The sequence below is a fragment of the Avibacterium paragallinarum genome, from assembly GCF_900450705.1.
GTDB lineage: Bacteria > Pseudomonadota > Gammaproteobacteria > Enterobacterales > Pasteurellaceae > Avibacterium > Avibacterium paragallinarum.
On sequence record NZ_UGHK01000001.1, the window covers coordinates 624,732 to 682,402 of the forward strand.

At 41.4% G+C, this 57,671-nt stretch carries 47 protein-coding genes and 4 pseudogenes (2 of these 51 cut by a window edge); 21 read left to right on the forward strand and 30 right to left on the reverse strand.

The window, feature by feature from the left end; all coding sequences use genetic code 11:
• The 5 genes and pseudogenes from DXZ23_RS03365 to DXZ23_RS03385 form a co-directional block, all read right to left on the reverse strand.
• A pseudogene (locus tag DXZ23_RS03365) lies at window positions 1-335 on the reverse strand (MFS transporter) (its annotated part extends 322 nt beyond the left edge of the window); the annotation flags it as partial.
• Between the two features lie 23 nt (window positions 336-358).
• A protein-coding gene (locus DXZ23_RS03370) for an IS3 family transposase (RefSeq protein ID WP_114995397.1) occupies window positions 359-1,698 on the reverse strand; the annotation gives its coding sequence in 2 pieces (ribosomal slippage) (window positions 359-1,248 and window positions 1,248-1,698; 1,341 coding nt in all).
• A gap of 54 nt (window positions 1,699-1,752) precedes the next feature.
• Window positions 1,753-2,505 carry a GIY-YIG nuclease family protein gene (locus DXZ23_RS03375; RefSeq protein ID WP_017805489.1) on the reverse strand — a complete coding sequence of 251 codons (753 nt, stop codon included), beginning with the start codon at window positions 2,503-2,505 and terminating at the stop codon, window positions 1,753-1,755.
• Window positions 2,495-4,006, reverse strand: coding sequence for an Eco57I restriction-modification methylase domain-containing protein (locus DXZ23_RS03380; protein WP_021723577.1), 1,512 nt, complete (start codon window positions 4,004-4,006; stop codon window positions 2,495-2,497). The genes DXZ23_RS03375 and DXZ23_RS03380 overlap by 11 nt, the downstream gene beginning before the upstream one ends.
• Window positions 4,007-4,771: a DNA methyltransferase family protein gene (locus tag DXZ23_RS03385; protein ID WP_017805487.1), complete on the reverse strand. Its 765-nt coding sequence runs from the start codon at window positions 4,769-4,771 to the stop codon at window positions 4,007-4,009.
• Window positions 4,772-4,893: 122 nt separating this feature from the next.
• Here DXZ23_RS03385 and DXZ23_RS03390 point away from each other — a divergent pair, with 122 nt between their 5' ends.
• Complete coding sequence (locus DXZ23_RS03390; RefSeq protein ID WP_021723576.1) at window positions 4,894-5,151, forward strand: hypothetical protein; 258 nt, start codon at window positions 4,894-4,896, stop codon at window positions 5,149-5,151.
• 7 nt (window positions 5,152-5,158) lie between these two features.
• Window positions 5,159-5,353, forward strand: coding sequence for a hypothetical protein (locus tag DXZ23_RS03395; protein WP_017805485.1), 195 nt, complete (start codon window positions 5,159-5,161; stop codon window positions 5,351-5,353).
• Between the two features lie 197 nt (window positions 5,354-5,550).
• On the opposite strand, the gene DXZ23_RS03400 is transcribed toward DXZ23_RS03395, so the two are convergent.
• Window positions 5,551-6,306, reverse strand: coding sequence for a class I SAM-dependent methyltransferase (locus DXZ23_RS03400; RefSeq protein ID WP_017805484.1), 756 nt, complete (start codon window positions 6,304-6,306; stop codon window positions 5,551-5,553).
• 325 nt (window positions 6,307-6,631) lie between these two features.
• Between DXZ23_RS03400 and DXZ23_RS03405 the strand changes: the two genes are divergently transcribed.
• The 12 genes and pseudogenes from DXZ23_RS03405 to DXZ23_RS03460 all read left to right on the forward strand — a co-directional run bounded on the left by DXZ23_RS03405 (window position 6,632) and on the right by DXZ23_RS03460 (window position 16,876).
• Window positions 6,632-7,156, forward strand: a complete 525-nt coding sequence (locus DXZ23_RS03405) for an HI_0449 family lipoprotein (RefSeq protein ID WP_026138463.1) — start codon at window positions 6,632-6,634, stop codon at window positions 7,154-7,156.
• A gap of 83 nt (window positions 7,157-7,239) precedes the next feature.
• Window positions 7,240-7,488, forward strand: coding sequence for an FAD assembly factor SdhE (locus tag DXZ23_RS03410; RefSeq protein ID WP_017805482.1), 249 nt, complete (start codon window positions 7,240-7,242; stop codon window positions 7,486-7,488).
• A 101-nt stretch (window positions 7,489-7,589) separates the two neighbouring features.
• Entirely contained in the window at window positions 7,590-8,165 is a 576-nt protein-coding gene (gene rpoE / locus DXZ23_RS03415; protein WP_017805481.1) for an RNA polymerase sigma factor RpoE, read from the forward strand.
• Window positions 8,166-8,204: 39 nt separating this feature from the next.
• Window positions 8,205-8,780, forward strand: a complete 576-nt coding sequence (locus tag DXZ23_RS03420; RefSeq protein WP_035695554.1) for a sigma-E factor negative regulatory protein — start codon at window positions 8,205-8,207, stop codon at window positions 8,778-8,780.
• A 75-nt stretch (window positions 8,781-8,855) separates the two neighbouring features.
• Entirely contained in the window at window positions 8,856-9,815 is a 960-nt protein-coding gene (rseB, locus tag DXZ23_RS03425) for a sigma-E factor regulatory protein RseB (protein WP_017805479.1), read from the forward strand.
• A complete protein-coding gene (locus tag DXZ23_RS03430) occupies window positions 9,816-10,253 on the forward strand; it encodes a SoxR reducing system RseC family protein (protein ID WP_017805478.1) in 438 nt (145 codons plus the stop codon).
• An 84-nt stretch (window positions 10,254-10,337) separates the two neighbouring features.
• Window positions 10,338-10,859, forward strand: a complete 522-nt coding sequence (gene mobB / locus DXZ23_RS03435; protein WP_017805477.1) for a molybdopterin-guanine dinucleotide biosynthesis protein MobB — start codon at window positions 10,338-10,340, stop codon at window positions 10,857-10,859.
• 9 nt (window positions 10,860-10,868) lie between these two features.
• Window positions 10,869-11,606, forward strand: a pseudogene (locus tag DXZ23_RS03440) (MFS transporter); the annotation flags it as partial.
• A 60-nt stretch (window positions 11,607-11,666) separates the two neighbouring features.
• Window positions 11,667-13,006 (forward strand): IS3 family transposase gene (locus DXZ23_RS03445; RefSeq protein ID WP_114995397.1). Its coding sequence is split into 2 segments (ribosomal slippage): window positions 11,667-12,117 and window positions 12,117-13,006, totalling 1,341 coding nucleotides; the frame shifts between segments, so codons are not numbered across the junction.
• Window positions 12,990-14,762, forward strand: coding sequence for a DEAD/DEAH box helicase (locus DXZ23_RS03450; RefSeq protein ID WP_017805473.1), 1,773 nt, complete (start codon window positions 12,990-12,992; stop codon window positions 14,760-14,762). The genes DXZ23_RS03445 and DXZ23_RS03450 overlap by 17 nt, the downstream gene beginning before the upstream one ends.
• Window positions 14,763-15,074: 312 nt before the next feature.
• The gene (gene rimO / locus DXZ23_RS03455; protein ID WP_017805471.1) at window positions 15,075-16,406 is read left to right on the forward strand and encodes a 30S ribosomal protein S12 methylthiotransferase RimO; all 1,332 of its coding nucleotides are present in this window, start codon (window positions 15,075-15,077) and stop codon (window positions 16,404-16,406) included.
• On the forward strand, window positions 16,406-16,876 hold the full coding sequence (locus DXZ23_RS03460) for a low molecular weight protein-tyrosine-phosphatase (protein WP_017805470.1): 471 nt from the start codon (window positions 16,406-16,408) through the stop codon (window positions 16,874-16,876). The genes rimO and DXZ23_RS03460 overlap by 1 nt, the downstream gene beginning before the upstream one ends.
• Before the next feature lie 82 nt (window positions 16,877-16,958).
• Here DXZ23_RS03460 and DXZ23_RS03465 read toward each other — a convergent pair whose 3' ends face one another.
• The 3 genes from DXZ23_RS03465 to DXZ23_RS03475 form a co-directional block, all read right to left on the reverse strand.
• Window positions 16,959-18,386 (reverse strand): FAD-dependent oxidoreductase, encoded by a 1,428-nt coding sequence (locus DXZ23_RS03465; RefSeq protein ID WP_021723568.1) that lies wholly within the window; start codon window positions 18,384-18,386, stop codon window positions 16,959-16,961.
• A 78-nt stretch (window positions 18,387-18,464) separates the two neighbouring features.
• Entirely contained in the window at window positions 18,465-22,931 is a 4,467-nt protein-coding gene (gltB, locus tag DXZ23_RS03470) for a glutamate synthase large subunit (protein ID WP_035695550.1), read from the reverse strand.
• 315 nt (window positions 22,932-23,246) lie between these two features.
• A complete protein-coding gene (locus DXZ23_RS03475; RefSeq protein ID WP_017805467.1) occupies window positions 23,247-23,981 on the reverse strand; it encodes a 3-deoxy-D-manno-octulosonic acid kinase in 735 nt (244 codons plus the stop codon).
• A gap of 94 nt (window positions 23,982-24,075) precedes the next feature.
• Between DXZ23_RS03475 and DXZ23_RS03480 the strand changes: the two genes are divergently transcribed.
• Together DXZ23_RS03480 and DXZ23_RS03485 are read left to right on the forward strand one after the other, a co-directional pair.
• Window positions 24,076-25,122, forward strand: coding sequence for a glycosyltransferase family 9 protein (locus tag DXZ23_RS03480; RefSeq protein WP_017805466.1), 1,047 nt, complete (start codon window positions 24,076-24,078; stop codon window positions 25,120-25,122).
• A 154-nt stretch (window positions 25,123-25,276) separates the two neighbouring features.
• Window positions 25,277-27,118 (forward strand): ABC transporter ATP-binding protein, encoded by a 1,842-nt coding sequence (locus DXZ23_RS03485; protein WP_017805465.1) that lies wholly within the window; start codon window positions 25,277-25,279, stop codon window positions 27,116-27,118.
• Window positions 27,119-27,195: 77 nt separating this feature from the next.
• On the opposite strand, the gene mutS is transcribed toward DXZ23_RS03485, so the two are convergent.
• Both mutS and DXZ23_RS03495 read right to left on the reverse strand, forming a co-directional pair.
• The gene (gene mutS, locus DXZ23_RS03490) at window positions 27,196-29,778 is read right to left on the reverse strand and encodes a DNA mismatch repair protein MutS (RefSeq protein WP_017805464.1); all 2,583 of its coding nucleotides are present in this window, start codon (window positions 29,776-29,778) and stop codon (window positions 27,196-27,198) included.
• 131 nt (window positions 29,779-29,909) lie between these two features.
• Window positions 29,910-30,818, reverse strand: a complete 909-nt coding sequence (locus DXZ23_RS03495) for a carbamate kinase (protein WP_017805463.1) — start codon at window positions 30,816-30,818, stop codon at window positions 29,910-29,912.
• A 96-nt stretch (window positions 30,819-30,914) separates the two neighbouring features.
• Here DXZ23_RS03495 and DXZ23_RS03500 point away from each other — a divergent pair, with 96 nt between their 5' ends.
• Entirely contained in the window at window positions 30,915-31,604 is a 690-nt protein-coding gene (locus DXZ23_RS03500; protein WP_017805462.1) for an oxamate carbamoyltransferase subunit AllH family protein, read from the forward strand.
• 25 nt (window positions 31,605-31,629) lie between these two features.
• Here DXZ23_RS03500 and DXZ23_RS03505 read toward each other — a convergent pair whose 3' ends face one another.
• The 11 genes and pseudogenes from DXZ23_RS03505 to DXZ23_RS03555 all read right to left on the reverse strand — a co-directional run bounded on the left by DXZ23_RS03505 (window position 31,630) and on the right by DXZ23_RS03555 (window position 44,142).
• Window positions 31,630-32,862: a cytosine permease gene (locus tag DXZ23_RS03505; protein WP_017805461.1), complete on the reverse strand. Its 1,233-nt coding sequence runs from the start codon at window positions 32,860-32,862 to the stop codon at window positions 31,630-31,632.
• A complete protein-coding gene (locus DXZ23_RS03510; protein ID WP_017805460.1) occupies window positions 32,855-33,256 on the reverse strand; it encodes an allophanate hydrolase-related protein in 402 nt (133 codons plus the stop codon). The genes DXZ23_RS03505 and DXZ23_RS03510 overlap by 8 nt, the downstream gene beginning before the upstream one ends.
• Before the next feature lie 10 nt (window positions 33,257-33,266).
• Complete coding sequence (locus DXZ23_RS03515) at window positions 33,267-34,688, reverse strand: YlbE family protein (protein WP_017805459.1); 1,422 nt, start codon at window positions 34,686-34,688, stop codon at window positions 33,267-33,269.
• Entirely contained in the window at window positions 34,681-36,201 is a 1,521-nt protein-coding gene (fdrA, locus tag DXZ23_RS03520) for an acyl-CoA synthetase FdrA (RefSeq protein ID WP_017805458.1), read from the reverse strand. Before fdrA (DXZ23_RS03520) ends, DXZ23_RS03515 begins: the two co-directional genes overlap by 8 nt.
• A gap of 8 nt (window positions 36,202-36,209) precedes the next feature.
• A complete protein-coding gene (locus tag DXZ23_RS03525; protein WP_017805457.1) occupies window positions 36,210-36,875 on the reverse strand; it encodes a cysteine hydrolase family protein in 666 nt (221 codons plus the stop codon).
• Between the two features lie 222 nt (window positions 36,876-37,097).
• Window positions 37,098-38,000: pseudogene (locus tag DXZ23_RS03530) on the reverse strand (LysR substrate-binding domain-containing protein).
• A 146-nt stretch (window positions 38,001-38,146) separates the two neighbouring features.
• Window positions 38,147-39,628, reverse strand: a complete 1,482-nt coding sequence (locus DXZ23_RS03535; RefSeq protein ID WP_017805454.1) for a hypothetical protein — start codon at window positions 39,626-39,628, stop codon at window positions 38,147-38,149.
• A gap of 12 nt (window positions 39,629-39,640) precedes the next feature.
• Window positions 39,641-41,059: a YlbE family protein gene (locus DXZ23_RS03540; protein WP_017805453.1), complete on the reverse strand. Its 1,419-nt coding sequence runs from the start codon at window positions 41,057-41,059 to the stop codon at window positions 39,641-39,643.
• Between the two features lie 95 nt (window positions 41,060-41,154).
• Complete coding sequence (gene fdrA, locus DXZ23_RS03545) at window positions 41,155-42,609, reverse strand: acyl-CoA synthetase FdrA (protein ID WP_017805452.1); 1,455 nt, start codon at window positions 42,607-42,609, stop codon at window positions 41,155-41,157.
• A gap of 14 nt (window positions 42,610-42,623) precedes the next feature.
• Window positions 42,624-43,211, reverse strand: a complete 588-nt coding sequence (locus DXZ23_RS03550) for an ankyrin repeat domain-containing protein (RefSeq protein WP_017805451.1) — start codon at window positions 43,209-43,211, stop codon at window positions 42,624-42,626.
• Between the two features lie 19 nt (window positions 43,212-43,230).
• Window positions 43,231-44,142: a LysR substrate-binding domain-containing protein gene (locus DXZ23_RS03555; protein WP_017805450.1), complete on the reverse strand. Its 912-nt coding sequence runs from the start codon at window positions 44,140-44,142 to the stop codon at window positions 43,231-43,233.
• Between the two features lie 357 nt (window positions 44,143-44,499).
• On the opposite strand from DXZ23_RS03555, the gene recA reads away from it, so the two are divergent.
• The 4 genes and pseudogenes from recA (at window position 44,500) to DXZ23_RS03575 (ending at window position 49,178) form a co-directional block, all read left to right on the forward strand.
• On the forward strand, window positions 44,500-45,579 hold the full coding sequence (gene recA / locus DXZ23_RS03560; RefSeq protein ID WP_026138459.1) for a recombinase RecA: 1,080 nt from the start codon (window positions 44,500-44,502) through the stop codon (window positions 45,577-45,579).
• Between the two features lie 84 nt (window positions 45,580-45,663).
• On the forward strand, window positions 45,664-46,119 hold the full coding sequence (gene recX / locus DXZ23_RS03565; protein ID WP_021723563.1) for a recombination regulator RecX: 456 nt from the start codon (window positions 45,664-45,666) through the stop codon (window positions 46,117-46,119).
• A 240-nt stretch (window positions 46,120-46,359) separates the two neighbouring features.
• Window positions 46,360-48,075: a proline--tRNA ligase gene (gene proS / locus DXZ23_RS03570; protein WP_035695548.1), complete on the forward strand. Its 1,716-nt coding sequence runs from the start codon at window positions 46,360-46,362 to the stop codon at window positions 48,073-48,075.
• Window positions 48,076-48,527: 452 nt separating this feature from the next.
• Window positions 48,528-49,178, forward strand: a pseudogene (locus DXZ23_RS03575) (IS1595-like element ISHpa1 family transposase).
• Window positions 49,179-49,199: 21 nt separating this feature from the next.
• Here DXZ23_RS03575 and DXZ23_RS03580 read toward each other — a convergent pair.
• The 8 genes from DXZ23_RS03580 to rapA all read right to left on the reverse strand — a co-directional run.
• Window positions 49,200-49,952, reverse strand: a complete 753-nt coding sequence (locus DXZ23_RS03580; RefSeq protein WP_017805447.1) for an amino acid ABC transporter ATP-binding protein — start codon at window positions 49,950-49,952, stop codon at window positions 49,200-49,202.
• Between the two features lie 10 nt (window positions 49,953-49,962).
• Window positions 49,963-50,646, reverse strand: a complete 684-nt coding sequence (locus DXZ23_RS03585) for an amino acid ABC transporter permease (RefSeq protein WP_370444988.1) — start codon at window positions 50,644-50,646, stop codon at window positions 49,963-49,965.
• Between the two features lie 22 nt (window positions 50,647-50,668).
• Window positions 50,669-51,451 carry an amino acid ABC transporter substrate-binding protein gene (locus DXZ23_RS03590; RefSeq protein WP_017805445.1) on the reverse strand — a complete coding sequence of 261 codons (783 nt, stop codon included), beginning with the start codon at window positions 51,449-51,451 and terminating at the stop codon, window positions 50,669-50,671.
• A 221-nt stretch (window positions 51,452-51,672) separates the two neighbouring features.
• The gene (gene hemN / locus DXZ23_RS03595; protein WP_017805444.1) at window positions 51,673-53,040 is read right to left on the reverse strand and encodes an oxygen-independent coproporphyrinogen III oxidase; all 1,368 of its coding nucleotides are present in this window, start codon (window positions 53,038-53,040) and stop codon (window positions 51,673-51,675) included.
• Between the two features lie 10 nt (window positions 53,041-53,050).
• Window positions 53,051-53,485 (reverse strand): DUF2489 domain-containing protein, encoded by a 435-nt coding sequence (locus DXZ23_RS03600; protein ID WP_017805443.1) that lies wholly within the window; start codon window positions 53,483-53,485, stop codon window positions 53,051-53,053.
• A gap of 3 nt (window positions 53,486-53,488) precedes the next feature.
• Window positions 53,489-54,055, reverse strand: a complete 567-nt coding sequence (gene yihI / locus DXZ23_RS03605) for a Der GTPase-activating protein YihI (RefSeq protein WP_017805442.1) — start codon at window positions 54,053-54,055, stop codon at window positions 53,489-53,491.
• A gap of 93 nt (window positions 54,056-54,148) precedes the next feature.
• Entirely contained in the window at window positions 54,149-54,808 is a 660-nt protein-coding gene (rluA, locus tag DXZ23_RS03610) for a bifunctional tRNA pseudouridine(32) synthase/23S rRNA pseudouridine(746) synthase RluA (protein ID WP_017805441.1), read from the reverse strand.
• Window positions 54,808-57,671, reverse strand: partial view of an RNA polymerase-associated protein RapA gene (rapA, locus tag DXZ23_RS03615; RefSeq protein ID WP_017805440.1) — the 3' portion only. 31 nt of this gene lie beyond the right edge of the window; the window shows 2,864 of its 2,895 coding nt (coding positions 32-2,895); its start codon lies beyond the right edge, outside the window; the stop codon is at window positions 54,808-54,810. Before rapA ends, rluA begins: the two co-directional genes overlap by 1 nt.

Here is a 57,671-nt window from a genome sequence, read left to right on the forward strand (position 1 = left end):
TACACTAATAAGATCAGTACCATTTGCCAAACAGGTGTTTGCTGTTGTAATAGGCTCATTGTGGCGATAGTCAAAGTCATTAAAACGCCTGTTCCAATTAATGTCTTTTTATAACTAAACCGAAATAAAATAGGTTTAATAAGGGGCTTAAACGCCATTGAACTTACGGCGATGGGTACCATCAGCCAGCCTGCCATTTCGGGGCTATAATGGAAAACCACTTGTAACATTAGAGGCAATAAAAATGGTACGCCAGAGCCACATAATCGAATAAATAAATTGGCGATAAACCCTAGACGAAAGGTTCTAATTTGAAAAAGCGAAAGGGGAAGTAATGATCTGCCCCCAAAAAGTTAGACTATATTCTAATTTCATTCAAGGACTGAGTTCTGTATTCCACAGGGCTTAGTCCTTTGAGCTTCACTTGAATACGCTCATTGTTGTAGTAATGAATGTACTCGTGAATCACTTTTTCAAGCTGTTCAAAGGTTTCAAACCGCTTGCCAAAGTAACATTCCGTCTTCAATCGCCCGAAAAAGCTTTCCATCGCACCATTATCAAGGCAATTGCCTTTTCTCGACATACTTTGCGTAATACCGTGTTTTTTCAATATCTCCCGATAACCCATCATTTGATACTGCCACCCTTGGTCGGAATGCAGTATCGGTTTTTCCCCCGCTAATCGGTTCACCGCCTGGGTCAGCATTCTGGTTATCTGCTCAAAACTCGGACTTCTCGCCACATCATAAGCAATAATTTCGTTATTAAACAAGTCTTTAATCGGCGATAAATACACTTTGCCTTCCGCACATTTGAACTCGGTGATATCCGTTACCCACTTCTCATTCGGCATCGTTGCCGTAAAATCCCGTTGCAACAGATTATCGGCAATGTGTCCCACTTTGCCTTGGTAAGAACGATATTTTTTCTGCTTACTTTTTCCTTTTAACCCCAAACGTTGCATTATCGCTTGCCCCCTTTTGTGGTTGATAATCAAGTATTTCCTTAATTCCAAGGTAATTCGACGATAACCATAATTTTCGTCATTTTTGCGATAAATTTCCTCTATTTTCTGTGAAATCGCTACATTTTTATCCGACTTTGGCTTGAGATGATAAAAGAACGAACTGCGTGCCAATCCGATTAGCCTGAGTAACAATTCCAACGGGAAACGCGAGCGTAAGGCATTTACGATGACGGCTTTTTCTGCATTTTTTGTTGGTTGAGTTCCTGCAACTTTTTTAGCATTGCATTCTCCGCTTCTAATTCCAAAATTCGGTAACGCAAGCGTTCTTCTTCTGTTTTGGGCGTTGGTGGCATTTTAGGTGAGTTGAGTTTCATACTTGGACGACCTTTAGGTTTGAGTAATAACCCATCTATACCTTGTTTTTCAAAGCGTTGCAACCATTGACTAATTATCCCTGAACTGGGGATATCAAAGCGAAAGCAGGCGGCTTCAGCGGAGCACTGGCCTTTTTTGATAGCTTGAATAACCTTTAATTTAAACTCAACAGAATAACATCGTTTTTTACCTAACACAGCTAATCCATTGATTCCATTATGATTAAATTTCGCAATCCAACGTGCTAACGTGCTTTGGGGAAGCTGAAAATACTGGCGAGTAAGCGAACGGTTTTTTCCATTTTGATGATAAAAGTCGAGCACTTGTTGTTTGAAACGTTGAGTATATTTAGTCATAAAAAATCTGCACCTTAATCAGTTGGTTATTTAGTCCAACTTTTGGGGTGCAGATCAGTTACGGGCTTTCACTTTGCCTTTGGCAGTGCGTCCGTGCAGATCTTGCAAGGAAAGAAAACAAATCAACGGCTTGTGCAAGGCTTCGCTTTGTTGTTTCACCGCTTCCCACTCGTCCATATTTTCTTTGGCTAAAAATTGCCATTCGGTGAAATCCGTATGCCGTTGTAAATCCTCTTGCCACGCGGTTTTTACCGCAGGTTTAAAGGTGAGGATCAACACCCGCCGCCACGCCATTTGTTTCACCAGTTGATAAGTGGCGAAAGTTTTACCAAAACGCATTTTGGCGTTCCATAAAAATTTCGGCTCTTTGTTGGCATTTCTTGGGTCGGCGGCGAAAGCGGTGAAATATGCCATTGTGCGTTGCACCGCTTCTTGCTGTTCGGGACGCATTTTGAAATCTAAAGTGCGGTGTTTTTTGGGCGGTTTTCTGTTGCGAACTGCCACAATGGCGGCTTGAACCTGTTTTACATCACAATGAAACCATTCGCCCTCCGCCCGTTGCACGCCTAGTTTGGCTAACGCCTGATGCACATCGTGATCGGTAAAATAAGAGCCGTCATCACGCAATGCCAATTCCTCAAGCTCAAGCTGATAGCTTTGATTAGGCGTTTTAACGGGGTATTGCTCGGCAATGCGATCGGCGACTTTGCGGGTGGTGTAACCCACTTTAAGCATTTGAGGGAAACGCACATCGCTGTAAGCGTAAATTTTCGGTTGTTGTAACGGTAATAACAAATCATTCGACATCGTTTCTCTCCATTGGGCGAACCATTGCTTCGATAAAAGCGATTTCTTCGGCGTTTAAGCCATATTTGGCATAGAGTTTTTCATCGTTCCAAGATTGGGTGAAGTCTTGCATTGGGATAAATTCGTAAACTTTTTTGGTCGCATCTTGCGTATTCTTTTTTAAAGTCAGCATAAAATGAAAGAATTTGGTTTGAATGTAAGAAATGACATTTTTTGCCGTTTGCTCATCATTGAACGGTCCAAAAACGAGATAGGTTTCTGAGCAACAGGAATTTGGCTCGTCTAAAATGGGTTTGACTAAATCTTCTCGGCTATCCCCTGAGCCAATGGCTTTCGGCACAAATAATTTGTAACGATCGATCCAATCCTTATTATTTTTCACCTCACCGCGGCTCACATAATTTATCGCTTTATTGGCATAATATTTCACCTGATTATCTTTGGTTTTGGCATAGCCTTTAAACTTGGTATCAAAGCCAAAAGGCTTACGCGAACTCACCCATTGGCTAAAGCTCGGCTCAGCCAAGGCTTTCACTTTATGATAAATCGCAACAGCCTCATTACTTCGGATAAAAATATCCATATTTTCTTCTTGTAAATAACGGCGAGTTTGTGAAATAACATTATTGCTTTCATAAGTGAAAATTTCCGCCTCCCCCATTGAGCCTTTTTGCCAAAGGAAATAGCATACACCGCCTTTAATTTCCACGCCCGTAAAGCAATCTTGCGAATTGGGGAAATCGTGCAACTGGCGAATTTGTTGGTCTTGCAACATTGCGGAGCGAAATTCATCAAGCCCTTTGCCGCCCGCATACCAACGAGCGGGGATAATCATCACTAAATATTCAGGTTGTAAGGCTTTGGCTTGCTCAACAAATTTTTGATAAATGGGTCTGGCACTGGCTTGCGCGCCGCCATCGCTGAGCTGATAAGGCAGGTTGCCGATAATTACGTCAAATTTCATATGTTTATACTGTTCAAAAAAGGGGCTGTAAGAATGGATAAAATGGTAGGCGTGGGTTTCAAGTTGATCACCACGATCAAAAACTTCTTGGCTTGCACCACATTCGGTGCAACGCCCGTTTTCCCATTGGTGGGCTAAAGTGCGGTAGAAAATATTGCCGTTTTCGTCATCAAAGGCGGTGCAGACAGAATATTGACCGTTCGCTTCACGGCTACAATACAGGCTGCGGCGGCTTAGTTGAGTGGTGAGGGTGGTAATGCCGATGCCGAATAATTGCTGGGTGAAAATGTGGTTTAACCGTGTCTGCAAATCGGGGAAGTGGCTTTCCAAGCCTTTAATCAGGCGTTTGGCGATTTCGCGTAAAAACACACCCGATTTACTGCAGGGGTCAAGAAAGGTTTTCGTTGGGTCGCAAAAAAAGTGCGGTGGGATTAAATCCAACATTTTATTGGCTAATTGCGGTGAGGTGAACACTTCATCACTCGACAAATTGGCAATGCAAGAAAGTACATCGGGGTTGTAATTTTTAATCGTCATTTAGTTCTCACTTGGCAGATATTCAGCGGCATACTCAGAGGCATAGTGCTGTTTCAGTTGTAAAAAATCACAAAGGCTAGATTGAAAAACCGTGCGGTAAGGGTGCGGCAGCGTGCTGGTGGCATTGGGCTGATATTCTCTGCCCACTAAGCCCCAGTAAATAAAGGGAACGCGTTTGATTTTGCGATCGGTGATGAAGCTCCATTGGTAAAAAATGATCGCTTTTTTTGACCGCTCTTTGTCTTCTTCGCTCACCAAGCCCTCAAGAGGAATGCTCTGGCGTGGGGCTTCCACTTCCATTGTTAAAGCGTTGCCCCAGACAATATTAAAATGCAATAGGCATTCAATCGCCTCTAAGCACGCGGTTTTTTGGCTGTGTGGGAAAAGCCTTGCATATTCTTGAGCGGCGAAGTCAAACAGGCGTTGGCGGCAGGCTTGCACGTTATCTTTAAGCAATTCAATGCCGTAAATGCTACTCACCGCGAGGATTAAATCTCGTTCATAGGAAAGCTGGCTCGGCGGGGCGATATGCTTTCCGCGTTTACCTTTGGTTTGGTAATTTTCAGCGGCAACGGCTAATTTACGGCGTAAAATTTCGATCAAAAAATTGCCCGTTCCGCACGCTGGTTCAAGAAAAGTGGCTGCTAACGATTGGGTTTGTAACTTCACCAAATCAAGCATTGCATTCACTTCTTGCTCTCTGGTGTAAACTTCCCCGTGATCTGCGACACGTTTCTTTGAAACTATTTGTTGTTCATTTTTCATTTAGTAAAACTTTAAGATCAAATTGTTAAATTTATTTATTCTGTAACTATTTTTGATCGTTTTGTGATTTTTATCAATTCATAGTTACGGTTTTTTATGTGGAAGTGATAGCTTTCGCAACTATGAAGAAAGATGAAAAAACGCAACAAGATCAGCGAGAAAGACAACGTTTTTCCGAACGTTTGAAAAAAAGCTTGATTGCCAATGGCTACGCCCCTCGCGGCAATGTGCTTGAACGTGAATTTAATTTGCGTTACTACGGCACGCCGATTACACCACACACCGCAGGAAAATGGCTACGGGGTGAAAGTATTCCTCGTCTTGATAAATTACGCACACTGGCTTTGGTTGAATGTGAATTTGCTGGATTTGGTGTCTAAGGAAAAATTGGAAAGCCTCGAAGCTGGAGAATTTCGCCGCACAGATAAAGATCAACTTTTGCCCTACCACTGGGAAAAACTGGCTGAAGCCCAAGATAAAGCCTTATTCCATCAATTTTTAACCCTGCCCGAACCTCAAAAAAATGTGGTGCGAGAAGTGATTATGGCACTGGCAGAACGCTATAACAAAAAGCAAAAATAAAAGGGCGAATATCTCGCCCTTTTTCTATCCTTTGATTTCAATATGATACGGCGTTAGCTTGCCTTGTCGTACTCATTGTATTGAGGCAGTTCAACGCCTTGCCTGAACCACCTATTCTTTGATTTTCAAATAATACTGCATTCTTTCGCCGTATTAACGATACGCACTTCGGCTTGTTGCCTTGCCGTATTTTGCCTCTATTTTTGGCTACATACCGCGATAAAGTTGAGTTTTTTCTCAGGATCGTTAAACACCCTAAACATTTTTTGGAATGTCGGACGATTTTCAGGCTTCAAGGCATTGGTGATAATTTTCGCCGTGCCAAGTAACCCCTCGTCATAAATCATTCCCGTTGGCGAAAGCAAGGTCATTTCGCCCGAATAAGTTTCCACATTGCGAAAACCCGCCTCTAAAAAAACAGACTTCCAACCCTGTTTGCTGAGCGGGGTAACGGTGATATTAATCGCCTCACGCAACTGTTGGATCACTTCTTCGCTATTTTCTGTGGTGAGCATCACATCGTGGGTGAGCAAAAAGCCATTGGGCTTCAACACACGGTAATATTCCCGCACCGCTTTCATTTTGGCTTCGAGAGGCAACATCGTGAGCATCGCTTCGTTAATCACAATATCAAAGCTGTTATCCTCAAAAGGCAATTTCATCGCATTGGCACGCTGAAGATGAATTTTATCTTGCAAGCCCTTTTCCGCAACATTCTTGCGTGCTTTTTCTAAAGCAACTTCATCAAGATCCACACCCTCAATCTGACAACCAAATTTACTCGCCAGTTCAATGGCAGTCGTCCCCATATTGCACGCCACCTCCAGCACTTTTTTATCTTGGCTGAAATCCCCATTGGCGATTAACCACCCCGTCGCCTTACGACCACCAGGGCGTAAACGAGTTTTCCCTAAACGCGCCAAAAAATTATGCCCCACTTCTTCTTTTTTCATATAACCTCCCGTGTTTTTGCTCAATCATACCAACTTTCATTCGTAAATGAAATTTGTTCTTATTTTGTACCGCACTTTTGAATATAAACGCTAATTTTTTTAGAGAAATTGCCTATGCAAAAATTCACGCTAAGAGGCGTATGCGATATCCCCCTACGGCTGATAGAATAATTTCTCGCCTTATAAAAATAGAAAATGTTAGTTACTCGCCCTAAATCCCTAAATCATAAAACTTCATACAGACAATAAATCCTACAATTTAGGCTTTTTCTTCTATCTATAATCAGTATAATAAAACCACTTTTATGACTAAAAATGGGTTTCTATGTTTAGAGTTCTTTTTACAGTAATGATGGCGACAACCATCGCAGGATGTTCTTCCGTCTCTTCCTATATTCCTTTTGTGAATAATGAAAAAAAAGTGATCAATTTGGATCAAGATAAAATTGATCAAAAGTCCTATGCAGCAGCTTATGCGGCAACGGTACAAACCTATTCAGGGCGAGTGAATGAGGGGTTTGATGTCAATTCTTTTTCTAGTGGAGTCAATGATTGGTATCGCAACCGCATTCTTGTGCCACTTGATGAGGTAAAAGCCAAATTGTATCAAAGCAATGGCGTAGATAGCCAAGTCTATGCCTATTACAGTGGTGTTTTGTTTGCGGCAGAATTACAGAATAATTTTAATCGCTTAAGTACAAATTGCTGGTCACAGATTGAAACACCAAGTGTTACACAAGGGATTTACGATGCGATGTTAGATTTACAAAAAGGCAAAGCAAAATCCGCTGATGATGAATATATCGCACAAGGCAATGATCAAATTTTAAAAATTTGTGTCGAAAAATAATGTTCTTTTTATAACCGGTTATATGACCGGTTTTTTGTTTGAACTCGTTAAAAAATTTATTCAATAAAAAATAGAGAATAGCTATGGCAGAATATCATAAATTTCGTTTGGAATGGGATTGTCGGCGTGGAATGCTGGAGTTAGATAAAGTGATTATGCCATTTTTCCAGCAACATTTTGATCACTTAGATGATGCCCAAAAAGCCACTTTTGTGCGTTTATTAGCCGCAACAGATTTACAACTTTTTTCGTGGTTTTTTAACCGAACGCCAGCCCCTGACCTTGAATTACAGCAAATGGTGGACTATATACAAGAAAAATTATCAAACTAATTTGATAAAAAATTTGAACTTTTACGATTTTTTTTCCTCTAATAGAACACGAGCTTGCTGTCTTGTGTATCAAGGCTTGTTAGAGGTATATAAGAGGTTATATGGCTGAACAGCTAACAGATCAGGCTTTGGTAGAAAGGGCACAGCAGGGAGATAAGAAAGCATTCAATTTGTTGGTATCGCGTTATCAAAATAAGGTGGCAGGGTTATTAACCCGTTATGTGTCGCAAAATGATATTCCCGATGTTGTACAAGAATCATTTATTAAGGCGTATCGTTCAATTGATTCGTTTCGTGGTGATAGTGCTTTCTACACTTGGCTATATCGTATCGCCGTGAATACGGCAAAGAATTATTTAACCGCACAAGGTCGTCGCCCGCCGAATGAAGATATTATGGCTGATGAGGCAGAATCCTATGATGTGGGAACAAATTTGCGGGACGTGGATACTCCCGAAAATCAAATGTTATCCAGCGAATTGAAGAAGATTATTTTTGATACCATTCATTCAATGCAAGAAGACTTAAAAACCGCTATCACATTGCGTGAGTTAGAAGGCTTAAGTTATGAAGAAATTGCAGAGATTATGAATTGCCCTGTTGGAACGGTGCGATCTCGTATATTTCGTGCAAGGGAAATTATCGAAAATAAAATTCAACCCCTTCTTCAAGGCTAAAACGACATTTACTAAAAGAGAATAACCCTAGAGTTTATGATGCAAAAAGAGCAACTTTCTGCCTATCTTGATGGCGAACAAATCAGTGAGGCAATGACAGAAAAACTTTGCCAAGATCCTGATTTACAAAAGTCTTGGGCAAATTTTCATACGATTCGTGCCGTAATGCGTCAGGAAAGTGAAGTCTTACTCGGGGCAGATTTTACCGCCAAAATGGAAGCACTCATTGAGCAAGAAGACATTGTCGTGGCGAAACCTGAGGTTTCTCAGCCTATGCCAGAGGAAACCGCACAATCGCCATTTATGCAAAAATTCAAAGCTTGGTTAATGCCTATGACTCAATTCGCGGTGGCAGCGGGGGTGTGTTTAGTGGCGGTAATGGGCGTGCAAAGTTTTATGACGAATAGTAATAAAGATAACCAAGATGCTCCTGTGTTGCAAACTTTGCCCTTTACTAATTCTGTACAAGAAGTAAGCTATAATGTGCCAACTCAGGAAGTCATTACACCAGAGCAAGTTGAGCAAAAAAATAAACGTATTGACTCAATGTTACAAAGTTATGAATTACAAAAACGCATTTATGCCGATAGTTTGAATTTACAAAATCAAAAATAATGCGAATTGAAAGTTAGGTTATTCACCACCATTTTGGTGGTGAATTTGTTTGTTCCTCTTTTTTTGTGAATTACGATGTTAAAAACGTTCCAAAAAATCACCGCACTTTCTTTAGTGCTATTGACAGCAACACCACTATGGGCAACTGATCCTGCCGATATTCAACCTCGCCAACTGCTTGATGAAATGCAACGAGCGGGAACTCAGCTTAATTATGAAATGGCTTTTGTACAAACCACACCGAATATGGCATCGCTACGTTATAGCCATATTTATCAAGATGGAAAAACCTATGCCCAGCTTCTAACCTTAGATGGAATGCCATTGCAAATTGTCCAGCGTGATAATGTGGTGAGCTATTTCCAACCCAATTATTCACCATTTTCCATCAATGCAACCCATATTGTAGACAGCCTGCCGGCGATTATGTGGAGCAATCTGGATGTCTTAAGTAAACATTATGATTTTACTTATATCGGACGCAACCGCATTGCAGATAAACTGGTGCAGACCATTCGTATTTTGCCGAAAGATGATTTTCGTTATCAATATGTGGTATTTATTGATGAACAAAGTCACTTATTGCTGCGTAGTGATGTGTTAGATCGAGAAAATAATCTGTTGGAACAGTTTCGTGTTGTCAATTTATACCAAGGGGAACACATTGAAGATTTACTTAATGCGATAAATCATATGGGATTTCCAGCATTAATTAATGATAAAACTACCTTTCAACCTACCCAAGAGGTGTTCAATTGGCAACCAAGCTGGCTACCCAATGGATTTAAATTAATTGATCGTAGTGTGGAAACAAACGACGAGCAACGGATCGAAGCACTGTTATATAGCGATGGCTTGTTCTCTTTTACCCTTTATCGTAGTACGGCGATTTTACCTAATGATGCTCAAAATGGTTGGTGGAATGGAACAAAAACCTTTTATAGCGAAACCTTTGGTGAGAATGAATTCACCTTTGTGGGGCAACTGCCAATATCCACAGCGAAACGCATTGTGCAAGACATTAAGGTGAAATAAATGCTGAAAGAAAGTGCGGTGGTCATTGCTTATCAATCTGGTATTGCTCAAGTGAAATGCCAATCGCAAAGTGCTTGTGGGAGCTGTGTAGCAAAATCCACTTGTGGTTCAGCAGCACTGGCTGAACTTAACGGCACAGGGACTGAACATTTTTTTGAAGTGGAAACCCTCACCCCTGTTAAAGCGGGGCAGATTATCGAAATTGGCATAATGGAACGCTCGCTGATCGCCTCTAGTCTATTGGTTTACTTTTTTCCTCTATTAACCTTAGTTATTTCTACCTTAATCGCGGATAAGCTATTTCAAACTGAAATAAAGCAAGGAATTTTTATGCTTTTTTGCACCGCACTTGCTTTTTGCGTTGTAAGAAAAGTGGGAGCGAGATGGCAGAAAAAAGCGACTTTCCAGCCCATTTTTCTCAGAGTGCTAAAAAGCTAATTTTCTTTAGCTACGAAGATCACAGTATTTTTAAAATAGGTTATCATAATACCACTTTCCTTTTTATCATAGTAAGGACAAAATATGCCTCCAATGCTTGGAATTACAGGATATAGTGGCAGTGGCAAAACCACCTTGTTAGAAAAACTATTGCCCCAACTCGCAAACTTAGGATTGCGGGTAGCTGTGATTAAGCACAGCCATCATAATGCTCAAGTGGATAAAGAAGGGAAAGACAGCTGGCGAATGAAAGAGGCGGGGGCAAGTCAAGTGATGATGGCTTGTGATCATCGTTGGGCATTAATGACGGAAACCGCATCGCCTGTGAATTTAGCCTATTTAGCGGAACAGTTTGATCCGCAACTTGTCGATCTCATTTTGGTGGAAGGATTTAAAAATGAGCCTATCGCCAAAATTCTGTTGCATCGTCAGGAGATGACAAAGCCCTTACCTGAATTAGACGGAAACGTCATCGCCCTTGCAACAGATTACTCTTTGCAAACTCCCGTTCCCCTGTTGAACATTAACCATATAGAACAGATTGCACAGTTTATTTTTCACTGGTATCAACAACATCACGCTTTATTAAAGAGCGGTCAAAAATAACGAAATTTTATGACAGAACAAAAAACTTATACGGGGTTAGCTTGGATTGCCGCGATGGCTTTTTTTATGCAACCCCTTGATGCAACGATACTTAATACAGCATTACCCACTATTTCACAAAACTTAAATGAATCGCCACTGAATATGCAATTGGCCATTATTAGCTATGCCTTAACCGTCGCCTTATTTATTCCTTTAAGTGGTTGGTTGGCCGATAAATACGGCACATTGAATGTATTTCGAGTTTCGATTGCTATTTTTGTCCTCGGCTCAATCGCTTGTGCTTTTTCATATTCTCTTAGTGTCCTTGTTTTCTCGCGGATCTTACAAGGTTTCGGGGGAGCATTAATGATGCCTGTAGCACGTCTAGCCATTATTCGCACTGTGCCAAAAAATCAGTTACTCAATGCGTGGAATATTATGGCAATGGCAGGGCTTATCGGGCTAATTCTCGGCCCTGTATTAGGTGGGCTAATTGTTACTTATTTAACTTGGCATTGGATTTTCCTGATTAATATTCCTATCGGATTAGCGGGGATGTTATTGGCAAAATATGCAATGCCAAATATCAAAGGCCAATCGCTACCTTTAGACATCATAGGGTTTATTTTATTTGCTGGGGGACTAGTGGGCGTAACGCTCGGTTTAGATTTAGTTGCGGAACATTTTACTACTCCTTGGATTGATACAACTGTCTTAACATCTGGGGTGATGTTTCTTTTCGCTTATATTTATTATGCCAAACAAATTTGATCTGCACCCCAAAAGTTGGACTAAATAACCAACTGATTAAGGTGCAGATTTTTTATGACTAAATATACTCAACGTTTCAAACAACAAGTGCTCGACTTTTATCATCAAAATGGAAAAAACCGTTCGCTTACTCGCCAGTATTTTCAGCTTCCCCAAAGCACGTTAGCACGTTGGATTGCGAAATTTAATCATAATGGAATCAATGGATTAGCTGTGTTAGGTAAAAAACGATGTTATTCTGTTGAGTTTAAATTAAAGGTTATTCAAGCTATCAAAAAAGGCCAGTGCTCCGCTGAAGCCGCCTGCTTTCGCTTTGATATCCCCAGTTCAGGGATAATTAGTCAATGGTTGCAACGCTTTGAAAAACAAGGTATAGATGGGTTATTACTCAAACCTAAAGGTCGTCCAAGTATGAAACTCAACTCACCTAAAATGCCACCAACGCCCAAAACAGAAGAAGAACGCTTGCGTTACCGAATTTTGGAATTAGAAGCGGAGAATGCAATGCTAAAAAAGTTGCAGGAACTCAACCAACAAAAAATGCAGAAAAAGCCGTCATCGTAAATGCCTTACGCTCGCGTTTCCCGTTGGAATTGTTACTCAGGCTAATCGGATTGGCACGCAGTTCGTTCTTTTATCATCTCAAGCCAAAGTCGGATAAAAATGTAGCGATTTCACAGAAAATAGAGGAAATTTATCGCAAAAATGACGAAAATTATGGTTATCGTCGAATTACCTTGGAATTAAGGAAATACTTGATTATCAACCACAAAAGGGGGCAAGCGATAATGCAACGTTTGGGGTTAAAAGGAAAAAGTAAGCAGAAAAAATATCGTTCTTACCAAGGCAAAGTGGGACACATTGCCGATAATCTGTTGCAACGGGATTTTACGGCAACGATGCCGAATGAGAAGTGGGTAACGGATATCACCGAGTTCAAATGTGCGGAAGGCAAAGTGTATTTATCGCCGATTAAAGACTTGTTTAATAACGAAATTATTGCTTATGATGTGGCGAGAAGTCCGAGTTTTGAGCAGATAACCAGAATGCTGACCCAGGCGGTGAACCGATTAGCGGGGGAAAAACCGATACTGCATTCCGACCAAGGGTGGCAGTATCAAATGATGGGTTATCGGGAGATATTGAAAAAACACGGTATTACGCAAAGTATGTCGAGAAAAGGCAATTGCCTTGATAATGGTGCGATGGAAAGCTTTTTCGGGCGATTGAAGACGGAATGTTACTTTGGCAAGCGGTTTGAAACCTTTGAACAGCTTGAAAAAGTGATTCACGAGTACATTCATTACTACAACAATGAGCGTATTCAAGTGAAGCTCAAAGGACTAAGCCCTGTGGAATACAGAACTCAGTCCTTGAATGAAATTAGAATATAGTCTAACTTTTTGGGGGCAGATCAACCGCTGGATTTATGACATCAACTGGGATTGCGTAGTGTTCGATGAATATCACTATGGCGCGTGGCGGAATAAAACCAAAGAACAATTTGATGACGGCGAGCTGAGTACGGAACTTAGCGATCAAATCGAGTTCGATCAAGATTTCTTAGGGCTAACCACCCATCATTATCTTTACCTCTCAGGCACGCCATTTCGTGCGTTAAATAATGGCGAATTTATCGAAGAACAGGTGTTTAGCTGGACATACAGCGATGAACAGCAAGCCAAAATGCAATGGGGCAACAAGCCCGACAACCCTTATCGTGCCTTGCCAAAAATGGTGATGATGACCTATCAAATGGCGGAAGATTTACGCGTAGTGGCAGAAAAAGGCGAGAACAACGAATTTGATTTAAACGAATTTTTCGCCACCATAGGCGAGGGCGAACACGCTCAATTCAAACATCAAGACGCGGTGCAAAAATGGCTTAACTGGTTGCGTTATGGCGGTGAACATCAGCTTAATTTGCGTTTAGACCCGCCGCCAATGCCGTATAGCGATGTGAATTTGCTGGCGAATTTATTGCATACCGTCTGGTTTTTGCCAACGGTTACCAGTTGTTTTGCAATGCGAAATTTGTTAGCAATGCCACAAAATCAGTTTTATCACGATTATAACGTGGTGGTGGCAGCGGGTTCGCAAACGGGCATTGGCGAAAGAGCCTTGCCCCCAGTGCGAAAAGCCATTGGCGATAATCCACTACAAAATAAGAGCATTACCCTCAGTTGCGGAAAATTGCTGACGGGGATTTCTATTCCCGAATGGTCGGGCATTTTTATGCTGTGTAATCTGAAAAGCCCCGAAACCTATTTCCAAGCTGCCTTTCGTGTGCAAACCCCTTGGGTAATGCGTGATGATAATCAGCAAGAAACTGTGATTAAAGATTATTGCTATGTGTTTGATTTTGCACTAAATCGAGCCTTAACCCAAGTGAGTGATTACAGCACCAAGCTCAACCCGAAAGAGGACAACCCTGAAAAACAAGTGGCGGAGTTTATCCACTTCCTGCCCGTGATTTCTTATGACGGCGGTTCAATGAAACGCTTTGATGCAGGCGATATTTTGGATTACACCCTAAGCGGTATTACTGCCACCTTGCTTGCCCGCCGTTGGGAAAGTGCAATGCTGGTGAACGTGGACAACCTCACCCTCGACCGCCTGCGAAACAGCCCTGAAGCGATGGACGCATTGGCAAAAATTGAGGGCTTCCGCTCGCTAAATCAGGATATTCAAACCATCATTAACCGCACCGAAGCGGTGAAGAAAACCAAAACTGAAGCAGAAAAAGAGGGACGAGATCTCACCCCTACGGAGAAAAAAGAGGTGGACACTGCAGAAAAAGAACGCAAATCTTTACGCAAACAAATTCAGGAAAAACTGATCAAATTTGCCATCCGCGTTCCCGTGTTTATGTACCTCACCGACTTCCGCGAACACAGCTTGCGAGAAGTGATCGAAGTGCTAGAACCCGACCTGTTCTTCACCGTAACGGGCTTAACGCAAAAAGATTTCCAACTGCTGGTGAACCTTAACGTCTTCAACCAATCGCAAATGAATGAAGCTGTTTTCAGCTTCAAACGCTACGAAGACGCCAGCCTCGAATACACGGGAATCCGCAAACACCAAGGCGACTATATGGGCGGCTACGACACCGTCATCAGCAAAGAAGAATTTCAGGGATTGGCGAGGTAGGTAGCACAAGAAATGAAAAATGCGGTGCAAAAAATTCATAGAATTTACACCGCACTTTTATTTTTTTATATTTTTCCCGTGTGGGCTAAAAATAAGACAAGGCAATGAGCATAGTCGAATGCAGCGTACATTATGCTGCAAAGAAAGTCGCCTCAGATTAGACTAAAATCAAATGGGTAAGATTGTTGTGTTTATGGATAAATAGTTAGCAATAAAGTACAGTGCTTTGTTAGTAAATTTATCCCCTCTTATCGCCTTTTGCAGATGAATTTTGTACAATGCAGCGTTTTGAGTGATTATTGAGATTATTGTATGAGTTCAGCACCAAATATTGGTTTTATTAGCTTAGGTTGTCCTAAGAATTTAGTGGATTCAGAGCGTATTTTAACGGAGTTGCGTTCTGACGGATATAACATTATTCCGAGTTATGAAAATGCCGATTTAGTGATCGTTAATACCTGTGGGTTTATCGACAGTGCGGTGCAAGAATCCTTAGAAGCCATTGGCGAGGCATTGGAAGAAAACGGCAAGGTGATCGTTACGGGCTGTTTGGGGGCGAAAGAAGATCGCATTCGTGAAGTCCACCCAAAAGTGTTGGAGGTAACAGGTCCACACAGCTATGAAGCGGTAATGGAGCAAGTGCATAAATATGTGCCGAAGCCTGCCCATAATCCTTATGTTAGCCTTGTACCAGCTCAAGGCGTAAAACTTACGCCGAAGCATTATGCCTATTTGAAAATTTCTGAAGGTTGCGATCATCGTTGTACGTTCTGCATTATCCCGTCAATGCGTGGCGATTTAGATAGCCGTCCGATTACGCAAGTGTTAGATGAAGCCAAACGCCTTGCCGATGCGGGCGTGAAAGAGTTGCTTATCGTGTCGCAAGATACCTCAGCTTATTCTTTAGATCAAAGCAAAGAAAATCAAAATAAAACGGTTTTCTGGAACGGTAAGCCGATTAAAAACACGCTCATCAGCTTGTGCGAACAGTTGGCCACCTTAGGCATTTGGGTACGTTTGCATTATGTCTATCCTTATCCGCACGTGGATAATTTAATTCCACTAATGGCGGAGGGCAAAATCTTGCCTTATTTAGATATTCCATTACAGCACGCTAGCCCGAAAATTCTCAAAGCGATGAAACGCCCTGGTTCAATCGATCGCACCCTTGAACGAATTAAAAAATGGCGTGAAATTTGCCCTGAATTAACCTTGCGTTCGACTTTTATCGTAGGTTTTCCGGGGGAAACGGAAGAAGATTTCCAACAGCTTTTAGATTTTTTGCAAGAAGCACAATTAGATCGTGTTGGCTGTTTTAAATTTAGCCCGGTAGAAGGTGCGGTTGCCACAGATATGCCAGATCAAGTGCCAGAAGAGGTAAAAGAAGAACGCTTCCACCGCTTTATGCAAGTGCAACAAGCCATTTCCGCACAGCGTTTACAACAAAAAATCGGCAAAACGCTGCCAGTGATTGTGGACGAAATTGACGAAGAGGGCATTATCGGACGCTCAATGGCAGACGCACCAGAAATTGATGGCGTGGTTTATGTGGATAACCTGTCAAACCAAGCGGTGAGTGTGGGACAGGTGATTAACGTTACCATTACGCAAGCCGATGAATATGATTTATGGGGAACGTGCTAATGACAGTGAAGGTGCTTTTTGTCTGCTTGGGGAACATCTGCCGTTCCCCAATGGCAGAATATCTTTTTCGTGAAAAAGTGAAACAAGCAGGGCTAGCCGATAAAATCCTCTGCGACAGTGCGGGGACATCAGGCTGGCACGATGGCGAGGATATGCATTGCGGTACAGCAGAAACCCTTGAATTGCATCATATTGATAATAAAGGCTTTACTAGCCGAAAAGTGCGGTCAAAAGATTGGCAGGATTTTGATTACCTCATCGCAATGGACGATCAAAACCTTGTAGATCTGGAAAAATTATTTGGTCATCACCCCGAAAAATTGTTCCAAATCACCCAACTTTGCCCAAACCTTGGTATCGATCATATCCCCGATCCTTGGTACACCAAAAATTTCGAGCAAACTTATGAATTATTGGATCAGTGTTGTGATGCGTTATTGGCGATGATCCGAGAAAAATCATCATTGTAATAGCTTTTTTCTTTCACTATGAAATAAAGGGGAGATAGTCTCCCCTTTAGATTTAGAATAACAAAGTAGCAGTTTATACTTACTATAGCTCAAGATATTCCAGAATACTCCTTGCCGCATCACGTCCTTCAGCAATGGCGGTAACAACGAGATCTGAGCCTCGTGTAATGTCGCCGCCCGCAAAGACTTTTGGATTTGCGGTTTGTTGGGCTAATTCGCCACTGGCTTCAATGCGTCCACGTTTATCGGTGGTTACGCCGATGTTTTCAAGCCAAGGCATTGAATGTGGGGCGAAACCGAAAGCGATGATTACCGCATCACAAGGGATAATTTCTTCGCTGTTTGGAATAATTTCGGCTTGGCGGCGACCATTGGCATCAGCAGCACCGAGCTGAGTTTTTACAATTTTCAGCCCTGTTACATAACCACGCTGATCGGTTTGCACGGCGAGCGGTTCGGCTTCAATTTCAACAGGTTGAGCGTTAAATTGGAATGCCGCACCTTCTTCTTTTGCATTGGTATATTCTTTACGGCTACCCGGCATATTTGCCGCATCACGGCGATAAACGCAAGTTACTGCATTGGCATTTTGACGCACCGCTGTTCGCACGCAGTCCATTGCGGTATCGCCCCCACCAAGTACCACCACCCGTTTGCCTTCCATTGAAACATAATCAGGGGCTTCTAAGCCCATTAGATGCTGAGTGTTGGCGATAAGATAAGGCAATGCAGAATACACCCCTTGAGCATCTTCATTCGGGATATTGGCTTTAATGCCTTGGTATGTGCCTACGCCAAGGAAAACCGCGTCATAATCTCGCACGAGATCATCAAGTGCTACATCTTTACCGATTTCTACCCCAAGTTTGAATTCGATTCCCATTTCGCTAAAAATCGTACGGCGGCGAACCATTACCTCTTTTTCTAATTTGAACGCGGGAATGCCGAAAGTGAGCAAGCCGCCGATTTCTTGTTGGCGTTCGTAAACGGTAACATCAACGCCATTGCGAATGAGCAAGTCGGCACAGCCTAATCCCGCAGGCCCTGATCCCACCACCACGACACGTTTTCCTGTTTTAATCACTTTGGAAAGATCAGGTTTCCAGCCCATTTCAAAGGCTTTTTCGGTAAGGTATTTTTCCACATTGCCGATGGTTACTGCACCAAATTCAGCGTTGAGCGTGCAAGATCCTTCACATAGGCGATCTTGCGGGCAAACGCGACCGCAGACTTCAGGCAGGCTGTTGGTGGAATGGGCAAGCTCAACCGCTTCTAAAATGCGATCTTGATAAACTAAGCGTAGCCAGTTGGGAATGTTGTTGTGTAGCGGGCATTTGTGTTGGCAATAAGGGTTGCCACACTCAAGACAGCGATCGGATTGCGAGCTGGCTTGGGCTTCGGTAAAGATTTGATAAATCTCGATAAATTCTGTTTTTCTTTCATTTAATGGAATTTTCGCAGGATCAACACGCGGGAGATCAATAAATTGGTAAACATTATCGTGGCTCATTTTTTCTTCCTTTCTATTTTGGTAAAGTGCGGTGTGTTTTTTGCGCTATTTTTTCACCGCACTTGCATTATTGGGTCATTACTGAATAACAGCACCTAATTCGTTTACGGTACGGCGTTTATGCCCTAAAAGTGCATTCACGTCATTGGCTTTGGGTTTGACTAGTACAAAACGTGCCACATAATCGTCCCAATTCGCCAAAATGCGTTCCCCTAAACTACTTCTGGTTAATTCAACGTGGCGGTAAATTAATCCGCGTAAATGCTCTTGATGTGTGGCAAGATCCACAATGCTTAGCCCTTCAACCAATTCTGGGTTAATGCGATTGCTAAATTTTCCATCAGTATCAAGCACATAAGCGAAACCGCCTGTCATACCTGCACCAAAATTGATGCCTGTTTTACCTAAAATGGTAATCACGCCGCCCGTCATATATTCGCAGCCATTATCACCAATTCCCTCGACCACCGCAGTTGCCCCTGAGTTTCGTACGGCGAAGCGTTCGCCCGCACGCCCTGACGCGAAGAGTTCCCCGCCCGTTGCACCGTATAAGCAAGTATTCCCCGCGATGGTGGCTTCTTCCGCTTTAAAGGCAACACCGCTGTGTGGTTTGATCACGATGCGACCACCAGCCATACCTTTCCCAACGTAGTCATTGGCATCACCTGTTAAGGTAAGGTTTACGCAACCTGCTAGCCACACGCCGAAGCTTTGCCCCGCTGTACCGTTGAGGTTGATGTTAAAGGTTTGTAATGGGTTGCCACGGTTGCCATAACGCTCAGCAATGAGCCCTGATAAGGTCGCACCGACAGAGCGATCAAGGTTGCTGATATCAAAGTCTAATTCAGCGGATAAACCGCTTTCCAACGCACTTTGGCTTTGTGCCACAATGGCTTTGTTGAGTAAGCCTTGATCGAACGCTGGGTTAGCTTGCGTACAATAACGGCTGCTGCCATCTGGCACTTTCGGCGAATAGAGCAATTTGCTGAGGTCTAAACCCCGTTGTTGAGCGGTTTTGCCTTCGATAATTTCTAATAACTCGGTGCGACCGATTAAGTCGGTGAGTTTGCTCACACCAAGTTGAGCCAAAATTTCACGCACATCTTGGGCGATAAATTTGAAGTAGTTCATCGCTTTTTCTGGAATGCCGTGATAATGCTTGTTGCGTAAAGTATCGTCTTGAGTGGCGATCCCTGTTGCACAGTTATTGAGATGGCAAATGCGTAAGTAACGGCAGCCCAGTGCGACCATCGGTGCTGTACCAAAGCCGAAACTTTCAGCCCCTAGAATTGCCGCTTTAACAATGTCCAAACCTGTTTTCAATCCACCGTCCACTTGTAAGCGAACTTTATGGCGGAGGTTATTTTCCACTAAGGCTTGTTGGGCTTCGGCTAGCCCTAGCTCCCAAGGTGAACCGCAATATTTCACGCTAGTTAATGGGCTTGCCCCTGTACCACCGTCATAACCCGCAATGGTGATGAGATCCGCATAGGCTTTTGCCACTCCTGTAGCAATCGTGCCAACACCTGGTAAGGAAACCAATTTCACGGAAATTAAGGCTCTCGGGTTCACTTGTTTTAAGTCAAAAATGAGCTGAGCCAAATCTTCGATAGAATAAATATCGTGATGTGGCGGTGGTGAAATTAAGGTTGAACCTGGCACAGAATAACGCAACTGAGCGATATATGGGGTTACTTTATCCCCAGGGAGCTGACCGCCCTCACCCGGTTTTGCCCCTTGAGCCACTTTAATTTGAATGACTTCCGCACTCATTAAGTAAGCAGGAGTAACGCCAAAACGCCCAGAGGCAACTTGTTTGATTTTTGACACTTTTTCCGTGCCATAGCGTTTTGGATCTTCACCGCCCTCACCTGAGTTAGAATAGCCGCCTAAACGGTTCATTGCCACCGCTAAGCCCTCGTGAGCCTCAGGGCTTAATGCCCCGATGGACATTGCGGCACTGTCGAAGCGTTTGTAAAGCTGTTCGGCAGGTTCGACTTTTTCCACTTCAATTGCTTGGCATTGCTCGGTTTTTAGGCGAAGCATATCGCGAATGGTGGTGATTGGGCGTTGGTTTACCGTATCACGGAATTGACGATATTTTTCATAATCGCCAGAGTTCACCGCTGCTTGTAAAGTGTTCACCACATCTGGATTGTAGGCGTGGTATTCCCCTTGCGGTTTATATTTCAGCAAACCGCCCATTTCTAAATCTTGGCTAGCACGCCACGCCACTTTGCGACTAGCGGTTAAATGCTGTTCTAAATCAGCGAAGCTCGCCCCCTCAATGCGGTTGGTGATCTTTGGAAAACAAAGTGCGGTGATTTCTGAGCTTAAACCGACCACTTCAAAGAGTCTGGCACAGCGGTAGGAAGAAACACAGGAAATCCCCATTTTCGACATAATTTTGTACAAGCCTTTATTGATACCGTTGCGGAAATTTGATGCCACAACACGCATTGGCTTATTGATTTTGCCACTTTGTACCATTTGATACAGGGTTTCATAGGCAAGATAAGGATAAACCGCCGTTGCACCCAAGCCGATGAGAACAGCAAAATGATGCGGATTACGGGCTTCTGCGGTTTCTACGATGATGTTGGTATCACAACGTAAGTTGGCTTCTACTAAGCAAGTTTGCAATGCCCCCACTGCCAACGCACTTGGGATTGGTTGTCTTTCACGGCTGATATTGCGATCCGAAAGCACCAATAAAACCGCTTGATTTTGCACCGCACTTTTCGCTTGCTCGCAAAGTTGTTCAATGGCTTGTTTGAGATTGCTCTCATTTGGGTCATAAGTTGCGTCTAAAATATGGTGTTTATAATGGGCTTCTGACAGGCGTAAAATCTGTTGCATATCAGAATAGACCAAAATTGGCGATTTAAAATTCACCCGATGCGACATTCCTTCCGCTTCAAAAAAGACGCTCATTTCACGCCCAATACTGGTCGCAAGGCTCATAACGTGGGCTTCACGCAGTGGGTCGATAGGCGGGTTGGTTACCTGAGCAAAATATTGACGGAAATAATCAAACAGCAGACGAGGGCGTTCGCTCAATACGGCAAATGGCGTGTCATCACCCATTGAACCCACTGGCTCTTGCCCGTTTTCACCGAGTACGCGAATGACATTTTCCAACTCTTCTTGATTGTAAAGGAATTGTTTTTGGTAGGATTTTAACGTGTCCGCGTCAAAGCTGGCTTCGCCCACTTCATCTTCAGGCAGTTGTTCAAATGGAATGAGACGTTGCACGTTTTTATTCAGCCATTCGCGGTATGGGTGTCTGGCTCGCACTTCATTGTCAATTTCGTCAGAGTGCAGCACTTGCCCCTTTTTCGTATCAATAACCAGCAGCTGCCCTGGGCCTACACGCCCTTTTTCTACCACTTCATCTGGGGCGTAATTCCAAATACCCACTTCAGAGGCAATGGTGATTAAGCGATCTTCAGTAATCACATAACGAGCTGGGCGAAGACCGTTGCGGTCAAGGTTACAAGCGGCATAACGCCCGTCAGAAAGCACGATCCCCGCAGGGCCGTCCCAAGGCTCCATATGCATTGAGTTGAAGTCATAAAAGGCACGCAGATCGTCGTCCATATCAGGATTTTGCTGCCATGCAGGCGGTACAAGCAATCGCATCGCACGGAATAAATCCATACCGCCACAAACGAAAAGCTCAAGCATATTATCTAAAGAGCTGGAATCCGATCCCGTTTCATTCACGAAAGGGGCAGCGGTTTGCAAATCAGGGATTAATGGCGTGCGGTATTTATAGGCTCTCGCTCTTGCCCAAGCACGGTTACCCGAAATGGTGTTAATTTCTCCATTGTGAGCGAGATAGCGGAAGGGTTGAGCCAATTTCCAACGCGGTTGGGTATTGGTTGAAAAGCGTTGGTGGAATAAACAAATGGCAGTTTGCATTCTGAGATCCGCTAAATCCAAATAGAATTTAGGCAAATCTTTCGGCATACACAGCCCTTTATAAACAATGGTTTGGTTAGAAAAGCTACAAATATAAAAATCAGGGTGATCAATGCGTTTTTCGATACGGCGGCGGGCAATAAATAAACGGCGTTGTAAATCTTGCACTCGCCAGCCACTTGGGGCATTGACAAACACTTGCTTGATCGTTGGCATATCCGCCAAAGCGATAGAACCGAGTACTGCAGGATTGGTCGGCACATCACGCCAAGCGGCAATGCCTAATGTTTCTTCGGTAAGTTCTTGATTGATAATCTCAATGTATTGCTGAGCGAGGGTTTCATCACGAGGCAGGAAAATTTGACCGACACCAAAAATTTTGGCAAGAGAGAAGTTATTTTCAGCGGCGATAGCACGGAAAAAACTTTCAGGCATTTGCAACGAAAGCCCACAGCCATCGCCTGTTTTGCCATCAGATAAAATCGCCCCCCGATGCTGCATTCGCGAAAGCCCTAAAATCCCGTTTCGCACCACTTTATGGCTCTGCACGCCATCAATATTGGCAATCAAGCCAAACCCACAGTTTTCTCGTTCAAATGAATGATCATAGAGTTTTGTCATAATCACTTCCTATAATTTGATGATAAATAGATGCTGTTTCTCTAATGAAAAACGAATAAATTTAGCGACAAAAATAAGCGTTATGTTGTGTGTTTGAAATTATTTTATGTGTTAGCAATTAAATACTATGAATACATAGCAGAGAAATGTCGCTTAGTTGATTATTAAATACAACATAGAAAAAAACAAGCTTAAATAGAAAAAATACTAAATAAAAACACTTTAATAGTTTTTATTTAATTTTTATAGGAAAAAGATGAATAAAATATCATATTCCATACTGACAAATTAAGATTTTGATTTGCATTAATGTGCTTATTGTGGAGCTTGATATCCACTTAAAAGTGCAACCCAATTTTGTTCGACAAATAAGATATGCCGTTTTTGGGTTTCTTTTTGAAAAGAGCGGTGTAATCGTTCTAAATTTTTAATTTTCCAATGATGTCCTTTCTTTTCAGCACATTTATCGAAATCTAATAGCCAATATTTTTGTTGTGCTGTGCCGAAATGTTGTAGCAAAATATTATGGGCATTAAGATCTGTATGGCAAATTTGTAGATTATGTAGCTGACGAATAAGTTTGCCGATTTGTTGCCAATTTTCATTGGATAATGAATGTTGTTGTAGCAATTCAGTGAGATCCTGAGCATTTTCAATTTTTTCGGTTAGTAAATCTGCGGTATAGTATAGGCCCGTTTTGCTCTTGATTATTCTTGCTGCGATAGGTTTAGGTACAGGAAGTCCTGCTTGATGTAGTTGATTAAGCAGATGAAATTCAGCAAAACTACGGGATAACTCAAGTTTATTAAAGCAATAAGAGTCTTTATTAATTTTTCCTAGTAAACCACCACGGTAATAATGGCGAAGTGCAAGGTTTACGCCAAAAATATCTTCACCTTGTATAAACCAAGTAGTACCTCGTCCAAATGCTGAACCAATTATCCTTTTTTGTTGTTGCCAATATAAAGGATCAAAATATTTTTTTGGATCCGTAATAATGCTATCAAAATTGAAAATAAAATATTGATTTTGTTGTTGTAGTTCAAGCATATTGGCGAGATTTCTTATAAAATAAACTCATTGGAAGTATTCTACTGAAAATAAAAAAGAATGCTAGATTAAGCAGAAAAAGTAAGGGAAATCTATGACACTTTTTTCCACGCCTCCTAAATCTATTTGCATTTTACGCCTTTCCGCCATTGGTGATGTGTGTAATGCATTATCCGCCGTGCAACAAATTCAGCGTTATTGGAAAGATACCCAAATTACTTGGATTGTGGGCAAAACAGAAATGCAGTTATTGCAAAATGTAAAAGGCATTCGCTTTATTCCTTATGACAAAAAAAACGGCTGGAAAGGCATTTTAGCTTTATGGAAGACGTTGCGTGGCGAGCATTTTGATGTGCTATTAAATATGCAAACCGCCTTGCGTGCTTCAATGATTTCCTTAGGCATTAAAGCCACTTATAAAGTCGGCTTTAGCAAAAATCGTGCAAGAGAAGGGCAATGGTTATTTACCCATCGTAAAATCAATGAGCCAACTAATCCGCACGTTTTAGCGGGATTTTGGGCTTTTGTGGAATATTTAGGTTTACCCGTAGAAACACCAAAATGGGATTTAGCCATTGGCGAAAAAGAAATTTCCGCCGTTAGGCAATTTATTGATCCGACAAGAAAAAATCTGCTTATTTCCCCTTGTTCAAGCAAATCAGAAAAAGATTGGTTACCAGCACGTTATGCGGAAATTGCTAATATTGCTCATCAACAAAATATCAATGTGATTTTATGTGGTTCATCTTCTGAACGAGAGCAAGCCATAATTCAAAAAATACTTAGTTTATGCGATTTCCAACCCGTGGACGCCAGTGGAAAAACCTCATTGCTAGAATTAGCCGCTTTAATTGGGCTAGCTGATTTAGTTCTGACACCAGATAGTGGGCCCGCTCATATTGCGACAGCACAAGGCACACCTGTGATCGGGTTATATGCTTACCATAACTCATTACGCACAGGGCCTTATAACAATCTGCCTGAAGTAGTTTCCGTTTATGAACAAAATGTACAGCAAGAATTTGGCAAACCTTCAAGCGAGCTTCCTTGGGCAACAAAATTAAAAGAAAAAAATTTGATGGCACAAATCACCGTTGATTCTGTCATCGCAATGATGAAGCAGATCGGCTTTCTTAAATAAAGTTGTTAAAAAATAATCAGGCTTTCGCTATAATACCTTTACGCTTTTAAGTGAATGGACAGCAAAATAAAGTGCGGTGAAAAAATCTCTTATTTTTCACCGCACTTTATTCTTATGCTTAAATACACTTTTCTTTTTATCGTTAGGAAAAATAATGTTTAACAGAATTTTTGAATGGTTTGAAAGTCGGCTCAATGCCTATCCAGAACAAGCCCCAAAAACGCCAGAAAAAGGCTTAATTCGTTTTATTTGGTCGAATATGGAAGGAATGCGTAGCTGGATTTTGCTACTTGCGTTGCTCACAGTCGGCACAGGGGTGATGGAAGCCGTGTTGTTCCAGTTTATGGGGATCGTGGTGGATTGGCTTGGTAAGTTCACGCCAGCTACCTTATGGCAAGAAAAAGGCCATTGGCTTTTGGCGATGGCAGCCTTGTTAGTGTTTAGCATATTTTGGTCATTCACGGCGTCTGCGGTGCGTTTGCAAACCTTGCAAGGGGTGTTTCCAATGCGTTTGCGTTGGAATTTCCACCGCTTAATGCTGGGGCAAAGCCTGAGTTTTTATCAAGATGAATTTGCAGGACGCGTGTCGGCGAAAGTGATGCAAACCGCCCTTGCGGTGCGTGATACGGTGCTGACCATTGCGGATATTATGGTTTATGTTGTGGTGTATTTCATCACCTCAGGCATTGTGCTTGCCGCATTAGACGCGTGGTTCTTACTACCTTTTGCCTTGTGGATTGTGGCGTTTATCACGATTTTACGTATTATCATTCCAAAACTTGCGAAAACTGCAGAACGCCAAGCAGACGCACGTTCTTTAATGACAGGGCGAATTACCGATTCTTACGCTAATATTGCCACCGTGAAGTTATTTTCCCACGGCTCAAGAGAAGCCAGTTACGCCAAGCGTTCAATGGAAGAATTTATGGTTACCGTACACGCCCAAATGCGTTTGGCGACCTCTTTAGATACCATCACTTACGCCACTAACATCACCTTAACACTCAGCACGGCAATCCTTGGCATTGTGCTATGGAAGCAAGGCAGCGTTGGTGTAGGGGCGATTGCTACCGCCATTGCAATGGCATTACGGGTGAATTTTATTTCCCGTTGGATTATGTGGGAATCCGCACGTTTATTTGAAAACATCGGCACGGTAAATGACGGAATGAACACACTCACCAAACCGCATACTATTGTGGATAAACCGCAAGCCTTGCCATTAAAAGTGAACAAGGGGGAAATTCGTTTTAATGATGTGATTTTTTCTTATGATCCACAAAAACCGTTGTTAAGCCACTTTAACCTCACCATTAAACCGGGGGAAAAAGTGGGCTTGATCGGTCGTTCGGGGGCGGGGAAATCCACCATTGTAAATTTGCTCTTGCGTTTTTATGAAGCTAATCAGGGTGAGATCACTATTGATGGGCAGAATGTGTGTGATGTTACGCAAGAAAGTTTACGCAGCCAAATTGGCTTAGTGACGCAAGATACTTCATTGCTACACCGTTCTGTGCGTGAAAACATTATTTATGGTCGCCCAACTGCCAGCGATGAAGAAATGATCTCCGCCGCACAGCGTGCTGAAGCATCAGAATTTATTCCTTATTTGAGCGACTCAGAAGGCCGAACAGGCTATGAGGCTCACGTTGGTGAGCGTGGTGTGAAGCTTTCTGGAGGACAACGTCAGCGTATCGCCATTGCTCGAGTAATGCTAAAAGATGCACCAATTCTGTTGTTAGACGAAGCCACTAGTGCACTGGATTCAGAAGTGGAAGTGGCGATTCAAGAAAGCCTAGATAAAATGATGGAAGGCAAAACGGTTATTGCGATTGCCCACCGCCTTTCTACCATTGCCGCAATGGATCGCTTAATCGTATTGGATAAAGGCCATATTGTGGAACAAGGCACGCACAATGAATTGCTTGCTCAAAATGGACTTTACGCCAAACTCTGGCATCACCAAAGCGGTGGTTTTTTGAGTGAAGATGCGTAAATACGACTAACTTAAAATAATCATATATTACTAAGATTAATGGTTTAAGCCTCTATTTAAAAACAGAGGCTTTTCTTTTACACCATTTTCTTTAACTGATACAAATACGCCAAGGCTTGTTTTGGGGTCATTTCATCAGGATCAAGATTTTCGAGCATTTTTAGCACCGCACTTTGATTTTCTTCCGCTTCCATTAAATGCAATTCCCCTTGCATTTGCTGGGCGGGCGGTGTGGTTAAGTGCGGTGTTTTTTGTGAGAGTTTTTCTAATTGGGTCAATTTTTGTTTTGCCAGCTTGATCACGGATTTTGGCACGCCCGCTAAGGCGGCGACTGCCAGCCCGTAACTTTTGCTCGCTGCCCCCTCTTGCACGGCGTGCATAAAGGCGATGGTGTCGTTGTGTTCCACCGCGTCAAGATGTACGTTGGCAACACCTGAAAGCTGCTCTGGTAGCACGGTGAGTTCAAAATAATGGGTGGCAAATAAGGTGAGCGAACGCACTTTCTGAGCGAGCCATTCCGCACAAGCCCAAGCGAGGGAAAGCCCGTCATAAGTGGACGTGCCGCGTCCAATTTCGTCAATCAGCACTAAACTGTGGTCGGTGGCTTGGTGCAAAATATTTGCCATTTCGGTCATTTCTACCATAAATGTCGAGCGTCCTGATGCCAAATCATCGGAAGCACCGATACGGGTGAAAATGCGATCCACAGGGCCAATAATAGCCTGTTCTGCTGGCACGAATGATCCCATATACGCCATTAGCGTGATCAACGCCGTTTGACGCATATAGGTGCTTTTTCCCCCCATATTCGGGCCCGTAATAATCAATAAGTGCCGTTCAGGGTTGAGATGAACGGGGTTGGCAATAAACGGCGTTTTTGTCACCTGTTCCACCACTGGGTGGCGACCGTTTTCGATGTTTAGCCCGACCTGATCGCTAAATTGCGGAGCGACATAATTGAGGCTATCGGCACGCTCTGCCAAATTGGTGAGGACATCTAGCTCCGACAAAGCAAGGCTAGCAAGCTGCAACGCCCCTAAGTGCGGTAATAATTCATCGAAGATTTCATCATACAGTTGCTTTTCTAACGCAAGAGCCGCCCCTTTCGCTTTCAGCACTTTGTCTTCATAGGTTTTTAATTCGGGAATGATGTAACGCTCTGCATTTTTGAGCGTTTGGCGGCGAACATAATGAATCGGGGCTTTATGTGCCTGCCCTTGCGGAATTTGTAAATAATAACCGTGGACGGCATTAAAGCCGATTTTCAGGCTGTCGATGCCCGTTTTTTCCCGCTCGCGTTGCTCCAACTCTTCCAAATAACGGGTCACCCCATCAGAAAGCGAACGCCATTCATCAAGCTCTGCATTGAATCCCGTGGCAATCACGCCGCCGTCGCGAATTAAAAGGGGCGGGTTGTCGATAATCGCTCGTTGCAGCAAATCTAACTGCGGGGAAAAATCCGCTAGCTGGTTTGAAAGTGCGGTCAGTTCTGACGAGGTTTTTTGCGTTAGATAATGTTGAATGGCAGGGATTTGCTCCAATGCTGTGCGTAACCGAGTAAGATCGCGAGGGCGTGCCGAACGCAACGCAACACGCGCCAAAATGCGTTCCATATCGCCCACTTGTTGTAACAGCGGTTGCAATTCTGCAACGAGATCTTGTTGCAAAATTTGCTGAATGCTTTGTTGGCGTTGGGTTAATTTTTTGCGATCGCGGATCGGCTGGTGAATCCAGCGTTTCAGCAAGCGACTACCCATCGGCGTAACACAACGATCAAGCACGGCGGCGAGGGTGTGTTCCGTTCCGCCCGCGAGATTTTGGGTTAGCTCAAGATTGCGGCGGGTGGCTGCATCTAATTGAATATTATCGCTATTTTGCAATAAGCTAATGCTTTGAATGTGAGGCAAGGCGGTACGCTGGGTTTCCCGTGCATATTGCAATAAACAGCCCGCTGCACAAAGCCCGATAATGGCTTTTTCAACCCCAAAGCCTCGTAAATCCTGTGTGCCAAATTGGCGATTAAGTTGCTCAATGGCAGTTTTGAGTTCAAATTCCCAAATCGGGCGGCGGCGTAGCCCTTTTGCATTTTCGATCAAATAGCGATCTTCAAAATCTTCACAATACAGCAATTCCGCAGGCTGAATGCGTTGTAACTCCGCTTGTAGGCTTTCTTTCGTGTTGAGTTCACTGATTTGAAAACGCCCTGAGGTCATATCTAACGTGGCTAAGCCGAATTTTTCCTTTTCTTGGTAAACTGCGGCGATGAGGTTATCTTGACGCTCTGGCAACAAGGCTTCATCGCTGATCGTCCCTGGTGTAACAATGCGGACAATTTGGCGTTCAACAGGGCCTTTCGCAGTCGTAGGATCGCCCACTTGCTCACAGATTGCCACACTTTCCCCAAGTTGAACCAGCTTAGCTAAATACCCCTCTACAGCGTGGTAAGGCACACCCGCCATAGGAATTAATTGCCCCGCTGATTTCCCCCTCTTGGTTAATGAAATATCGAGCAATTTAGCCGCTTTCTTTGCATCATCATAAAATAATTCATAAAAATCCCCCATTCGATAGAACAAAAGTGTTTCTGGATTTTCAGCTTTTAATTTCAGATATTGCTGCATCATTGGCGTATGCTGGTTATTTTTATCATCTAAACCCATTAGATACCTAACTTTTTTATGTTCATTCTTAATGTTGCGTATTTTAGGGGGTATAAGGTGTAATTGCTAGAGGAAAGAGGGAAAAGAGGAAAATGGAGCAATATCTTTCTTTTTATTGCCCCTCATTAAGTTTATTTAGCAGTAATTCTTGTTCCAGCTTGCCCTTTAATCGCTTCTAGTGCTAAATGTAAATCTGCAATAATGCCTATACCTTGTTTACGATGGGAAAGATAACGGATAATTGCATCAACTTTAGGTTGCATTGAGCCTTTATCAAATTTATAGTTTGAAAGTTCCTCGATAGTGATGTGATCGAGTTTCTGTTGGTTTTCTTTTCCCCAGTTTAAATAAATTCCATCACCATCAGTAAGAATTATAAAATAATCTGCTTGAATTTGTTGGGCTAATAGAGCTGCTGTCGAATCTTTATCAATAACGCAGTCTATATTTGTTAATGAGCCTTCTTGTTTTGTTACTGGAATGCCTCCACCACCGCAACAAATAACAAGATAACCATTTTGTAATGCAAGTTCTATAGCTTGATGTTCTATGATTGACATTGGTTGGGGGGATGCTACAACGCGGCGATAATATTGCCCATCTTGTTTGAGTTTCCAACCATATTTACTCGCTAATTTGTTTCCTTCTTGATGTGAATAAGCAGCACCAATAAATTTTGTTGGTTCTAAAAATGCAAAATCATTTTGTTTTACTTCAACATGAGTAAGAAAAGATAGAATAGGTTCACTAACAATTTTACGCAATTCTTGAGTTAAAACTGTTGCAATCATTCCTTGTGTTTGAGCAACTAAATTATTTAATGGGAAATTTGATTCTTCTTGGAAAGATTCATTTTGTAGAGATAGTAAGCCCACTTGAGGACCATTACCATGTACAATAGCAATTTGGTATTTTTGTGCTAATTTTCCAATGACTCTCGCTGCTATTTTTATATTGTCTAGCTGATTTTTATAAGAAATATTTTGCCCTCGTTTTAATAAGGCATTCCCGCCTAAGGCGATAACAATTTTAGGTTTCATTTTTTCCTCCTTCTATGTTTAACTACGATTTTTCTTTTAATTTATTTAATAACACAATAATATATTTATATTTAATGCAAATTCCAGAGAAAAAATATGAACTATAAAGACAAAAATTTTGAATTAAATTGTACATATAAGGTTATTAGTGTTTTCGAACAAGTGGTTAATTTGAAAAAAGGTAATAAAATTTATGCCATAATGAATCAAAAAATAAAGCCCGCACCTTATAGTTTAATATTAGAGAATGAATTATTCTTATCTATAAAAAATAATATTTCTAACACGCTTTTTATTCCTTATTTTTCTGTAGAAGAATTTGATTGTACGCTATTTCCTCAAAATAACCTATTAACAGCAAAAAACATCTCAACTTTTTTAGAGGAAATTATAAGACCTCAAGATATGTTTGAAGTTGTTTTTCAACAAAGAAGAAAAACTGCAAAACTTAAAGATATGTTGGGATTAGGGCGAGGACTTACGCCCAGTGGAGATGATTATATTGTTGGCTATATGGCAGCATATTATGCTGAAAATAAAGGAGTTTTTAAGCCATTTGAAGAAATAGCAATCTTAGCTAAATATTGTACAAATGAGATTAGTGCAAATTATATTGAAAATGCTAGCCGTAGATTATTTAAACAGGAGATTTTAGACTTAATGAGAGAAATAGAAAATAGAGAGTATATTAATAATATGATGAGTTTTGGTTCCTCTTCCGGTATTGATCTATTATATGGTATTTTTGATTATATTAATAACAGAGATCTTTTTCATAAAATATAAAAGGTTTCATTACGAAACCTTTTGATTATTCTATTTTAGAATATTTTGTGAGTAACAAATAACATAGTGAAGCCATCAAAATAGAATCAATAGATGGAATAAAAGTTAATGTAAAAAAGCCTTTTACGGTGAGAAACCCTATTAGGGATCCAATAAGCCAAGCAAAAAATGCAGGATATTTAACTTTCGCTTCGTTTTTAATACTATTCTCATCATAGCCCATTTTCCTATTTATAAAGTAGTCTATAATATAAATTCCACAAATAGGAGGCGTTGCTATACCAAGAAATAATAAAAATGGAATAAATAAAGCCATTATATCTATACTACCAATCAATGCGGTAATGATACCTAATACAATTGTAATTTTCCATTTTTTCAACTGAGGGAACAGTGTAGAAAAAACTAATGTTCCTTGAAACATATTCCCAGCATTTCCTGTTATGCAAGCAAATATAAGTACAATATAAGCTGGTAATAAACTACCAATAATTAGCATTGCATCAAGTAATGTATTTTTGCCCGTTAATGAACTTGGTGTTGCACCAATGATAAAAAGGAAAGGATAAGCAATACTAAAGGTTAAAATACCAGCAGTAATAGCTTGTTTTTTATTTTGCGTAAAACTACCAAAATCAACAGAAGTAGTAACTAAAACAATAATTGTTCCTACAACAGAAGAAATTGCTGCACCAATATTCATTGTGTGTAGTGCTGTATTTATAGAAAACTTGCTTTTTAAAGTAAGATATAGAATAAAAAACATTAGCATAGCTATAATTGGAACAGCCCATTGAGCAACTTTGCTAAGAAAATCAAAACCAAATGTAGTTGCACTTACGAAAATTAAACAACCAAACACAACAATTATAGGTAAAGGAACATATAAATTAAATTGAGTAAATAGAAAATCTTGTACGGTATGTCCAAACATATTAGCCGTAACAATAATCCAACCTAATAAACTGATTGCCATTAACATATTGATCGCAGTCGCACCTTGAGAACCGAAAGTAAATTTAATAATTCCGTAAGTGGGCAAGCGAGCTTTAACACCTATTGACATATTGATTATTGCGAGCAATGTTAATATTGAACTTCCTACAATAATAGCAAATAGCATTTTAGAAAAAGGGAGTTGGCTCCCTAGACTTGAAGAAGCTAATAATACAGGCGTAATTAGAATTCCCAGCAAAATCATTGAGATTTGAATAGCTGAGGCATAAGATGTGGGATTAGAACACTTTTTGTTAGCCATTGTGTTTCTCCTTATGTTGATTCTGATAATAACGCCAACCTCCCATATGGCTAATCTCGATTTGTCCTTGGGTAAGCCAATTCTCACCTAAAACACCTAACACTTGATCCCCATTAGCTAAGAGTACTTTGCCTATGGTTAATCCGTTTGGCTCATTTAATAGAATAGTAGCAAGTGCGGTTGGATTTATTGCCCAAATTTCAAGCTCAACAGCATAAGCTTTTTGAGTTGTTCTTTGCATTGCTGGATGAATATCGTTGATTGACCATAAACGATAGTATTCATCAGTTTTATCTTCACGTATAAATTGAGCTCCAACATTAAGTAAATTATGATTAAGCTCTAACCCTCGCATTAATGTTCCATTTACTGCAAATAAAATTTGTTCACACATTTTGACCGCCTTATTCACTATAAGTAGAGTAGTTTTGATAAAACGCATTTAAAGCTTGGGTGAAACATTGCATTGGTGCAGTTGTAATTCCAGCACCGATTTGCCCTATACCTGCCAATTTGTGTGCAATGCCTGTATTTATAATAGGTAGAATTCCCGTATCTACCACTTTTCGAATGTCAATACCTGCTGCGGTTGGTATGAAGTTTAATGTTGGTAAGGTAAATGCGGGATTTTGCCCTAAGCTAATGCTTTGCATCATCACACTATTATTAAGTGCATCATTTGTGCTTCCTCCTACAAATTTGACAATAGCTGGGGAGGATGCCATTGCAAAGCCTCCTACGCCTGCAGTTTCGGTTATTGCACTATCACCAAGATCTGCGGCAGCATCGTTTATATCAAAATTAGGGAAAAATAATCCATTGACTGAATTTGCTGGAGCTTGAAACCATTGTCCCTTCATTGACGAAATTTGGATACCAAAATTAACACCATTTCTTGCCATTACGGTTACCATTGTGCTGTGAGGTATGCCTTCTGCTGCTACCAACATGGTTTTACAAGCTGCCATTGATAAGTTGAGGAAAAAATGATCATTATTAGTGATAAATTGGATAGCACGTTCAATGTGTTCTAAAGGTTGGTTAATTTTAAGTAAGAACGGTAGGATTTTTTTAAGAAATAATCCTGTTGCTGCAGCATTACGATTATGAACTTCATCCCCCATATGTAAAGCTTGTGCCATTATAGGTTTCAACTCAATGGGACCACTTAACTTAAGTGTGGCGGATAATGTTTCGGCAAGCTCCGTTTTCATCCAGTTTAATCGTGTTATCACGTCTGGATTATTGGCACCAAAACGCAATACTTTACCCAATCCCTCATTAAAATTACTAAAACAGCGGTGATGATTATGTGCCATATCCTCGATAACCCATACAGGCATAGAAGGACTAATAATTCCTGCCATTGGAGCAACTGCGTCATAGTGATGGCAAGGTTCAAAAACAATTTCTCCTTGTTCAATCAGTGATTTAGCAGCTTCTTTTGTGTTAGCCCATCCCTCAAATAAAATCGCTCCGATAATTGCACCTTGCATTGGACCACACATCGCATTCCATTGTATAGGGGGACCTGCATGGAGGATACGCTTTTTCTCTATTAACTGCGGAATTGCTTTTCCCGCTGGTAAAATATCGACTAAAACAGGCTGTGAAGCTAAATAACGAGAGAGTGCAATTTGATTGGCTTGATTGATTTCTGAGCAATTAATCAACGTTGCTAAAGTTAATCCTGCTTGCTTATCTCCCTGAGCTGGAGGTTGCCAATGTAAGTGCTGAACTGTTCCCCCAGCTTGTTGAATATTTTGTGCAAAGTTTTCTAATCCAATATTAATGATTGAAAGAGGCTGCTGAAAAAGATTATTCATTGATATTTCTCCTTTGCAAGATTTCTAATGCCATATAAGCAGATTCTGCATTATTGTTTGCAATAAGCACGCCCATATCTTGTAATTGTTTTTGGATCAAGAATTTATCTTGGACATCTTGAGCTGTACCACAAATATGAGCAATGAGATAAGGTGGTGAGTTCTGTTGCCGAATTTTTTGAAGAATAGGTAGTAATGTTTCCATTGGATTCAGATTTGAGCCATAGCCTAAAATGAGATCAAAAAGGAGTACCGCTACTTCGGGATCCATACCTTCTTGTAAAAGGCGTTGATTGCGTAACGTTGGATCAATCATTGGATGAGGTTTTCCTTGAGTAAAGAAATCATCACCAAGATCTAATAATGTATGTTGTGTACTTCTATTTATCTCTTTCAACATCGTTGCTTCATCAATAGGTGTATTGGAATACAAAGGTAACCCAGCTTTATGCAGAATTTGTTGAGCTTCAAAACAAAATGTACCGCCAGAGAAAACACCACGTAAATATTTTTGCTCTCTTTTTAAGGAATATTGATACGTTGGAAAACTAGGTGGGATATAAGAGGGAATACGTTGTTTTCTTAACAAAGCAACCGCAACTTCTGCTGTATGTGCTAGGGTTTCAGCATAATAAAGATTACTCCCACTATTAGCATCAGGGCTTTGTCCTAAGAAATGGATCACAACAGGCTTGTTTATCTGTTCTGCTTGTTTTTTTATTACATTTGCAATATCTGATGCAGGTGGTTTAGAGATCAATACTATGACTTCTGTATAGCTATCCCGTGCTAATAAGTTCATTGCATATTGCATCGAAAGTCCACCAATTTCTTGGTGCAAATCTTGCCCTCCTGTACCTATTGCTTGAGATATTCCTTCGCCAAGTTTATCAATACCACAGGTGACTTCTTGTAGCCCAGTGCCTGAGGCAGCAACAATACCAATATGACCTTTACGAACAATATTGGCAAAACCTAGCGGGATGCCATTGATTATTGCTGTACCACAATCTGGTCCCATAACCAATCTGTCTTTTTGTTGTGCAAGCCTTTTTATCTGTTTTTCTTCTTGAAGAGAAACATTATCGCTAAAAAGCATAACGTTTAATCCAGTATTGAGGGCTTTAATCGCCTCAGCTGCAGCATATTCACCGGGTACAGAAATAAGTGCTAAATTAAGTGCGGTGTTTTTTTCCACCGCATTTGACAGGCTTACTATTTGTGTCTTTGCACTATTTGTTGTTTGTTCTGAGCAAGAAAAAAATGATTGTTTGGCAAAATTAATTGCTTTTTCACATTCCTCTTTCCTTCCTTTCACTGCGATGATCAAGTCATTGGGCTTTGCATTAATTGGTGGAAATTCAGCTTCTAATAAACGGGCCAAATTTGCGGGTGTCCCCATTACTACTGAAGCTTGCGTAATTCCTTCTATTTGTAAAAGTTTGGCAGAAATTTGCATTAAAGAAACGGAATCTTGGTAAAGATTCGGTAATATTGAATATTGGATAGCCATCTTCTCACCTATGACATTAATGCGTTGATAATCTCTGTTGATGTTGAAACCCAACCGAAAATAGCCCCTTGTGCTTTGATCATTTTCAGTGCATATTCTTGAAACTCAGGGAAATATGAGCCAACACAATCTTCAGGAATAATACATTCATAACCGCGATCATTTGCTTCGCGAACCGTCGTGTTTACGCAAACTTCGGTGGTTACTCCACAGACAATAAGTGTTTTAATTCCACGATTTTGTAAGATTAAGTGTAGATCGGTTTGATAAAATGCACCTTTCCCTAGTTTATCTATGATCGGCTCTCCTGCAATAGGATAGAGTTCAGGAATAATATCGTGTCCTTCTTCTCCACGAATAAGAATACGCCCTTTTGGTCCACATTCGCCAATAAAGGTTTTCCCGCCCCGTGTTAATTTTGCTGGAGGACAATCACTTAAATCAGCACGATGCCCTTCACGAGTGTGGAGAATAAATATCCCAGCTTGACGAGCGGCAGATAACATCCTTTTACAAGGTTGAATTGCTGAACGAACGAGATTGACATCATTACCTAAGGCTTCTCCAAATCCACCTGGCTCAACAAAATCGCGTTGCATATCGATCATTAATAATGCTGTTGTTTGAGGATTAAAGGATAGTGGGAAAGGTTCAGCTTGGAATTGTTTTAACATAATGAATATCTCCTTTTGTTGATAACAATTTATTTTTCTTGAAGGGATAATATAAAGAAAACCTCCTTAATCATAGAAAAATAAATTGATGAATTAAAAGGAAATTTATTGAAAATAGCGTGATATGACGGCAGTAAAAAAATATTTTGTGAACGACATCACAAGATATTTTTATGATTCAAAAGAATTGAATAATAAATTCAAAATTTATTAATTAAAAAATTACTGGCACCAAATGTTTTGTATATGAGGTTGCATAATATAATCTAGACACCAAGTTAATACTTTTCCTTGTACACTACTGTTCCAAGCATAAAATAATTGTGTAGGTTGTTTTTGTTCTGAAATTGGTTTTTTTAATACTTTTCCTTGATCAAGTAATAGTTTTACTCGATGATGAGGGATGTATCCTATTCCTAATCCCGCAATAATAAGGTTAATTGCCGTTTAAAGTTCGGAAACGTAAATCACTTTCTGCCCTTCTAATGCCCAAGAAACCTGCTTATTCATATTAAAAGCAGTATCTTTTACCACGATAGCTGGATATAAACGTAATTGTTCTGAAGTCAGCACCGTTGTGAATGGGGCAAGAGGGTGATGAGGAGCTACCACAAAATCCCATTCTATTTTTCCAATTGGATGATAAACGATATTTTCGATTTTGGGGGCTGTATGTGGTGCTCCAATAACAAGATCGGCTTTTTTCTTATATAAGGCTTCCCAACACCCGTTATAAACTTCGGTATGGATTGAAAGTTCTGTTGCTGGAAAAAGTGCGGTTATTTTTTCGGTTAATTTTGCAAGAGCATCGTAGTTAATAATATTGTTTACCACAATAGTAAACGTCCGTTCAACGCCATTTTCAATGGTTCTAGTCTGTGTGATTAAATGTTCATAAGAATGTAGTAACCATTGGCTATGGTAAATAAAATATTTCCCCGCTTCAGTAAGCTTGACTTGCCTTCCTGAACGATCGAAAAGAATAACGCCGAGTTCGTCTTCAACTTTTTTAATAGTGTAACTAATTGCGGAAGGCACTTTGTATAATTTTTCTGCTGCAATGGAGAAATTTCCTGTTTCCGCAATAGTATGAATGAGTTTTAAAACATCGGGGGATAGGGGCATACTGTTCTCCTTTTCTAATTCTTTTTTAGTATAGCATTGAAAATAAAGGAGGTGGGGTGAAATACGTGATCTAATTCTTTCACCAATTAGATCACGTTAAAGTAATTAATTTGCTATGGGTTGTTCTCTTCTATCTAATAGATATTTTAGAATAAATAATCCTGCAATCTCATTATATAGGAAATTAGGAATATCGTAGGAGAATCACCACCAATAACTGGGTGGGCCTGATGGATAATACCAAAAAATGCCAATATAGCAGCTAAACCAGCACTAATTGCACCTTTTGTTGGTTGATTAGTTATCGCAAAAATAGCAATACAACCCCAAAGTAAAGATGACAGGGGGGCCCCACTACCTAAATGAAATAATCCTGTAAAATCTACACCGCTCTTTTCTAAGATTGACCAACCTAATTGATTAGCATTGGTACCAACACTTTTGAGTGTATTATTAACGGTTGTCAATGTCCAAGCACCAATCCAAGGAAAAAGACATACAAAAATCACGGGTACTTCTAATTTCGGCGTTTCCCTTACTACTTGATTAGCTGTAACAATACCAATAAAAATCAAAATAGGAGCGATCGCTGCCATCGGGATAAGTGAGAGTAAAAAACCTCCTAATCCTAATAGGCAGACGAGGAACATAACAATACCTGTTGCTAAAGTATATCCAATACCCGCCCCCATTTCTTTATAAGCTGTATGTCCAACATAAACGGTAACAGGGAAAGGATTTCCCATTAATGCACCAAACATTGTTGAGCAACCATTGGCAATCATTACGCGTCTAGTTGGGTAAGGATCGCCAGCAGCGTGAGCACTTTCGATATTCTCTAAGTCGAAGACATAATTTGCCAGTGCTAAAGGAACTGCCGAAGCTAGGTAAGGTGCGGCGATGCTTAATCCTTCAATAAAAGAAGATAGATGCAGTTTTGGTGGATTAAATCCTGCACTGTGTAAGGCTTGTCCAATTTTGCTTGAATCTTGTAATCCAAAAAGCCAAGCTAAAGTTGTGCCAACAATTAATAAGAGTAACCCTGTTGGGACTTGTTTGAAGATGGGTGAACGTCCAAACCAATTGATAAAAATCAAAACGAGTACAACGAATGAGACAAGAGGTGTATGAAATGCTTGCAGCATAGGATTCATTGCTAATAGCAATAAACCTAACCCAGCTAAACAAGAAAGTAAGACAGTTCTTGGAACGGCTTTTCTTAACCAGTCTCCCATAAATGATCCAACAAAGAGAATAAATCCTTCGACAAATCCCCACACTAAACCAATTTTTAATGCTAGTTCATAGTCTTGAGTTTGTTGATAAACAGGTAAAAGGACTAAGAAAGTGACAGTAAATATGGAGGGGGCACTAGGTCCCGAAGGTAAGGCAACAACATCAGATCGATTGCTCTGTTTTGCTAATATTTTTGCAAAAATAACATAACAAATACTAGCACAAAGAACAGCTAAACCAAATGCAGGAACAACGCGGCCGAAAACAATTTCTGAAGGAATACCTACAACTAAAGTAAGTAAAGCAATCATCGTAAGAAGATTGGTAAGATTATTACTAAATAAGCCAAAAAAGGCAGCCCAATCTCCTTTTTTCCAAAATTGCGTTTTCATATCGTCTCTCCTTTATTTTGCGTAAGTTTGACCAAAGGCAAATAAGGCTTTTTGAAATGCCTCCATTGGCGGATGAACAATTCCAGCTCCAATCATTCCGATACCAGCATCTTTATGGGCTATTGCCGTATTAATGACGGGTAATAGGTTATTTTCCACCACTTTTCTAATATCAATCCCCGTAGGTATCCCCATAAAATTGAGTGAAGGTATAGTAATATTTGGATTGTTTCCAATCGTAATTTGATTCATTGTTTTACTATAACGTATAGCATCTTTAACCGTTCCACCTACTAAAGATACAATCGCAGGAGCCGCAGCCATAGCAAAGCCACCTATTCCATAGGTTTCTGTAATTGCAGAGTCACCAACATCTAAACCTGAATCTTCGGGTTTGTACCCCGCAAACATTGGGCCTATAACTTGTTGAGCTGGTCCTGTAAACCATTGATTTTGCAATCCAGCAACACGAATACCAAATTCCGTGCCATTTCTTGCCATTGTTGTCAGGACCGTTGAATAAGGAATGCCTTGAGCTGAATCTAATGCTGCTTTACAACACACCATCCAAGTTGGGCCTGAAAAATAGTCTGATGACGCGATAAAATTAAAAACGTCTTTTTTATCTTTGTTACTAAAATGAGTTTCTAAAATATAGGGGGTGAGTTTTTGATTTAATAGCACTGTACCAGCGATATTACGGTTATGACATTCATCTCCCATATGCAAAGCCTGAGAAAGCATAAGTCGTAAATCAATCCCATCATCACAAAATGTCATCGCCTCTGCCAACATCGGACCAAGAATATCTCGCATCCAGTTTAAGCGATCAATAACACTTTGATCATTCGCCCCCATTCTTAAGATTTTCGCTAGTTGCTCTGATAAATTAGTAAATGCGAAATTACCATGAGTTTTATTTTCAACAATATGTACATACATTGATGGGCTAGTTACGCCTGTCATTGAACCAACAGCTTGATGTTCGTGGCAAGGTGAGAATTTTATTTCACCACTTGCAGCAAGCTCTTCAGCTTGAGTAAGATTTTTAGCCCATCCTTCAAAGACGATCGCACCTGTAATTGCACCACGCATAGGACCATTCATTTTTTCCCAGTTAATAGGAGGACCTGCGTGCAAAAGCATTTTGTCTTGCATTCTAGGAATTACCTCTTTGGCTTTTCCATAGCCAATTAAAACGGGACTTGCTTGTGTTATGCGTTGAAAAGCTTCTTGATTTGCAAGAGCTATTTTTTGTGCAATTTCTGTTTGTTCTAAATAGGTTAATGTTTTAATTAATGGTAAGTTTCCCCCACCTGCTGGTTGCCAGTCTAGTTGATATACCTTAGCTGATTGCTTTATTAAATCTTCAGCAAAACGTGCTAATCCTATATTGATAATATTTAATGGTTGATTAAATAAGTTACTCATTATTATTCTCCTTTTGCTACAAATTCCCTAGCTAACAAACCAGCGTTAGTTGAGCTAGAGGCGATAGTAATGCCAGCCGCTTCAAGTTGTGCAACCTAGTTCTGTACAGAAGGCTGATCTAATTCAGTTCCTAATACATAAGCTAAGATTTCCAAATGCCGTCCTGATTGTTGTGCTTCTCTTTTTACTTGTAGAAGTGCAGGCAATGTTTCTGCTATAGGATCAGGATTTGCACCAAAGCCTAGAACAAAATCAAGCAATAAAACACCAACCTCTGGATCACGTCCCTCTTGTAAAATTCGTTCTATGCGATAGCTTGGATCAATCATTGGATGTGCTTTACCATTGGTAAAAGAATCATCGCCAAAGTCAATAAATGTGTGTTCGATTGATTTATCGCTGGCTTGTAATTTATAAGCTGGGTTTGTTTGAATATTCGAGTAAACGTTAGGATACTTTTCTAAAGCAGAAAATAGGGCTTCATCACATAAGGTTCCACCACAAAATAAACCTCGAATGTAGCGTTGCTGTGGGTTAAGTTTTTTTTGTACCTCTTTAATTAAAGGTAAATTTAATGCGTGTTTATCGATACTTTCTTCTGGAATACCAGAGGCAATGACCGCCGCCATTGCAGCTGGTTTGCTATGAGAATAAATATGAATATGCGGTGCAGCTTTAGTTTCCTCTTTATAGCCTAAAAACCAAATAAAAATAGGTTTATTAATATGTTCACAAGTAGATAAGATTTTTCTCGCGATTGTAGGTGCTGGCGGTTTTGATACGACAATAATAATGTCTGTATTGGGATCTTCAGCAAGCATTTGTAATCCATCTAACATCATAATGCCCCCAATATCTTCGCTAAGATCTCTTCCTCCTGTTCCAATTAATTGGGAAATGCCACCTCCAAATTCGTGTATTCTTACTGAAATTTCTTGAGCTCCAGTCCCTGAAGCTGCGACAATACCAATATTGTCACCTCGAACTTTATTCGCAAAGCCTAAACCAACGCCATTAATTATGGCTGTACCACAATCTGGTCCCATCATTAATAAACCTTTTTGATGAGCTAATTGCTTTAATTTCAATTCTTGCTCTATAGAAACATTATCAGAAAATAACATAACATTTTTATTTAGATTTAAAGCTTTTTCAGCTTCTCTTGCAGCATAAAGACCATTTACAGAAATAATGGCTAAATTTGTTTCTGGGTGTTTTTCATTAACCGAATTAATACTATGAAAAATGTCATTTTCTGCCTGTGCATCATCAAAAGGCTTTCTAATTAATAATTTTTCAACTTCTGATAGTATTTTCTGTTCACTAGCCCCCTTTTCCAAAGACAATGCAATCATTAAGTCTGAAGGCCCAGCTTTTTCTAACTGACTATCAAATAAATGTGCTTCTTTTAAAACTGCTTTATTCATTGGTGTGCCCATTGCAATTTGAGCTTGAATAACCCCTTCTAATTGATTAACTTTTGTAGAAATTGCCATTAATGTAACGGAATCAAAGTATGTATTTGGTTTTAACTGATTAAGTAGTAACATAGCAGTCTCCTTATTTATAAATATTCTTCGATAATTTTCGCAATTTCGTGATAGCCTTTACGATAAGCGAGTTCTAAAGGAGATACCCCCCATTCATCAGTCATAGTTGGATCAGCATCATGGTCTAATAATAAACGAACAATCCGTTGCATTTTTTCACCGCCATCATTCAAAATAATAGCTTCTATCAAAGCAGTCCAACCTACAGTATTTGTCAGATTGACATTAATATCCGTATTTTCTAACAGAAAACGTACAATCTCTTCGTGTCCTTTTTCGGCCGCTGGGGTTAAACCATTTCCCCCGAATCGCGTAAGACAAGTTAAATCACAGCCTAGTTCTACCATAAGCTTAACAAGCGTTAAGTCATTATGAATACATCCCTGAATAAAAGGGTTAAAACACTTGTTATCTTGAGTGTTAATATCCGCTCCATTCGACGCTAACCAACGCACAGCATCATATTGCTTGTTTTGTGCTGCGATAAGTATAGGGGTTCGTTTTCCTTTATCTCTTGCATTGATATCAGCACCATTTTCAAGTAGTAAACGAAGCTGTTCAATATTGCCTTCGGCAGCGGCAGTAAATAGTTTAACGTTCATTTTTTCTCCTTATTTGTAGTTAATTTAACCATTGTGAACGATATTTATCCGTACAGAGTATGGTTAATAGATAGTTCAGAATTTGGCTTTGCTGTTGATTTTGCCAAGCGTAGTAAACCCTCACAGGTTGTTTATGCTCAGCAATGACTTTTGTTATCACTTTGCCTGAGGTTAAAGCAGGGATTGCTATTCGTGCTGGTAAAAAGCCTATACCAACCCCTTCAGCAATCATTGAAAGTACCATTTCTAAATCAGCCACATAAAAAACTTTTTGCCCTTTCAATGCCCAAGTTTTCTTTTGCTGTAACGCTATAGATGAGTCGTGAACAACGATAGCAGGGTAGTGACGTAGTTGAGAAGCTTGTAAAATAGAGTTTTCTTTTGCCAAAGGATGATAAGGAGAGACTAAGAATATCCATTCAATATCTCCTAAATATTCTGTACTGATATTTCCTTGATTAAATGGGGGATTCTGCGGAGCACCAATCACAATATTTGCTCTATTTTCATATAATGCCTCCCAAGCACCGTTATAAACTTCGGTACGGATAGAAAATTCTGTGGCTGGAAATTTTTCTGAAAGCGAGGAAAGAAGTTTAGGAATTGGATCTGGATTAACAATGTAATTGAGGGCGATTGTAAACTGTTTTTCTATGCCATTATCAATTTGTGTGGCGTTACATTGTAATTCATTTAATCCTTGTAAAATCCAGTCTCCCTTTTCTAAAATATATCTTGCTGCTGGGGTAAGTTGAATATGTCCATTAGTTCGAGAGAATAACTTAATGCCAAGATCATCTTCCATCTTCTTTGCTGTATATCCAATTGCTGATGGAACGCGATGTAACACCTTGGCGGCTTCACTAAAACTCCCTGTTTTAGCAATAACTTGTAAGATCCGAATCGTATCAGATGATAATCCTATCGCCATAAATATTCTCCTTAAATATCTATGCAAAATTTAGAAAATAGTTCATTTCTAAAGACAAAAAAATCATAGCAAGAATAGAAGAGAGGTAAAGCAAAAAGAATTGAATGAGATTTGCAAGAAATTTGTTGTAGGATACTGTGTAATGAACAAAAAATAGGGACTAAAAGAAGTAAATAAGAGTAATTAAATTATAAAAATTTAAAAAAGATCAAAATTTCACTTGATACTGTATATCAATACAGTTTATATTATGCAAAGCAATTAAATCATCAAAGAAACGGGATTCCCCCATTTTTTATAGGATCAAACAAAATGGCAAAAGAAGATAAAGCAAAAAACAAAACGGAAAAACCGAAAATCACTACCCCAGAAGAAAAAGAAAAAGCACTGGCGGCTGCCTTAGGGCAAATTGAAAAGCAATTTGGTAAAGGCTCAATTATGAAGTTGGGCGAAAAGCAAGATTTGGACATTGAAGCAATTTCTACGGGATCATTGAGTTTAGATGTTGCGTTAGGCATCGGCGGCTTGCCAATGGGGCGTATTGTGGAAATTTACGGGCCAGAATCTTCAGGTAAAACCACATTAACCCTTTCTGTTATCGCACAAGCACAAAAATTAGGCAAAACCTGTGCCTTTATTGACGCTGAACACGCGTTAGATCCCATCTATGCGGCAAAACTGGGCGTTGATGTGAAAGAACTTCTTGTTTCTCAGCCTGATAATGGCGAGCAAGCCTTAGAGATTTGTGATGCGTTGGTGCGTTCTGGTGCGGTTGAGGTTGTGATTGTGGACTCTGTCGCCGCATTGACACCAAAAGCGGAAATTGAAGGCGATATGGGCGATGCTCACGTTGGCTTACAAGCCCGTTTAATGTCGCAAGCCTTGCGTAAACTCACGGGGCAAATCAAAAATTCAAACTGCTTGGTGGTATTCATCAACCAAATTCGTATGAAAATTGGCGTGATGTTTGGTAATCCTGAAACCACAACGGGGGGTAATGCGTTGAAATTCTATTCCTCCGTACGTTTAGACATTCGCCGTGTGGGCTCGATTAAAGATGGCGAGCAGATTATCGGTAACGAAACACGCGTAAAAGTGGTGAAAAACAAAGTTGCACCGCCATTCCGTCAAGTAGATTTCCAAATTCTTTATGGCGAAGGCATTTCTCGCGAAGGGGAGCTTATTGAGCTGGGCGTGAAACATAAATTAGTGAATAAATCGGGATCTTGGTTCTCTTATAATGGTGAGAAAATCGGGCAAGGAAAAGCCAACGCAATGAAATGGTTGGTTGAACACCCAGAACAAGCCTCAGCATTGGAAAATAAATTGCGTGAAGAATTGCTGGCAAATCCAGATAAATCCTTAATGGCTGATATTGAGCAAGCCGAGCAGGAAAATGAAAATAATGATGTAATGGATATTGATTCAGAATTTTAATCGCTCCCATTCACTAAGTGAAAAGTGCGGTATTTTTTGACCGCACTTTTTCTAGCCACAATCTAAGTCTAACCTGAGGAAATAATGGCTTCACTCGCACTGAATTATGTCGTAAATTTGCTCGCTCGCCGAGAATATAGCGAATACGAATTGCGTTGCAAAATGCAAGAAAAAGCCTTTAGCGAAGAAGAAATTGAACAGGCTTTGCGAATTTGTCAGGAAAAAAACTGGCAGAGCGATCGGCGTTTCACGGAAAACTATTTACATTACCAATCACAAAAAGGCTTTGGCTTAAACCGTATTAAACAAGAGCTTTTTCAGCTAAAAGGCATTGCTTCTGAGGTGGTAGAAGAAGTGGTGGCAGAAAGTGAAATTGATTGGTTTGCAGTGGCTCATTCGGTATTACGCAAAAAGTTTCCTCATTATGCACAAGAACAAGATTTCAAAATGAAACAAAAAATCTGGCGTTATATGCTCTCACATGGCTTTCAAAGTGAAGAATTTGCTGATTTTGTAGGAGCAGGTGAAGAAAATTTCTAATTATTAAAACAAGACAAGTCGTTGCTCCTCAGGTTGGATAAATAATACGCCAACGCGAAGTAATGCGATATTATTTTGCCATCGCCGTGGTGATATAAAAACATCAGCGAACAATATTCATTTAAGGGGATTTTTTGCATAAAATATTCCGCTCAAATTCCCCCTTTCTTCTTTGAGTGAACCCTACTCAGTGATAAACTAACGACAATTTTTTTCAAATGATTAACATAGGAAACAACAATGCGAGCGAGTCGATATTTATTTGCTACTCTGAAAGAAACCCCAAATGACGCACAGGTGGTGAGCCACCAATTGATGTTGCGGGCGGGAATGGTTCGTCCTTTAGCTTCGGGGCTTTATAACTGGTTGCCAACAGGGTTACGCGTGCTGAAAAAAGTGGAAAATATTGTGCGTGAAGAAATGAACAAAAGCGGGGCGATTGAAGTAGAAATGCCCGTTGTGCAACCTGCGGAGCTTTGGCAAGAGTCGCAACGTTGGGAGCAATATGGCCCCGAATTATTACGTTTCCAAGATCGTGGACAGCGTGATTTTGTGCTTGGTCCAACCCACGAAGAAGTGATTACCGACTTAGTTCGCCGCGAAGTCAGCTCATATAAACAATTGCCGCTAAATTTATACCAAATTCAAACCAAGTTCCGCGATGAAGTTCGCCCGCGTTTTGGCGTAATGCGTGGACGGGAATTTTTAATGAAAGATGCCTATTCTTTCCACACCACGAAAGAAAGTTTGCAAGAAACCTATGAGGTAATGTATCAAACTTACAGCAATATTTTCTCACGTTTAGGCTTGGATTTCCGTGCGGTGCAGGCAGATACTGGCTCAATCGGCGGAAGTGCATCACACGAGTTTCAAGTTTTAGCTCAAAGCGGGGAAGACGATATTGTGTTTTCTACCGAGTCAGACTTCGCTGCGAATATTGAACTTGCCGAAGCGGTGGTACAAGGTGAACGCAATGCACCAACTTTAGCAATGGAATTGGTGGATACGCCAAATGCGAAAACCATTAATGAACTGGTGGAGCAATTTAATGTGCCAGTGGAAAAAACGGTCAAAACCCTCATTGTGAAAGGGGCTTGCGAAGAACAGCCATTAATCGCGTTAATTATTCGTGGCGATCACAATCTCAACGAAATCAAAGCCCAGAAATTACCACAAGTTGCCGATCCCCTTGAATTTGCTGACGAAGTAGAAATCAAAGCGAAAATTGGGTCAGGGGTCGGGTCGCTAGGGCCTGTGAATTTGCCAATCCCTGCGATTATCGACCGCACTGTCGCGTTAATGAGCGATTTCTCAGCGGGGGCAAATATTGACGGCAAGCATTATTTCAACATCAACTGGGAACGCGATGTCGCAATGCCAGAAGTGGCAGATTTGCGTAATGTGGTGGAGGGTGATCCAAGCCCTGATGGTAAAGGCACATTACAGATTAAACGCGGGATTGAAGTCGGACATATTTTCCAACTTGGAACAAAATATTCTGAAGCGATGAAAGCCACTGTGCAAGGCGAAGACGGTCGTCCTCAAACAATGATTATGGGCTGTTATGGTATTGGCGTGAGCCGCGTCGTGGCTGCTGCCATTGAACAAAGTCACGATGAACGCGGCATTATCTGGCCAACAGATGCCATCGCCCCTTTCACCGTTGCCATTGTGCCAATGAATATGCACAAATCTGAAAGCGTCCAAAATTTCGCTGAAAATTTATACCGCACTTTACTTGCTGAAGGTATCGAAGTGATTTTTGACGATCGCAAAGAACGCCCTGGCGTGATGTTTGCGGATATGGAACTGATCGGCGTACCGCATATGTTGGTTATCGGTGAGAAAAACCTACAAAATGGCGAAATTGAATACAAAAATCGCCGAACTGGCGAAAAACAAATGATTAGCCAAGATCAACTAGTGGAATTTGTGAAACAACAGATTACGGTTTAATTTATTTAGTGGGCGGCAAATGTCGCCCAATTTCTTATTTAAAATACAGAAAACGCATTAACTGATTTTTATATAGTTATTAAATATTCAAAATATAGTTGTTTAAATTCAGCCGAAGGCAATGCAGCGGGCAAGAGTAGCACAAATAGTACTTTGATACAGAGTAGCTCTGAATTATTTTAATTCCGAAATCTATAGTCGTTTGATTTCAAAATAATACTGCGTTACTTCGCCTTGCCGTACTATTTGTACTGTCTGCGGCTTGTTGCCTTGTCTTATTTTGAACTTAAACGACTATATATTGCATTACTTATTTGGTAGTGGTCGTTTTCGTACTGCATAAAAAAACCTTGCTTTCGCAAGGTATTAATACACTTCTTTGACTTGACTATATTTCTTATGGGGCTGTCCTAGATAACAACTAAAAAATCTATTTAGGTTAGAATGAACCAATGAGAAAAAGTCGTCTAAGTCAGCACAAACAAAATAAACTCATTGAGCTATTTGTTGCAGGTGTTACTGCAAGGACAGCAGCAGAGTTAGTCAATGTAAACAAAACGACTGCCGCATATTACTTTCATCGTTTACGCCAACTCATCTATCAAAACAGCCTTCACTTAGAGATGTTTGAAGGTGAAATTGAAGCCGATGAAAGTTATTTTGGCGGTGCTCGCAAAGGCAAACGTGGTCGTGGTGCGGCAGGGAAAATTGCGGTATTCGGGCTTCTCAAGCGCAATGGCAAGGTTTATACCGTTGCGGTTCCAAATACGCAATCTGCCACCTTGTTACCCATTATTCGGGAGCAGGTAAAGCCTGATAGTATTGTTTACACCGATAATTATCGTAGTTATGACGTGCTTGATGTGAGTGAATTTAGTCATTTTCGTATCAATCACAGCACACATTTTGCTGAAAATCATAACCACATTAACGGAATTGAGAATTTTTGAAGCCAAGCAAAACGCCATTTACGCAAATTTAATGGTATCCCAAAAGCGCATTTTGAGCTTTATTTAAAGGAATGTGAATGGCGTTTTAATTACAGCAACATAAAAAGTCAAATTTCTATTTTAAAACAATTGGTTAAAGGGAGTTTAGTCTAGTTATCTAGGACAGCCCCTTTCTTATATTTCGGCTCTTAACCGATGCAAAAACGCCTTAGTGCGTTCGTGTTGTGGGTTGGCGAACAATTCTTGCGGTGAGCCTTGTTCCACGATGACACCACCATCCATTACCACAACCACATCAGCCACATCAAGGGCAAATTTGATTTCGTGGGTTACCACAACCATTGTCCAGCCTTCGTTGGCAAGCTCTTTCATTGTATTCAATACGTCCTGCACAAGTTCAGGGTCAAGGGCGGAGGTGGGTTCGTCAAAAAGCATTAATTCAGGCTGAATTGCTAAGGCTCTTGCGATACCAACACGTTGTTGCTGCCCGCCAGATAGTTGATAAGGATAAAGATCTTTTTTATCTAACAAGCCCACTTTAGTAAGCAACGCTTCGGCTTCTTGGCGAACGATTGTGGGATCGCGTTTTTGCACTTGGATTGGGCCTTCCATAATATTTTCTAACGCGGTTTTGTGGGGGAATAAGTTGTATTGTTGGAACACCATTCCCGATTTACGGCGTAGTGGAAGAATGCTTTTGTCGCTGCTTGCCTGAGCAAAATCCACCTTAAGCGGGTTTTGCTGAGTAAATTCTATCGTGCCTTGCTCTGGTAATTCTAAGGCGTTAAGGCAACGTAGAAAGGTGGTTTTCCCTGAGCCTGATGGGCCTAAAATCACCACCACTTCGCCTTTATGAATATCTAGATCAATCCCTTTTAATACGGGGTTATCGCCGAATGTTTTGTGAATATTGCGTACTTTAATCATTCTTTTCTCCTTAACGTGCCACATAGCGGTCGAGGCGTTTTTCTACTCGTGCTTGGATAATAAATAGCACGAAGCAAAAGCACCAATAAACCAGCCCCGCTTCAATATACACGGGTAGGAAATCATAAGAAGAATTGGCGATTTGCTGGGCGACGCGGAACATTTCCGTTACAGTTACCACCGATGCCAAAGAGGTATCTTTGAACAAACCAATAAAGCTGTTGCTCAATGGCGGCACGGCAACGCGGAAAGCCTGCGGGGCGATAATACGATGGAAAGTTTGCATATAAGTCATACCGATGGTATAGCCCGCTTCCCATTGTCCTTTAGGCACAGACTGAATTGCTGCACGCACGGTTTCTGAAGCATAAGCCCCCACATTGAGGGAAAAGCCAATAATCGCAGCGGGGATCGGATCAATAAAGATGCCTAACGCGGGCAATCCGTAAAACACCACGGAGATTTGCACCAACATTGGGGTGCCGCGAATAATGGAGATATAGACTTTCGCTATCGCCAACAAAACGCGGTGCAGCCAGCCATTCACAGGGGTAACACGCAATAATGCCACGCCGATCGCAATGATCATTCCGAAAATAAATGAAACGACAGCAAGCGGTATTGAAACCAATACCGCTGCTTTAACCATAGGAAGAAACCCATTGATGACCAGCTCAGCACGCACGTCGGTCATAAAGGGTAAAGAAGCTAAGAAATTATTTAACACTGATATTTTTACCGAAGAATTGTTCACCTAGTTTTTTCAGGGTGCCATCATTACGAAGTTCTTCAATGGCTGCACTAATTTTCGCCAGTGCTTCCTCGTTGCCTTTATTTACAACGAAGCCCGCCCCCACTTTGTCTGCGGATTCCCAAAATGGTTTTAAGCCTGAATTTGGGTTTTTCTTCAAATAATCCAATAAGGCTAAAGAATCATTAAAGGTTACATCAGCACGTTTTTGTTGAATTAACAATAAACCTTGTGCCATTCCATCAATCGGCACAATTTCCGCACCGTATTTCACTGCAAGCTCACCATAGTTTGAGCTGAGGGTTTGTGCTGCTTTTAAGCCTTTCACATCTTCCACTTTGTGAATACGATTTTCATCTTGGCGAGCCAATAACATCGCACCAGACCAACTATAAGGCTCAGATTTATCAAAGGTCGCTTGGCGTTCTGGGGTGGTGAGTGCCACTTGGTTTGCTACAAGGTCAAAGCGTCCGCCTTTTAAGCCCGCAAGCATTGCGTCCCATTGGGTTTCTTTAAAATCAACAGTTACACCGAGTTTTTCCGCAACGGCACGGGTAACTTCCACATCATAGCCAGTTAATTTTCCGCTTGCATCGTGGTAAGTGAAGGGCACATAAGTGCCTTCTGTCCCGACGGTAATCGTCCCTTTATTATTAATGCGATCAAGTAAGCTGTCGGCAGCGAATGCTTGGCTTGCCGTTGATAGTGCCAATACAGAGGTGGCTAAAAAAGTCAATTTTTTCAACATAGTACTTTCCTCAAATAATAGAATGAAGCAAATTTGTTTTTTCAATGACAAGCATTGTAAAAGAAACAAAAGGATTTACAAATAACTTAAAGGAATATGTTATAAAAAAGTAAAATATATAACTGTTTAATTTCCATACATATTTCAAGATTTTTCGCGGGTTTTCGGTGGGAAAAGAAAAAACATCGCCAAAAAACACCGCACTTTTATTTCGTTTTGAACTAAATAATCCGCGAGAACTGTTGTCGGCGGGCTTGTTGTCGGGAGTAAGTATCAAAACACAAGCAAATATTGCGAATTAGCAAATGCCCAACAGGGGAAACCAGTAATCCTTTTTCGCCAATTTCAATTAAGCCATCTGCTGCCAGTGGGGCGAGCAATGCCAAATCTTCGGCAAAATGCTGTTTAAAATCAATGCCATATTGTTGTTCAAAGGGGGCATAATCCAATTTAAAATTACAAATTAATTGTTTGATCACATCACGGCGAAGGCAATCTTCTTGGCTCATTACAAAGCCTTTGTGAAGTGCGGTGCCTTTTTGCTCAATATCTGCGTAATACTGTTTTAGCTCTTTTTGATTTTGTGCGTAAGTGTCGCCCAACAAGCTAATTGCGGAAACGCCAAGCCCTAGCAAATCCGCATCTTCTTGTGTGGTGTAGCCTTGGAAATTGCGGTGTAGCACGCCATTTTGTTGTGCTATAGCAAGTTCATCATCAGGTTTCGCAAAGTGATCCATTCCAATAAAGCGGTAGCCAGCACCCTCTAAGGTTTCAATGGTTTTTTGCAAAATGGTAAGCTTGGTTTCAGGGGCGGGGAGCTGATCCTCTTTGATCTTCGCTTGCCCTGCGAAACGGCTCGGCAAATGGGCGTAGTTGAACACGCTCAAACGATCGGGATTCAGCTCGATCACTTTTTGAAGCGTGAACATAAAACTTTCCACATTTTGCAATGGCAAGCCATAAATTAAATCTAAATTGGTGGATCGAAAGCCCAAGGCTCTTGCCCGTTCCAATAAGGCTTGAATAAAGTTTTCGTCCTGTTCGCGGTTCACCGCTTTTTGCACCGCTTTATTGAAATCCTGCACGCCCATACTAATGCGGTTAAAGCCGATTTTACGCAGATGATAGAGAGTTTCCAGCTCAATTTTACGCGGATCCATTTCGATACTAATTTCGGCGTTATCGGCAAAATGAAAATGCTCACGCAACATTGCCATTAAACGGCTGGATTGTTGCTCTGTGAGATAGGTCGGTGTGCCGCCGCCCCAATGCACTTGGGTTACCTTGCGATTGCGGAAAAGTGCGGCACGATTTTTGATCTCTTTTTCTAAATAATCGAGATAAATATCCGCTTTGTGCTGATGACGCGTAATGATTTTGTTACAGGCGCAGAAATAGCATAATTTATGGCAAAACGGGATATGCACATAAAGAGAAAGCGGACGGTCAGGGTAACGCTCGGCGGCAGCTTGGAAATCTTGTTCGTTATAATTTTCGTTAAATTCCAATGCCGTAGGATACGAAGTATAACGCGGCCCAGAATAGTTATATTTTTGAATTAACGCGGAATCCCACATAGTTCCAGACATTAATTTCCCCCTAAAAATTTTTCATATCCAACAATAATTGATCTAATTCCAACGTTATTTTTGCCTCAAGCTCCGCCTCCGCACTCTCACGGGTAAGATCTAAACGCATACGTTCGTTCTTTTTCAATGCGGTTCTCGCTTGATGGGTTGGCATTTCTTTCACCACCTCATAAAGCTCACCCATCGCGGGATAGCTGGCGATTTTAATGCCTAGCGGATCAAGCAACATTTTGAGGCGAATCACGCCTTCAGAAAGATTACAATCGCCATTTTGCATTGCACGGGCGATAATCTCAATACTCTCTTTTAGGCGTTTTACACGCACCAAGCGTGCATTTTCTAACGCCTTCTTTTGGCTTTTCAACGCACGCAATAATTTCACCGCATAAGCGGCCATTCCCACAATAATCAAAAGCCCGAGGGCAATTAAAAGATAAATCCACATAAATTATTTAAACTGATTAATATCAATGGTTTCAAAAGTGCGGTATAAATCTTCCGCATTTTCTTCTTCATCTTTAATGCCAAGCTCGTCCATTAATTGAGCGATGCGATCAAGGCATTCGTCTACAAAGGCTTGATCTTTGGCATTTAAGGTTTTGCCTGCTTCAAGCTGATCCAACAAATCATTTAAACATTCGTTGTTTTCAAGCTGTTCAAGTTCCACCATAGGATCAAGGGCTTTCGGTTTTGTAACTTCCACGGGCGGAATGGTCATTCCTTTTTCAGGTTTATTGACAAATTCCACCACTAATGGGATTTTTTTACGGCTACCAACGCGGGGATCTTGCACCTGATTTTGCTCCAAGGGTTTATTTTCCCCTTGGCTACTATGACGCGATCCCGCCGCTAAGCCTTTGTGTTTTTTCTTTCTTTTTTCTTCACGGGCTTTGGCATCTAATTCATAGCGGGTGAGTTTCCGCCCACGAGATTTCGCGGGGCTTTGTGCAGGTTTATCCGCTTTGCGTGTCGGCATAATATCCGTGATACGGCGTGTTTTTTTTTGACGGGACATAATTTCTCTACTATTTGGTAAAAATGAATTGGGGAGAATTGTAGCATTAAATCACCAATTCTCCGCATTATTTCTGTGATTGGTTAGAATGAATTAAAACGGTACATCTGCCGTGAAATTCATTATTTCGCCCGTTAAAGGGTGGCGAATTTGTAAGGATTGGGCGTGTAAACACAAACGTGGCGACATCGCTTTCGCTTGTGGGTGCGCATAAAACTTATCGCCTAAAATAGGGTGGCCAAGGGCAAGCATATGTAGCCTTAATTGGTGCGAACGCCCTGTAATTGGGGTGAGCTTCACCCTTGTGCTGTTATTGGGGAGGCGTTGTAAAACCTCAAATTTTGTTACCGCACTTTTCCCCCGCTCAAAACAAATCTTTTGTCGCGGGCGGTTTTCCCAATCGCAAATCAAGGGCAGATCCACCGTGCCATTCTCCGCCTCTAAATGCCCCCACACTAAGGCTTGATAGGATTTTTTCGGCTCACGTTCACGAAACTGACGCTTGAGTTCTTTATCCGCCAGCTTACTCATCGCGAACAGCAAAATCCCACTGGTCGCCATATCAAGGCGGTGAGCGGGTTCGCAAAAACCGTATTTTTCTTTTACCCGCGACATTGCACTGTCGTAATATTGGGGCTGATTGCCTAGGACGGAAAGCAGCCCGCTGGGTTTATTTACTAATAAAATGTGGTTGTCGTGATAGATCACGTCTAACCAAGGTTCTTGCGGGGGATTGTAATCAATTAATGCCATTATTTACTCTTATTACTGATGACCACACGCAGGCTGTCCAATCGCCACGAGGCATTATGCAAATGCTCAAGAATTTGGCTACGTTGCGTGCTTAATGTGTCAATTTCATCTTGGCGAATGTTTTTATTCACCTGCTTTAACGCCTGCAAACGGGTTAGCTCGCTATCAAGGCATTGCTCCGCACGCTGTTGTGCCTGCGTAATGAGCTGTTGGGCGGTGTCGCCAATGTGTTTTTCGCCCGCTTGCAATAATTGCTCAATGGCAGGACGCAACATTTTCAGCACTTTGCTTGCCATTTGTTTGCCCATCGGCTTGAGTTGTTTTTGCAACAGCTCAAAGCCCACTTTTCCCGCTAAATTATTGCCCTTGCCATCGATCAGCAATCGCACCGGTGTTGGCGGAAGGAAGCGGGTAAGTTGTAAGCCACGTGGTGCTTGGGCTTCGACAATATAAATCAGTTCAAGCCACAGTGATCCCACTGGCAGATCGTTATTGATGAGCAATGATACGGCAGTTTTGCCAATATCGCCATCGGTAATCAAATCAATGCCGTTGCGAATCATTGGGTGATCCCAAGTGAGAAATTCTACCTCTTCCCTTGCCACCGCGAGATCGCGATCGAAGGTTACGGTTACGCCCTCTTCTTTCAAGCCTGGGAAATCTGGCACGAGCATTGTGCCTGTGGGGTGAATAACGATGCTTTTCTCGCCGAGATCTTCTTGCTCCACGCCGATAATATCAAATAAATTTAAGGTGAAATTGATTAATTCGCTTGAGCCATCTTGCTCCGCAATGGCTGCGGCAAGCTCAGCGGCTTGCGTGCCACCATTGGAGTTGATTTCCAATAAGCGATCTCGCCCTTGATAGAGCTGGGTTTTCAAGGCATCACGCTCGGTTCTAGTTTCGGCAACAAAATCATTAAACGCGTCGTCCGCCGTATTTTGCTGTAAAAACTGTTGTAATTTTGCACCGCACTTTTCAAACAGCGTCGCCCCCATCGGGCAGGTTTCTTCAAACGCATTCAAGCCTTGATGATACCACTGGGCGAGTAACACTTGCGGGCTGTCAGCAAAGCAAGGGGCGTAAATCTCGATGTCTTGCTTTTGCCCGATGCGATCTAAACGCCCGATGCACTGTTCCAATAAATCGGGATTATCAGGCAAGTTAAACAGCACCAAATGATGGGCGAATTGGAAATTTCGCCCCTCAGAGCCAATGCTTGAGGTGAGCAACACTTGTGCGCCTTCTTCTTGCTGAGCAAAATATGCTGCCGCTTTATCTCGTTCCACAATAGACATATTTTGGTGGAACACTGCACTGCGAATGGCTTCTTTTTCACGCAACGCTTGCTCCAGTTGGATCGCTGTTTGTGCTTGATGACAAATCACCAGCACTTTTTCTTCGCGGTGTGAAGTCAAAAATTCAATCAACCATTCCACACGGGGATCGAAATCCCACCACGCGACATCGGGGTTCATTTTTTGGAAAATCTGTTCAGGGTAAAAAAGATCCGCACTTTTCACTTCGCCCAATAAATTCAACACGCCAATGGCATTGCGGTATTGCTTTGGCAATGGCAGGGTGATGGCGTGATAATGGCGTTGCGGAAAACCTTTCACCCCTTGGCGGGTATTGCGGAACAATAAACGGCTTGTACCGTGGCGATCGAGTAAATTTTCGATCAGCGTCTGCCGAGCTTGGGCTTTTTTCTCTTCTTGATCAAGATCTTGCAATAAACCTTGAATATCTTGCTCGGAAAGCAAGGCGGCTAAATGTTGTTGCTCTACGTTACTCAGTGGCTGATCGCTGAGCAAGCCGTTCACCGCCTCTGCCACGGGTTGATAATGCTGTTGTTCTTGCATAAAAGCGTTGTAATCATAAAAGCGATCGGAATCGAGCAATTTTAAGCGGGCGAAATGGCTTTCTTGCCCTAATTGTTCAGGGGTGGCAGTAAGAAGTAGCACCGCGGGAATGTGCTTCGTCAGTTGCTCAATGATTTGATAAGCCAAACTTGGAGCTTGTTCAGACCACGCCAAATGATGGGCTTCGTCCACAATCAGCAAATCAAAATCCGCGTTGGCAAGCTGTTCGGCTCGTTTTGGTTCTTGCACTAGCCAATCCAACGCACAAATAATCAGTTGCTCGGTTTTGAATGGATTGCTCGCCACGCCCCCATCAAGCCCATCAAAATCGACACAACGCTCTTCATCAAACAAGGAAAAATGCAAATTAAAACGGCGGAGCATTTCCACAAGCCATTGATGTTGCAAGGTTTCTGGCACAATAATCAGCATTCGCTCCGCTTTTTCAGCAAAAAGTTGCTGTTGCAAAATCATACCCGCTTCAATGGTTTTCCCCAGTCCCACTTCATCAGCGAGCAAAACACGCGGAGCAATTCGCTGCCCCACTTCTTTGGCAATATGCAACTGGTGCGGAATTAAGCCGCCACGAATGCCACGCAACCCGCGTAACGGCGATTGAAATTGGGCTTGACGCTGTTGCAACGCTCGATAACGCAATACAAAATGGCTAGCCCGATCGATTTGTCCCGCAAATAAACGCTCTTGTGGCTTGCTGAAGGTGATTAGCGGGCTGAGTTCCGCCTCTTGCAACATCGCCTCTTGCCCGTCGTCTTTTTTCACTAAATAGAACGCTAGCCCGTTATGATTTAGCACTTCAATGGCCACGCCACTCCAGCCTTCTTTATGGCGGATTTCATCGCCCACCTGAAACAACACGCGTACGAGCGGGGCATTATCGAGGGCATAAATCCGAATTTCTTCGGCGGCGGGGAAGCTCACCGTAACCGTACGATGATTGACTTCACTGATTAATCCCAACCCAAGATCATTTTCACTTTCAC

Coding starts and splice junctions, on each gene's coding strand:
- DXZ23_RS03375 (WP_017805489.1), bottom strand. CDS start 2,505: ATGTCGAATGATTTGTTATTACCGTTACAACAACCGAAAATTTACGCT.
- DXZ23_RS03380 (WP_021723577.1), bottom strand. CDS start 4,006: ATGACGATTAAAAATTACAACCCCGATGTACTTTCTTGCATTGCCAAT.
- DXZ23_RS03385 (WP_017805487.1), bottom strand. CDS start 4,771: ATGAAAAATGAACAACAAATAGTTTCAAAGAAACGTGTCGCAGATCAC.
- DXZ23_RS03390 (WP_021723576.1), top strand. CDS start 4,894: ATGAAGAAAGATGAAAAAACGCAACAAGATCAGCGAGAAAGACAACGT.
- DXZ23_RS03400 (WP_017805484.1), bottom strand. CDS start 6,306: ATGAAAAAAGAAGAAGTGGGGCATAATTTTTTGGCGCGTTTAGGGAAA.
- DXZ23_RS03405 (WP_026138463.1), top strand. CDS start 6,632: ATGTTTAGAGTTCTTTTTACAGTAATGATGGCGACAACCATCGCAGGA.
- DXZ23_RS03410 (WP_017805482.1), top strand. CDS start 7,240: ATGGCAGAATATCATAAATTTCGTTTGGAATGGGATTGTCGGCGTGGA.
- rpoE (WP_017805481.1), top strand. CDS start 7,590: ATGGCTGAACAGCTAACAGATCAGGCTTTGGTAGAAAGGGCACAGCAG.
- DXZ23_RS03420 (WP_035695554.1), top strand. CDS start 8,205: ATGCAAAAAGAGCAACTTTCTGCCTATCTTGATGGCGAACAAATCAGT.
- rseB (WP_017805479.1), top strand. CDS start 8,856: ATGTTAAAAACGTTCCAAAAAATCACCGCACTTTCTTTAGTGCTATTG.
- DXZ23_RS03430 (WP_017805478.1), top strand. CDS start 9,816: ATGCTGAAAGAAAGTGCGGTGGTCATTGCTTATCAATCTGGTATTGCT.
- mobB (WP_017805477.1), top strand. CDS start 10,338: ATGCCTCCAATGCTTGGAATTACAGGATATAGTGGCAGTGGCAAAACC.
- DXZ23_RS03450 (WP_017805473.1), top strand. CDS start 12,990: ATGAAATTAGAATATAGTCTAACTTTTTGGGGGCAGATCAACCGCTGG.
- rimO (WP_017805471.1), top strand. CDS start 15,075: ATGAGTTCAGCACCAAATATTGGTTTTATTAGCTTAGGTTGTCCTAAG.
- DXZ23_RS03460 (WP_017805470.1), top strand. CDS start 16,406: ATGACAGTGAAGGTGCTTTTTGTCTGCTTGGGGAACATCTGCCGTTCC.
- DXZ23_RS03465 (WP_021723568.1), bottom strand. CDS start 18,386: ATGAGCCACGATAATGTTTACCAATTTATTGATCTCCCGCGTGTTGAT.
- gltB (WP_035695550.1), bottom strand. CDS start 22,931: ATGACAAAACTCTATGATCATTCATTTGAACGAGAAAACTGTGGGTTT.
- DXZ23_RS03475 (WP_017805467.1), bottom strand. CDS start 23,981: ATGCTTGAACTACAACAACAAAATCAATATTTTATTTTCAATTTTGAT.
- DXZ23_RS03480 (WP_017805466.1), top strand. CDS start 24,076: ATGACACTTTTTTCCACGCCTCCTAAATCTATTTGCATTTTACGCCTT.
- DXZ23_RS03485 (WP_017805465.1), top strand. CDS start 25,277: ATGTTTAACAGAATTTTTGAATGGTTTGAAAGTCGGCTCAATGCCTAT.
- mutS (WP_017805464.1), bottom strand. CDS start 29,778: ATGGGTTTAGATGATAAAAATAACCAGCATACGCCAATGATGCAGCAA.
- DXZ23_RS03495 (WP_017805463.1), bottom strand. CDS start 30,818: ATGAAACCTAAAATTGTTATCGCCTTAGGCGGGAATGCCTTATTAAAA.
- DXZ23_RS03500 (WP_017805462.1), top strand. CDS start 30,915: ATGAACTATAAAGACAAAAATTTTGAATTAAATTGTACATATAAGGTT.
- DXZ23_RS03505 (WP_017805461.1), bottom strand. CDS start 32,862: ATGGCTAACAAAAAGTGTTCTAATCCCACATCTTATGCCTCAGCTATT.
- DXZ23_RS03510 (WP_017805460.1), bottom strand. CDS start 33,256: ATGTGTGAACAAATTTTATTTGCAGTAAATGGAACATTAATGCGAGGG.
- DXZ23_RS03515 (WP_017805459.1), bottom strand. CDS start 34,688: ATGAATAATCTTTTTCAGCAGCCTCTTTCAATCATTAATATTGGATTA.
- fdrA (WP_017805458.1), bottom strand. CDS start 36,201: ATGGCTATCCAATATTCAATATTACCGAATCTTTACCAAGATTCCGTT.
- DXZ23_RS03525 (WP_017805457.1), bottom strand. CDS start 36,875: ATGTTAAAACAATTCCAAGCTGAACCTTTCCCACTATCCTTTAATCCT.
- DXZ23_RS03535 (WP_017805454.1), bottom strand. CDS start 39,628: ATGAAAACGCAATTTTGGAAAAAAGGAGATTGGGCTGCCTTTTTTGGC.
- DXZ23_RS03540 (WP_017805453.1), bottom strand. CDS start 41,059: ATGAGTAACTTATTTAATCAACCATTAAATATTATCAATATAGGATTA.
- fdrA (WP_017805452.1), bottom strand. CDS start 42,609: ATGTTACTACTTAATCAGTTAAAACCAAATACATACTTTGATTCCGTT.
- DXZ23_RS03550 (WP_017805451.1), bottom strand. CDS start 43,211: ATGAACGTTAAACTATTTACTGCCGCTGCCGAAGGCAATATTGAACAG.
- DXZ23_RS03555 (WP_017805450.1), bottom strand. CDS start 44,142: ATGGCGATAGGATTATCATCTGATACGATTCGGATCTTACAAGTTATT.
- recX (WP_021723563.1), top strand. CDS start 45,664: ATGGCTTCACTCGCACTGAATTATGTCGTAAATTTGCTCGCTCGCCGA.
- proS (WP_035695548.1), top strand. CDS start 46,360: ATGCGAGCGAGTCGATATTTATTTGCTACTCTGAAAGAAACCCCAAAT.
- DXZ23_RS03580 (WP_017805447.1), bottom strand. CDS start 49,952: ATGATTAAAGTACGCAATATTCACAAAACATTCGGCGATAACCCCGTA.
- DXZ23_RS03585 (WP_370444988.1), bottom strand. CDS start 50,646: ATGACCGACGTGCGTGCTGAGCTGGTCATCAATGGGTTTCTTCCTATG.
- DXZ23_RS03590 (WP_017805445.1), bottom strand. CDS start 51,451: ATGTTGAAAAAATTGACTTTTTTAGCCACCTCTGTATTGGCACTATCA.
- hemN (WP_017805444.1), bottom strand. CDS start 53,040: ATGTCTGGAACTATGTGGGATTCCGCGTTAATTCAAAAATATAACTAT.
- DXZ23_RS03600 (WP_017805443.1), bottom strand. CDS start 53,485: ATGTGGATTTATCTTTTAATTGCCCTCGGGCTTTTGATTATTGTGGGA.
- yihI (WP_017805442.1), bottom strand. CDS start 54,055: ATGTCCCGTCAAAAAAAAACACGCCGTATCACGGATATTATGCCGACA.
- rluA (WP_017805441.1), bottom strand. CDS start 54,808: ATGGCATTAATTGATTACAATCCCCCGCAAGAACCTTGGTTAGACGTG.